The sequence below is a fragment of the Xanthobacter cornucopiae genome, from assembly GCF_043195065.2.
In the GTDB taxonomy this organism is placed as follows: domain Bacteria; phylum Pseudomonadota; class Alphaproteobacteria; order Rhizobiales; family Xanthobacteraceae; genus Xanthobacter.
The window spans coordinates 2,968,043-3,025,713 of the sequence record NZ_CM195531.1; the positions used below are offsets into that span (position 1 = coordinate 2,968,043).

General features: G+C 69.9%; 42 protein-coding genes and 1 pseudogene (2 of these 43 running past the window's edge). 19 read left to right on the forward strand and 24 right to left on the reverse strand.

Translation table 11 applies throughout. The features are described 5' to 3' along the window. The 3 genes in view from yddG to argJ are tightly spaced (at most 36 nt apart) and all read right to left on the reverse strand, a layout consistent with a single transcriptional unit that may run on beyond the window. Window positions 1–319: the beginning of an aromatic amino acid exporter YddG gene (yddG, locus tag V5F53_RS13075; protein WP_393997909.1), read on the reverse strand. Its footprint begins 545 nt before the window's first position; only the first 319 of its 864 coding nucleotides appear in the window; the start codon lies at window positions 317–319; its stop codon lies off the left edge, out of view. A 36-nt stretch (window positions 320–355) separates the two neighbouring features. Then, window positions 356–760 (reverse strand): (deoxy)nucleoside triphosphate pyrophosphohydrolase, encoded by a 405-nt coding sequence (locus V5F53_RS13080; protein WP_393997908.1) that lies wholly within the window; start codon window positions 758–760, stop codon window positions 356–358. Then, on the reverse strand, window positions 757–1,998 hold the full coding sequence (gene argJ, locus V5F53_RS13085; RefSeq protein WP_393997907.1) for a bifunctional glutamate N-acetyltransferase/amino-acid acetyltransferase ArgJ: 1,242 nt from the start codon (window positions 1,996–1,998) through the stop codon (window positions 757–759). Before argJ ends, V5F53_RS13080 begins: the two co-directional genes overlap by 4 nt. A 482-nt stretch (window positions 1,999–2,480) precedes the next feature. Here argJ and V5F53_RS13090 point away from each other — a divergent pair, with 482 nt between their 5' ends. Beyond that, window positions 2,481–2,900 (forward strand): hypothetical protein, encoded by a 420-nt coding sequence (locus tag V5F53_RS13090; protein WP_393997906.1) that lies wholly within the window; start codon window positions 2,481–2,483, stop codon window positions 2,898–2,900. Window positions 2,901–3,008: 108 nt separating this feature from the next. On the opposite strand, the gene V5F53_RS13095 is transcribed toward V5F53_RS13090, so the two are convergent. Further along, the gene (locus V5F53_RS13095; protein WP_393997905.1) at window positions 3,009–3,938 is read right to left on the reverse strand and encodes a peptidylprolyl isomerase; all 930 of its coding nucleotides are present in this window, start codon (window positions 3,936–3,938) and stop codon (window positions 3,009–3,011) included. Between the two features lie 293 nt (window positions 3,939–4,231). Here V5F53_RS13095 and rpmF point away from each other — a divergent pair, with 293 nt between their 5' ends. Continuing rightward, on the forward strand, window positions 4,232–4,417 hold the full coding sequence (rpmF, locus tag V5F53_RS13100) for a 50S ribosomal protein L32 (RefSeq protein WP_393997904.1): 186 nt from the start codon (window positions 4,232–4,234) through the stop codon (window positions 4,415–4,417). Window positions 4,418–4,707: 290 nt separating this feature from the next. Next, window positions 4,708–5,112 (forward strand): hypothetical protein, encoded by a 405-nt coding sequence (locus V5F53_RS13105; protein ID WP_393997903.1) that lies wholly within the window; start codon window positions 4,708–4,710, stop codon window positions 5,110–5,112. A 323-nt stretch (window positions 5,113–5,435) separates the two neighbouring features. On the opposite strand, the pseudogene phaR reads toward V5F53_RS13105, so the two are convergent. Then, window positions 5,436–6,065, reverse strand: a pseudogene (gene phaR / locus V5F53_RS13110) (polyhydroxyalkanoate synthesis repressor PhaR); the annotation flags it as partial. A 304-nt stretch (window positions 6,066–6,369) separates the two neighbouring features. Here phaR and V5F53_RS13115 point away from each other — a divergent pair. Both V5F53_RS13115 and phbB read left to right on the forward strand, forming a co-directional pair. Next, on the forward strand, window positions 6,370–7,548 hold the full coding sequence (locus V5F53_RS13115; RefSeq protein ID WP_393997902.1) for an acetyl-CoA C-acetyltransferase: 1,179 nt from the start codon (window positions 6,370–6,372) through the stop codon (window positions 7,546–7,548). 162 nt (window positions 7,549–7,710) lie between these two features. Beyond that, on the forward strand, window positions 7,711–8,433 hold the full coding sequence (gene phbB, locus V5F53_RS13120; RefSeq protein WP_393997901.1) for an acetoacetyl-CoA reductase: 723 nt from the start codon (window positions 7,711–7,713) through the stop codon (window positions 8,431–8,433). 375 nt (window positions 8,434–8,808) lie between these two features. On the opposite strand, the gene V5F53_RS13125 is transcribed toward phbB, so the two are convergent. The 3 genes from V5F53_RS13125 to V5F53_RS13135 all read right to left on the reverse strand — a co-directional run bounded on the left by V5F53_RS13125 (window position 8,809) and on the right by V5F53_RS13135 (window position 11,489). Continuing rightward, complete coding sequence (locus V5F53_RS13125) at window positions 8,809–9,273, reverse strand: acyl-CoA thioesterase (protein ID WP_393997900.1); 465 nt, start codon at window positions 9,271–9,273, stop codon at window positions 8,809–8,811. A 49-nt stretch (window positions 9,274–9,322) separates the two neighbouring features. Next, window positions 9,323–10,483, reverse strand: a complete 1,161-nt coding sequence (locus V5F53_RS13130; protein WP_393997899.1) for an iron-containing alcohol dehydrogenase — start codon at window positions 10,481–10,483, stop codon at window positions 9,323–9,325. A gap of 109 nt (window positions 10,484–10,592) precedes the next feature. Next, entirely contained in the window at window positions 10,593–11,489 is an 897-nt protein-coding gene (locus tag V5F53_RS13135) for a methyltransferase domain-containing protein (protein WP_393997898.1), read from the reverse strand. 94 nt (window positions 11,490–11,583) lie between these two features. Here V5F53_RS13135 and V5F53_RS13140 point away from each other — a divergent pair, with 94 nt between their 5' ends. Continuing rightward, window positions 11,584–12,051: a MarR family winged helix-turn-helix transcriptional regulator gene (locus tag V5F53_RS13140; RefSeq protein WP_393997897.1), complete on the forward strand. Its 468-nt coding sequence runs from the start codon at window positions 11,584–11,586 to the stop codon at window positions 12,049–12,051. Between the two features lie 503 nt (window positions 12,052–12,554). On the opposite strand, the gene V5F53_RS13145 is transcribed toward V5F53_RS13140, so the two are convergent. Then, window positions 12,555–13,841 carry a methyl-accepting chemotaxis protein gene (locus V5F53_RS13145; protein ID WP_393997896.1) on the reverse strand — a complete coding sequence of 429 codons (1,287 nt, stop codon included), beginning with the start codon at window positions 13,839–13,841 and terminating at the stop codon, window positions 12,555–12,557. A gap of 363 nt (window positions 13,842–14,204) precedes the next feature. Between V5F53_RS13145 and V5F53_RS13150 the strand changes: the two genes are divergently transcribed. Beyond that, window positions 14,205–15,395, forward strand: coding sequence for an alpha/beta hydrolase family protein (locus tag V5F53_RS13150; protein WP_393997895.1), 1,191 nt, complete (start codon window positions 14,205–14,207; stop codon window positions 15,393–15,395). Between the two features lie 56 nt (window positions 15,396–15,451). On the opposite strand, the gene V5F53_RS13155 is transcribed toward V5F53_RS13150, so the two are convergent. Further along, window positions 15,452–17,074 carry an ABC-F family ATP-binding cassette domain-containing protein gene (locus V5F53_RS13155; RefSeq protein ID WP_393997894.1) on the reverse strand — a complete coding sequence of 541 codons (1,623 nt, stop codon included), beginning with the start codon at window positions 17,072–17,074 and terminating at the stop codon, window positions 15,452–15,454. 196 nt (window positions 17,075–17,270) lie between these two features. On the opposite strand from V5F53_RS13155, the gene V5F53_RS13160 reads away from it, so the two are divergent. From V5F53_RS13160 to V5F53_RS13170, 3 genes are all read left to right on the forward strand, one after another. Continuing rightward, the gene (locus V5F53_RS13160; RefSeq protein WP_393997893.1) at window positions 17,271–18,320 is read left to right on the forward strand and encodes a sulfate ABC transporter substrate-binding protein; all 1,050 of its coding nucleotides are present in this window, start codon (window positions 17,271–17,273) and stop codon (window positions 18,318–18,320) included. Between the two features lie 122 nt (window positions 18,321–18,442). Further along, window positions 18,443–20,293, forward strand: a complete 1,851-nt coding sequence (locus V5F53_RS13165) for a SulP family inorganic anion transporter (RefSeq protein WP_393997892.1) — start codon at window positions 18,443–18,445, stop codon at window positions 20,291–20,293. A gap of 433 nt (window positions 20,294–20,726) precedes the next feature. Further along, window positions 20,727–21,673 (forward strand): IS630 family transposase gene (locus V5F53_RS13170; protein ID WP_509212353.1). Its coding sequence is split into 2 segments (ribosomal slippage): window positions 20,727–21,066 and window positions 21,066–21,673, totalling 948 coding nucleotides; the frame shifts between segments, so codons are not numbered across the junction. Between the two features lie 404 nt (window positions 21,674–22,077). On the opposite strand, the gene cydC is transcribed toward V5F53_RS13170, so the two are convergent. The 6 genes from cydC to V5F53_RS13200 form a co-directional block, all read right to left on the reverse strand. Next, on the reverse strand, window positions 22,078–23,751 hold the full coding sequence (gene cydC, locus V5F53_RS13175) for a thiol reductant ABC exporter subunit CydC (RefSeq protein ID WP_393995396.1): 1,674 nt from the start codon (window positions 23,749–23,751) through the stop codon (window positions 22,078–22,080). Further along, window positions 23,748–25,583: a thiol reductant ABC exporter subunit CydD gene (gene cydD / locus V5F53_RS13180; protein ID WP_393995395.1), complete on the reverse strand. Its 1,836-nt coding sequence runs from the start codon at window positions 25,581–25,583 to the stop codon at window positions 23,748–23,750. Before cydD ends, cydC begins: the two co-directional genes overlap by 4 nt. Continuing rightward, the gene (locus V5F53_RS13185) at window positions 25,580–25,858 is read right to left on the reverse strand and encodes a hypothetical protein (RefSeq protein WP_393995394.1); all 279 of its coding nucleotides are present in this window, start codon (window positions 25,856–25,858) and stop codon (window positions 25,580–25,582) included. Before V5F53_RS13185 ends, cydD begins: the two co-directional genes overlap by 4 nt. 11 nt (window positions 25,859–25,869) lie before the next feature. Further along, complete coding sequence (gene cydB / locus V5F53_RS13190) at window positions 25,870–27,018, reverse strand: cytochrome d ubiquinol oxidase subunit II (protein WP_393995393.1); 1,149 nt, start codon at window positions 27,016–27,018, stop codon at window positions 25,870–25,872. A 1-nt stretch (window position 27,019) separates the two neighbouring features. Then, window positions 27,020–28,645, reverse strand: coding sequence for a cytochrome ubiquinol oxidase subunit I (locus tag V5F53_RS13195; protein WP_393995392.1), 1,626 nt, complete (start codon window positions 28,643–28,645; stop codon window positions 27,020–27,022). Between the two features lie 191 nt (window positions 28,646–28,836). After that, window positions 28,837–29,889 (reverse strand): hypothetical protein, encoded by a 1,053-nt coding sequence (locus V5F53_RS13200; protein ID WP_393995391.1) that lies wholly within the window; start codon window positions 29,887–29,889, stop codon window positions 28,837–28,839. A gap of 124 nt (window positions 29,890–30,013) precedes the next feature. Between V5F53_RS13200 and V5F53_RS13205 the strand changes: the two genes are divergently transcribed. Then, window positions 30,014–30,445, forward strand: coding sequence for a DUF3617 domain-containing protein (locus V5F53_RS13205; RefSeq protein WP_393995390.1), 432 nt, complete (start codon window positions 30,014–30,016; stop codon window positions 30,443–30,445). A gap of 143 nt (window positions 30,446–30,588) precedes the next feature. On the opposite strand, the gene V5F53_RS13210 is transcribed toward V5F53_RS13205, so the two are convergent. From V5F53_RS13210 to V5F53_RS13220, 3 genes are all read right to left on the reverse strand, one after another. Continuing rightward, complete coding sequence (locus V5F53_RS13210; protein WP_393995389.1) at window positions 30,589–40,614, reverse strand: hypothetical protein; 10,026 nt, start codon at window positions 40,612–40,614, stop codon at window positions 30,589–30,591. A 450-nt stretch (window positions 40,615–41,064) separates the two neighbouring features. Then, window positions 41,065–42,150, reverse strand: a complete 1,086-nt coding sequence (locus tag V5F53_RS13215; RefSeq protein WP_393995388.1) for an FkbM family methyltransferase — start codon at window positions 42,148–42,150, stop codon at window positions 41,065–41,067. 193 nt (window positions 42,151–42,343) lie between these two features. After that, complete coding sequence (locus tag V5F53_RS13220) at window positions 42,344–42,892, reverse strand: cupin domain-containing protein (RefSeq protein WP_393995387.1); 549 nt, start codon at window positions 42,890–42,892, stop codon at window positions 42,344–42,346. A 156-nt stretch (window positions 42,893–43,048) separates the two neighbouring features. On the opposite strand from V5F53_RS13220, the gene aptA reads away from it, so the two are divergent. Continuing rightward, complete coding sequence (gene aptA / locus V5F53_RS13225) at window positions 43,049–44,380, forward strand: omega-aminotransferase AptA (RefSeq protein ID WP_393995386.1); 1,332 nt, start codon at window positions 43,049–43,051, stop codon at window positions 44,378–44,380. A 128-nt stretch (window positions 44,381–44,508) separates the two neighbouring features. Here aptA and V5F53_RS13230 read toward each other — a convergent pair whose 3' ends face one another. The 5 genes from V5F53_RS13230 to V5F53_RS13250 all read right to left on the reverse strand — a co-directional run bounded on the left by V5F53_RS13230 (window position 44,509) and on the right by V5F53_RS13250 (window position 48,866). Continuing rightward, window positions 44,509–45,780, reverse strand: a complete 1,272-nt coding sequence (locus V5F53_RS13230) for an allantoate amidohydrolase (RefSeq protein WP_393995385.1) — start codon at window positions 45,778–45,780, stop codon at window positions 44,509–44,511. 220 nt (window positions 45,781–46,000) lie between these two features. Further along, entirely contained in the window at window positions 46,001–46,729 is a 729-nt protein-coding gene (locus V5F53_RS13235) for an amino acid ABC transporter ATP-binding protein (RefSeq protein ID WP_393995384.1), read from the reverse strand. After that, the gene (locus V5F53_RS13240) at window positions 46,716–47,366 is read right to left on the reverse strand and encodes an amino acid ABC transporter permease (protein ID WP_393995383.1); all 651 of its coding nucleotides are present in this window, start codon (window positions 47,364–47,366) and stop codon (window positions 46,716–46,718) included. Before V5F53_RS13240 ends, V5F53_RS13235 begins: the two co-directional genes overlap by 14 nt. Before the next feature lie 5 nt (window positions 47,367–47,371). Then, the gene (locus tag V5F53_RS13245; protein ID WP_393995382.1) at window positions 47,372–48,034 is read right to left on the reverse strand and encodes an amino acid ABC transporter permease; all 663 of its coding nucleotides are present in this window, start codon (window positions 48,032–48,034) and stop codon (window positions 47,372–47,374) included. Between the two features lie 34 nt (window positions 48,035–48,068). Then, entirely contained in the window at window positions 48,069–48,866 is a 798-nt protein-coding gene (locus tag V5F53_RS13250; protein WP_393995381.1) for a transporter substrate-binding domain-containing protein, read from the reverse strand. A gap of 144 nt (window positions 48,867–49,010) precedes the next feature. Here V5F53_RS13250 and V5F53_RS13255 point away from each other — a divergent pair, with 144 nt between their 5' ends. The 7 genes from V5F53_RS13255 to V5F53_RS13285 form a co-directional block, all read left to right on the forward strand. After that, on the forward strand, window positions 49,011–49,904 hold the full coding sequence (locus tag V5F53_RS13255) for a LysR substrate-binding domain-containing protein (RefSeq protein WP_393995380.1): 894 nt from the start codon (window positions 49,011–49,013) through the stop codon (window positions 49,902–49,904). A gap of 562 nt (window positions 49,905–50,466) precedes the next feature. Next, the gene (locus V5F53_RS13260; RefSeq protein ID WP_393995379.1) at window positions 50,467–51,837 is read left to right on the forward strand and encodes a GGDEF domain-containing protein; all 1,371 of its coding nucleotides are present in this window, start codon (window positions 50,467–50,469) and stop codon (window positions 51,835–51,837) included. A gap of 147 nt (window positions 51,838–51,984) precedes the next feature. Continuing rightward, complete coding sequence (locus tag V5F53_RS13265) at window positions 51,985–52,533, forward strand: MarR family winged helix-turn-helix transcriptional regulator (protein ID WP_393995378.1); 549 nt, start codon at window positions 51,985–51,987, stop codon at window positions 52,531–52,533. 277 nt (window positions 52,534–52,810) lie between these two features. After that, complete coding sequence (locus V5F53_RS13270) at window positions 52,811–54,424, forward strand: GMC family oxidoreductase (protein ID WP_393995377.1); 1,614 nt, start codon at window positions 52,811–52,813, stop codon at window positions 54,422–54,424. After that, on the forward strand, window positions 54,421–55,896 hold the full coding sequence (locus V5F53_RS13275) for an aldehyde dehydrogenase family protein (protein WP_393995376.1): 1,476 nt from the start codon (window positions 54,421–54,423) through the stop codon (window positions 55,894–55,896). The genes V5F53_RS13270 and V5F53_RS13275 overlap by 4 nt, the downstream gene beginning before the upstream one ends. A 61-nt stretch (window positions 55,897–55,957) precedes the next feature. After that, complete coding sequence (locus V5F53_RS13280; protein ID WP_393995425.1) at window positions 55,958–56,950, forward strand: ABC transporter substrate-binding protein; 993 nt, start codon at window positions 55,958–55,960, stop codon at window positions 56,948–56,950. Between the two features lie 62 nt (window positions 56,951–57,012). Further along, window positions 57,013–57,671: the 5' portion of an ABC transporter permease gene (locus tag V5F53_RS13285; RefSeq protein WP_393995375.1), read on the forward strand. It continues 190 nt past the right edge of the window; the window shows 659 of its 849 coding nt (coding positions 1–659); its start codon is at window positions 57,013–57,015; its stop codon lies beyond the right edge, outside the window.

A 57,671-nucleotide genomic window follows, 5' to 3' on the forward strand; every position in this document is an offset into this window, starting at 1 on the left:
TCAGCAGCGGCCAGAGATAGTTGATGAGCCCCGCCTCGGCCGGCGGCGCCAGCTTCAGCGCGGCGAAATACAGCACATGATAGCCGAACAGCCCACCCACCCCATGGGCATAGGCCAGCGGCGGCTGGATGAGCACGCGCAGCCCCGCCGCGCCGCCCTGCACCACCGCCGCCCCCACCCCCACCAGCCCGCCGATGGCAAAGGTGAGGGCCGTCAGCAGCAGCGGCGGCACGGCGCCGGTGGCCGCGGTGAGCCAGGCCAGCGTCGCCCACAGCGCAATGGCGAGCAGACCGGTACGGGTGGCGGTGGCCGGGGTCATGACGCACTCGATGACGGGAGCCGAGAGGTGCCGGGGTCAGGGCCCCAGGAGGTCGATCAGCGCCGGGATCAGCGGTGCATCGGCCGGCGGCATGGCAAGGTCGCGCAACTGGCCCGGGCGCACCCATTTCAGGTCCTGGTGCTCCTTGCGGGTCACCGCGCCCTCCCAGCGCCGGCAGATCCACAACGGCATCAGCAGGTGGAATTCCTCATAGGCGTGGCTGGCGAAGGTGAGGGGGGCAAGGCACGCCTCCTTCACCTGGATGCCCAATTCCTCGTCCAGCTCGCGGATGAGGCACTGTTCCGGGCGCTCGCCGGGCTCGATCTTGCCGCCGGGAAACTCCCACAGGCCGGCCAGGGCCTTGCCCTCCGGGCGCTGGGCCACCAGCACCCGGTTGTCGGCATCGATGAGAGCGCAGGCCACCACCAAGGTGAGCTTCACGAGCGATAATCCCCGTTGATGGCCACGTATTCCTTGGTCAGGTCGCACGTCAGCACCCGGTCGGCGCCGCGCCCCAGGCCGAGATCCACGGTGAGATCGATCACCGCGTTCTTCATGTAGGCGGACACCACCGCCTCGTCATAGCCGGGATCGCGCGCGCCCTCGAAGGCGACGCGGATATCGCCGAAGGCGATGGAGAGCAGGTCGCGGTCGGCCGGCTCGCCGGCCTTGCCTACGGCCATGACCACGCGGCCCCAGTTGGCATCCTCTCCGGCCACCGCCGTCTTCACCAACGGCGAATTGGCGATGGACATGGCGATGCGGCGCGCCGACTTCTTGGACACCGCGCCCTGGACATGGACGCGCAGCAGCTTGCGCGCGCCCTCGCCGTCGCGCGCCACCTGCTCGGCCAGGTCGCCCAGCAGCTCGAACAGGGCCCGGCGGAACGCCTTCAGGCGCGGATCATCGATGTCCTTGATGCGCGGCGCGCCGCGCGCCTCGGCCACGCCGGTGGCGAACAGCAGCAGGGTGTCGGAGGTGGAGGTGTCGCCGTCGATGGTCACGGCGTTGAAACTGTCCTTCACGCCCTTGGACAACAGCTTCTGCAGCACATCCGCGGCGATGGGCGCGTCGGTGAAGACGAACGACAGCATGGTCGCCATGTCGGGCGCGATCATGCCGGCGCCCTTGGCGATGCCGTTGATGGTCACCGGCACGTCGTCCAGCAGCACCTGGGCCGTGGCGAGCTTGGGGAAGGTGTCGGTGGTCATGATGGCGCGGGCCGCATCCAGCCACGGGTAGTCCACCAGCCGGGCGGCGGCCTCGGTCAGCGCCGATTCGAACTTGGTGGCGTCGAGCGGCTCGCCGATGACGCCGGTGGAGGCCAGGAACACCTCGCCCGGCTTGCACCCCAGCTTCGCGGCGGCGATCTCGGCGGTGAGCGCGGTGGAAGCCCGGCCGGTCTTGCCGGTGAAGGCATTGGCATTGCCGGAATTGACCACCAGCGCCCGCGCCTTGCCCTTCTTCAGCAGCTCGCGGCACCATTCCACCGGAGCCGAGGGACACAGGGAGCGGGTGGTGACGCCGGCCACCGTGGTGCCGGGCGCGAACGACATCAGCAGAACGTCGGTGCGCCCCTGGTAACGGATGCCGGCGGCCGCCGTGGTGAGAAGCACGCCGGGCACCGGCTGCAGCTGAGGCACGAACTGGGGCGCGAGAGGCGAGACGGACGACGACATGAGGCGATCCCCGTAAGAACCCGGCCCCGCCGGAACGGCGCGACGCGGTCTCCTTCGATCAGGTTTGGGGCCGGCGGCCCTGGAACCCGGCAGCCGCGACCCGCCGACGTTCGGCGGCCCGGCTCCCACGGCGCCTTTCGTGTGCCGCACCCGGCGGGCCCTGGCAAGGGGCCGCGGGCCGGCGATTGCGCATGGCAGGCGCGACCCGCCGCCACTCCCGCACGCCCCACCCGGCACGCAACGCGCGCAACGCCTGGCGGGTGGCACCGAAGCACCCTGGCGCCCCCCGACCCGCGCCCGGCGCCGGGCCATCCCTGCCCGGCCCCTTTCCCCAGCCCCGGCGCGGGCCTTAGAGTGGCGGCGTTTCAGATGCGTCGCGTCGCGGCTCCTGCCGCAGGCGACGTCCTTTCCCCTACCGCTGCCTGTTCTTGTGCTGCTGCAGCCTGTTGCACCTTCTGGCCCCATTTTCCAAAGGAGCCGTCATGGCCCGTGCCCTTACCGTTTTTCTCCATCGCTCCGACGTGCCCGCCCGCGCGGCGCTGCAACCCGCCCTGGACGCGCTGAAGCTGAAGCTCACGCTCGACGACGGCTATGTGCCGCTGAAATCCACGGGCTACCTGCCCTGCACCCTGGACGGGGAGGACGCCGGCTTCACCCTGCGCTTCCACGACGTGGCGGCGGACCTCGACGCAGCGCCCACCCTCAAGGCGGCCCTGGATGGGCGCGATGTGGCGCTCGACGTCAAATGGAGCGGCGACGTCCGCGAGAAGGTGAGCGCGCTCGGCGTGTGCGCGGCGCTGGCCAAGGGATTCGGCGCCGTGGTGCACGACCCGGCCGGCGACCGGCTGCTGACTGCCGACGCCCTCCTCGCCGACGTGCGCGCGGAGTTGGACAACATGTGACCGCAGGTCCCGCGCCGCAGGCGGGGGGAATCGGCAGGCGCCCCCGTGGACGGCGCTGACAAAAGAAAAGGGGCGCCGAAGCGCCCCTTCACCGACGATGCGCCGATGTCACTTCTTCGCCGGATCGGCGGGGGCGGCGGCCGGAGCGGCCGCAGGCGCGGCGGGCGCCGGAGCGGGCGCAGCGGCGGTCTTTTCCACCTTGGCGTCGGCGCGCAGCTTGGTGACGATGTCGGCCTGGGACTTGCGCACCAGATACTGTTCCACCTGGCCTTCCACCTGGTCGTAGGTGGGCACCGGCTTCTTGCGCTTGTCCTCGATCTTGATGACGTGCCAGCCGAACTGGCTCTTCACCGGATCGGACACCTGGCCCTTGTCCAGCTTGAACGCGGCTTCCGCGAACTCCGGCACCATCTGGTCCTTGGTGAAATAGCCGAGGTCGCCGCCGTCATCGGCGCCGTCCTTCGAATTGTCCTTGGCGAGCTTGGCGAAATCCTCGCCGGCTTTGGCCTTCTTGGCGATCTCCTTGGCCTTGGCCTCGTCATCCACCAGGATATGGCGCGCGTGCACTTCCTCGTCGGCGGGGGCGGACTTGACGAACTCCTCGTAAGTCTTGCGCTTCAGCTCCTCGGAGACCGCCTTCTTGGCCTCCTGGGTCATCAGCGCCTCCATGAGCGCCTTGGTGCGGGCATAGGCGAGGCGGGCCTTGAACTCGGGCGTCTGGTCCAGCTTCTGGGCCTCGGCCGCGGCGGCCAGCAGGGTCATGTCGGTGAGGAAGGACAGCACATATTCCTGGCGCGCGGCGCCCTGGAGCTGGGGCGGCAGGCCGGGGCCGATGTCCTCGGCGGCGATCACCACCTCGCTGGCGCGGATCGGGGTGCCGTTGACGGTGGCCACCACCGGGTCCGCGTCGGCCGGAGCCGCAGCCGCCGCAGGCGCCGGCGCCGGCGCCTGGGCCATGGCCGGGCCGGCAAGAGAAACAAGGGCGACGGACGAGGCAAAGGCAGCCGCGAGCGCGGCGGTGTGGACGGAACGCTTCATGGGTCCGGTTTCCTCGGGGATTGGGGTGCCCCCCAGAACGGCGCGCACCCGGATGGCGCGCGCCAGAACGGGCGCACCCTTGCCCAGCTCTCCTTGACTGACAAGAGGGCATTGTTGAGGCGTCGCGCTGAACGCCGCGCGACCACAAAGCACCCGCCCGGGGCTTCCTCTCCGGCCAGAGAGCCTGTATAAGGCGCGCCTTCAAGTGATGAAGAGGTTTCGCAAAGGCTCGCGCGAACCGCCGCAGTGGGCGAGACCTGTCTTCGGATGTCTCGTCTTCAGGAGTTGTGACAATGGCCGTTCCCAAGAGAAAAACCTCGCCGTCCCGCCGTGGCATGCGCCGCTCGGCCGACGCGCTGAAGCAGCCCACCTACGTGGAAGACAAGGATTCCGGCGAGCTGCGCCGCCCCCACCACGTCGACCTGAAGACCGGCATGTACAAGGGCCGGCAGATTCTCAAGGTCAAGGCGGAAGCCTGATCCCCAAGCCCGATTCCCATCGGCACCGACAACATGCACCGCCAGCGGCCCCGCGCCGCGGCGGTGTTTCATTTTGGGCCCCTCTGAATGACGTCCGGGCCCCGCCGGGCGGCGCTCCCTTCTCGGCCTGACGCCGCTCGGACGCGCTGAAATGGGCAGGAAACACGCCCGCGCCCGCCGCGCGGCAACGGAACGGTGAGACTCCATCGGGCAAGGTGCCCCCGATTCCCGGCCCCCGCGCCGCGCGCCCAAGGCGCGGCCTCGCGGCGCGACCGCCCGAAGGAGCACCCATGCTGACACCCGTGCCGCTGCTGATCATTCCGCTGGCGATCTTCAACATCGTCGCCTTCCTCACCCCGGACCTGCGCTGGGACGCGGTCCTGACCGTGGTCTCGATGCTGTCCGGCGCGCAGTGGAAGATCACGCTCGCGGAAGCGTTCGTCGCCCTCAGCCTGCTGTTCCTCTTTTTCGAGATCCTCAAGTCCACCCGCATCAGCTCGCGCGCGCTGATGGACCACATGTTGTCCATCCTGCTGTTCGTGGTGAGTCTCGCCGAATTCCTGCTGGTGCCGCAGGCCGGAAACTCCGTGTTCGCGCTGCTCTTGTGCGTGATGCTGCTGGACGTGGTCGCCGGCTTCTCCGTATCGATCCGCGTCGCCCAGCGCGATCTCGCCATCCGTCCCGACGCGCAATAATCCCGCGCCGCCGGAGATGGGCGCGCGCCGGGCACACCGCGCCATCCCCCTTCCGCCAGCGGCTTGAGCCACCCACGCCCCCAGCGCGGCGCCGAAACGAAAACGACCCATCCCGCATCGCGGAATGGGTCGTCGCGAACTCACGGGGCGGGCGTTCAGCGATTGCCGCCGAAGTCGCCCCCCGGGGTCGTGTCGTCGGGCCCTGGGGTCCACGGCGCGGGCTGCGCCGGCGGCTCCTGCGGGGCCGGCTGGAAGGGCTGGACAGGCGTCTCGACCGGTGGCGGGGCCTGGACCACGGGAGCCGGGGGCTCGGCCGGCCGCACCGCGAGTTGCTCCAGCTTCGCCTGCATCTCGGCCATCTGCCGCTTCAGCGCCTCAAGCTCGCCCTGCCCGGACCCGGGCGGCGGGGCGGCCACCGGCGCGGACGCGGCCTGCGGAATCGGCGTGCCCGCATCCACCGGGGTGTCGGCGGCAGGCGCGGCGCCCGCTTCCTCCTCGTCGGTCTTGGGGAACGGCAGAAAGATGTGGAAGGCGCGCTCGAACATGTCCATGTTGCGCCGCACATGATCGTCCAGCCCGGCGAAGCCGCCGCCGGTCAAGCTCTTGGTCACGTGATCACGAAACTTGCCCTGATCCTTAGTGAAGCTGTCGATGGAGGCTTCCAGATAGCGTGGCACCAGCATCTGCATGCTATCGCCATAGAATCGGATGATCTGCCTCAGGAAGGCGATGGGCAAAAGATTTTGCCCCTTGTTCTCCTGCTCGAAGATGATCTGCGTCAAGACCGAGTGAGTAATATCCTCGCCGTTCTTGGCATCGAAAACGACGAAGTCCTCACCTTCCTTCACCATGTTGGCGAGGTCTTCAAGGGTCACATAGGTACTCGTCCCCGTGTTATACAGGCGACGGTTGGCGTATTTCTTGATGGTGACTGGCTCTTGTGATTTTGCCATCGTCCGGTCATCCGATCTCCTTGGGGGTGTGGATACGTTAGGGCGTTTTCACCCCCATAGCTACCAAATTATATGCAACGCGCGCAAAGCGCGTGCACCGCAACCACATCCCCCGCCATGCGCGCCTCCACCCCGCGCAACCCTCGGTTCCGACACCGGTCTCACCCGGACGTCGCACTTGCCAGCATCCGAGTTCCCATGACATGCATCATTGACACATGGCCGTGGCCGATCTCGATATAATGCCGGCATTCATAAGCGGCGCAAAGCCGCCCCCGCCTGTTCGAAGTCCCAGGAGAAAATCATGAAGGACGAGGTCGTCATCGTCGCCGCGGCGCGCACCCCGGTCGGCTCGTTCAACGGCGCCCTGTCGCCACTGCCCGCCCATGAGCTCGGCGCCATCGTCATCAAGGAAGTGCTGGAGCGCGCCGGCGTCCCGGCCGAGGCCGTGAGCGAGGTCATTCTCGGCCAGGTGCTCACCGCCGCCCAGGGCCAGAATCCCGCCCGCCAGGCGTCCGTGAAGGCCGGCCTTCCGGTCGAGAGCCCGGCCTGGACCGTGAATCAGGTGTGCGGCTCGGGCCTGCGCACCGTGGCGCTCGGCGCCCAGGCCATCGCCAACGGCGACAGCGAGGTGGTGGTGGCCGGCGGCCACGAATCCATGAGCCAGTCGGTGCACGGCGCGCACCTGCGCAACGGCCAGCGCATGGGCAACCTGGAATTCGTGGACACCATGATCAAGGACGGCCTGTGGGACGCCTTCAACGGCTACCACATGGGCGTGACCGCCGAGAACGTGGCCAAGCAGTTCCAGATCACCCGCAAGGAGCAGGACGAGTTCGCCGTCGCCTCCCAGAACAAGGCGGAAGCGGCACAGAAGGCCGGGAAGTTCAAGGATGAGATCGTCCCCGTAACCATCGTCACCCGCAAGGGCAACGTGGTGGTGGACCAGGACGAATACATCCGCGCCGGCGCGACCGTCGACGCCATGGAAAAGCTGAAGCCCGCCTTCGCCAAGGACGGCACCGTGACCGCCGGCAACGCCTCCGGCATCAACGACGGCGCCGCCGCCGTGGTGCTCATGAGCGCCGCCAAGGCCAAGGCGGAGGGCAAGACCCCGCTCGCGCGCATCGTCTCCTGGGCGCAGGCCGGCGTCGATCCCGCGGTCATGGGCACCGGCCCCATTCCGGCCTCCAAGCTGGCGCTGGAGAAGGCCGGCTGGAAGCCGTCCGACCTCGACCTGATCGAGGCCAACGAGGCCTTCGCCGCCCAGGCCATCGCCGTCAACAAGGGCCTCGGCTGGGATACTTCCAAGGTCAACGTCAACGGCGGCGCCATCGCCATCGGCCACCCCATCGGCGCCTCGGGTACCCGTATTCTCGTCACTCTCCTGCATGAAATGCAGAAGCGGGATGCAAAAAAAGGCCTTGCCACCCTGTGCATCGGCGGCGGCATGGGCATTGCCCTGTGCGTCGAGCGGGATTGACCGTCGTTTCTTGCGCAATGATCCGGGCCGCGACCTTCAATCGCGGCCCGGGACACTCGCAACCCTGGGAACACATGCTTAGACATACTCCGGGCGTGGCTCGATCCGCTGCGGAATGTCCAATTTACTCTTTAGGTCGAGCCAACATGAATGGAGGGAGCTATGGCGCGCGTCGCGTTGGTTACGGGTGGCACTCGCGGTATCGGGGAAGCCATTTCGATCGCGCTCAAGGAGGCCGGTTTCACGGTCGCCGCGAACTTCGCCGGCAATGAAGAAGCCGCCAAGGCCTTCACCGAGAAGACCGGCATTCCCGCCTTCAAGTGGGACGTGTCCAATTTCGAGGCCTGCAAGGACGGCATCGCCAAGGTCGAGGCCGAGGTCGGGCCGGTCGAGGTGCTCGTGAACAACGCCGGCATCACCCGCGATGCGCCGTTGCACAAGATGTCCATCGAGCAGTGGAACGCGGTGATCAACACCAACCTGTCCAGCGCGTTCAACATGACGCGCAACCTCATCGACGGCATGCGCGAGCGCAAGTTCGGCCGCATCGTCTGCATCTCGTCCATCAACGGGCAGAAAGGCCAGTTCGGCCAGACCAACTACTCGGCGGCCAAGGCCGGTGAGATCGGCTTCGTCAAGGCCCTGGCCCAGGAAACCGCGAAATACGGCATCACCGTCAACGCCATCGCGCCCGGCTACATCGGCACCGAGATGGTGCGCGCGGTGCCCGCCGACGTGCTGGCCAAGATCGTCGCCACCATCCCGGTCGGCCGCCTCGGCGAGCCGGAGGACATCGCCCGTGGCGTGGTGTTCCTGGCCTCGGACGGCGCCTCCTTCATCACCGGCTCGACGCTCACCATCAACGGCGCCCAGTACATCTGCTGAACGCTGGCGACGCGGCTTCAATGCAGCCGGCCCGCGCACGCGGGCCGGCTTTTTTTTGTGCGGATGAGGCCCTCACCAAGCATCCCGAATGGCGCGCCCTTCTCGCCACGCCACCGTGCCGCGACGATCCTCGCGCACGGTATGAGGTCTCATACCAAAGGCCCATGAGTGTGACTCATGGGCCTTTGGTCAAGCCCGCGCGGCGCTTGAGCGGACCCACTTGGCACCGGTCGAAGACCGGGGCCGATGGTCTCATGGTCGCTCCGTGTCGTCGCCCCGTGTCGTCGAGCCCCTCTCATCGGCCCTCATGCCACCGGCGCAGCGGGAGATGAGCGCGCGGGCCGGGGCAGCATCGCCGCGGCGCAGGACCGACGCTCAGGCCAGGGGCAGCAGCACCCGGCGGACCGGCTCGGGAATCGGCGCCGGGCGCTGGGTGGCGCGGTCCACATAGACATGGACGAAATGACCCTGGGCCGCCGCCCGCTCGTCATCCCCCTGGAACAGCGCGATCTCGTAGCGCACCGAGGAGGAGCCGAGCTTCGCCACCCGCATCGCCGCCGTCACCGGTGCCGGAAAGGTCAGCGAGCGGAAATAGGTGCAGCGCGTCTCCACCACCAAGCCGATGATCGGGGTGGTCTGCGGATCGAGCACGCCGTGGGCGATCAGATGCTCGTTCACCACCGTGTCGAAATAGGAATAATAGACCACATTGTTCACATGGCCGTAGACGTCCACGTCGGCCCACCGGGTGCTCAGCGTCAGCGTGTGAGGAAAATCCTTCAGCAGGAATGGCTCCTCCCGCCCCACCGGCTTTGCTGTCCCGCCTGTCGTCCCGCTCATGAGCCCCTCCCCGGCTGCGGGGATGGCAGCCACGCGTCATCCCCAGGCTTCATTCCCACGCCGCCTTGTAGAGTGCCGCGATGTCCTGCGCCAACACCGGGCGCGGATTGTTGACAAGCAGGCGCGTCTGCCGCTGCGCCGCGGTGGCGAGCCCGGCCAGATCCTCGCGCGGCACGCCGGCCGCCTTCAGCGAATCGGGCAGGCCGATCGCCGTCAGGAAGCCGCCCAGCCGCGCGGCGAAGGCCTCGCCCGTCACCGCCGAAGCGCCCGCCACCGGGGCTTCCGGAAACAGCCGCGCCATGAGGCCGGTGTAAGCGTGCGCCGCCACCGGCAGGTTGAAGCGCACCACATGGGGCAGCATCAGCGCCGAGGCGAGGCCCGCCGGCAGCCGATGGCGCGCGCACAGAGGATAGGCCAAAGCATGCGCGGCACCCGCCGGCGCGTTGGCGAACGCCTGCCCGACCATCATCGAAGCCGACAACAGGGCCTGCCGCGCCCGCCGGTCGGTGCTCTCCAGCACCGCCAGCGGCAGCGCCCAGGCCAGCAGCCCCAGGGCGCCCTCGGCCAGCGCCCGTGACAGGGGATTGGCATTGGCATGCACCGACGTGAAGGCCTCCACCGCCAGCGCCACGGCGCCGGCGCCGGCGGCGGCGGTCTCGGCCGGCGGCGCCGTCAGCGTCATGTCCACGTCCAGCAGCGCCACGTCCGGCAACAGGCTGGACGCCACCACCGCCTTCTTCTCGCCGGCGGCCACCAGCAGCGCCAGCGGTGTCACCTCGGCGCCGCTGCCGGCGAGGGTCGGCGCCAGAATCAGCGGCAGGCGCGGCCCGCTCGCGAGACCGACCCCATAGATCTCGGACAGCGCGTCGCGGCCGGTGGCCAGCAGGGCGGCGAGCTTCGCCACATCCAGCACCGAGCCGCCGCCGAGGCCGAGCACGCCTTGCGCCTCCATCTCCACGGCGGCGGCCGCGGCGGCGGTGGCCGTCTCCGGTCCGGGATCGCGCGGCACGTCCTGAAACACCCGATGGGCCACACCCGCCGACCGTAGCGCATCGAGAACGAGGGCGAGCCCGCCGGCACGGGCGACCCCGTCGTCGGTCACCACCAGCGCGCGACGGACACCGGCGGCACGGAATTGCTCCCCGGCCTGCCCCGCCGCGCCGGCGGCGCACACGATATGCGCCGGTGTGTTGAAAACGAATCCGGACATGGCCCCTCCACCCCCGCATCCAACCTGAGGGGGGATGCTGCGCCTTTGCCGTCCGCCGTCAAGGCTGCGGCGGCGCCGGAGCGTTCAGAACACCGGCATCACGGACAGGTCAGGCCCCGCTCTCCCCGGCCTTCGGCGGCGGGGCGCCGAGCGCGTCGGCGAGACGCATGCGCGCGGAACCGGGCGCCAGCGGCTTCTGCTGGCTCTCGTGGGGCGCCCAGCCCGACAGCCAGACGATGTCGAACGTCGCGCGCAGTCGTCCATCCGGATCGGCAAAGCGCGTGGCGTAGACCTCGGCCGCGCGCAGCAGCGTGTCCCGGCGCAACGGCACCCGGCGGCGCTCCACCAGCGCATTGGCGGCACCCATGCGGCGCAGTTCCGAGAACAGCGTGAACGGCGAGGAATAACGCACCACGATACGGTCGGCATCGGCCACCGGCAGGGCGAAGCCGGCGCGCTGAAGCAGCCCGCCGAGATCGCGCACATCGGCGAACGGCGCCACGCGCGGGGAGAGGCCGCCGGTGGTCTCGCTCTCGGCGATGGCGAAGGCCTGCCGCAGCTCGGTGAGGCTGGAACCGCCGACGAAGCCGGCGAGGAACAGGCCATCCGGCCGAAGCGCCCGGCGCGCCTGCGCCAGCAGCCCGGGCAGATCGTTCACGCCCTGCAGCGCCAGGGCCGACACCACCAGATCGAGGGAGGCGGGCGCGAATGGCAGCGCCTCCTCGTCCGCCACCACCGCCGGCCCGCGCGCGCCCAGGCCCCGCGCCAGCGGCGCGGCAGCGAACAGGCGGTCCACCGCCGGATGCCCCGCCAGCGCCCGGGTCAGCGCATCGGTGGGCGTGCCGAGATCGAGCGCGGTGGCGAAGCGCCGCTTCACCGCGCCCAGCCGGTCGGCGAGATCCTCCGCCACCCGGTCCAACAGAAAGGTCTCCGGCCCCAGGCGCGCGGCGCGCGCCAGCCGCTGCCTCTGGAGGGCACGATCAAACACAAGGGGAGTCTGGCTCATGCCCCCCTATAGGCCGTTCCCACCCCCAATGCACGCCGATCCCAGCCGCCCCATATTTGACAATAAACTGTCGACATGACATCACACTGTCGATATGAACGCCACCTTCGATCCCTTCCTGCACCCTGCCAGCCGCCTGGCGCTGGAGGTCTTCCGGCTCAACGGCGCCCTCATCGCCACCGGCGACGCCCTGGTGGCGCCGCTCCATCTCACCAGCGCCCGCTGGCAGGTGCTGGGCGCCATCGCCGATGCCGGCGAGGCGCTGCCGACGGCCGGCATCGCCCGCAACATGGGGCTCACCCGCCAATCGGTTCAGCGGGTGGTGGACGACCTCTGCGCCCAGGGCCTGGTCGGCTTCGCGCCCAATCCGCACCACAAGCGGGCCAAGCTGGTGCAGCTCACGCCCGAGGGAAAAGTGGCCTTCGCGGCCGCCAGCGTCTGCTGGGCGCCCCTCGCCGACGCCCTCGCCGCCTTGCTCGGCCCACCCGCGCTGGAACAGGCGGCGGACGTGCTCCACCATGTGCGCGCGGCCCTGACGGCGCGCGCACAAGATGCAACCTGAGCGCCGCTTCAGTCCCGCCCGTTCAAGCCACCCGGGTGGGGTGCGGCGGGACGCCAGGCGCCCCTCACAGGCGCACCGGCCGCACGACGGCACGGCTTCCGCACGCCGCTGCTGAAATCCTGAACGGTGGCGCGAGACGACGGTGTCGGCGGGCTCTGCCGCATGAGCCGCCCCCGGCCGCCGCCCCTTGGGACCCACGGGGGACCGTGCAGCTGTCGGGGATATGCCCTCCTTGCCGTGCGCCCTGCCGCGCGACCAGACCTCCGGCGCCGGGCTCTTCGGTCCGGTCGACTCCGCCGCGACCGCAAAACACGGGGCGCGGCCAGACGGCCCCGTCCTGCCTGGAATAGCCGCCGGAGAAACCCGCGCGCCGCCATGCGCCGCACGGCCTAGCCCCGCCAGGGCGCCGCAGCGGCCGCCGGCCTGGCGATCTTGAGTGCGAGATGGCGCGGCGCGTCGCCTGCCCCCGGGCGCGAGGGCGAGGCAACATCACGACACCGTCCTCACACCGTCTTCAGGTCGAGGATGAAACGGCGGACCTTGTCCTGCAAAGCGCCGGATTCCGAGCCGATGACCGACGAGGACGACAGCACGTTGCGCGCCACGTCCTCGGTCTCCACCGCCGCCTGGGACACATAGGAGATGTTTTCCGAGACCACGTTGGTGCCGGTCGAAACGTGGGTGATGGAGCCGACGATCTCGCGGGTCGCCGCCCCCTGCTCCTCCACCGACGTGGCGATGGAGGTGATCGCCTCGTTGACCATGCCGATGGTCTTGAGAATGCCGTCGATGGCGGACGCCGCACGGGCGGTCGCGTTCTGGATCGCGCTGACCTTGGTGGAGATTTCCGACGTGGCCGCCGCCGTCTGCGAGGCCAGCTGCTTGACCTCGCTGGCCACCACCGCGAAGCCGCGGCCGCTTTCGCCGGCGCGGGCCGCCTCGATGGTCGCGTTCAGGGCGAGCAGGTTGGTTTGCCCCGCCAGCCCCGAAATCAGATCGACCACATTGCCGATGCCGGCGGCCACGGAACTCAGCTCCGCCATGATGTCCGCCGTCACCCGGGCCTCGCCCACCGACCCCTTGGACAGGTCCGCCGAGCGGTCGATCTGGCGGCCGATCTCGTCCACCGACGCGCCAAGCTCCTCCGATGAACTGGCGATGGCCGAGATGTTGGCCGCCGCCTCCTCGACCGCGGACACCACGACGATCGACTGGTCGGACGCCTTCTTCGCCGAGCCCGCAAGCTGCGCCGCCGCCGCCTGCAACTCACCGGACGCACCCTGGAAGGTGTTGATCAAGGCCGAGATCTCGGTGTCGAAGCGCGCGGTGATCTCCTCGACGCGGGAGATGCGGGCCTGCGCCTGCTGCTCGGCGACGACACTCTCGTGAATATCGACCAGGGAGCCGCAGGCGCGGATGGCCTTGCCATTGGCGTCGTGCACGACGCCGCCGGTGGCGCGGAACCAGCGATAGCTGCCGTCCTTCATCTTCAGTCGATACGTAATGTTGTAAATCGACTTCTCGCGGGTCTTCTTCAGGGCATTGCCAAAGGCGGCGAAGGTCCGCGCCGAATCCTCCGGATGGAGCTTGTCCGCCCATGAGCCCACGACGTTCGGAAAGTCGTGCTCGCCGCCATAGCCGAGAAGGCGGCGGAATTCATTGGTCCAGGTCCATTTGCTTTGAGGATGCAGAGCATCCTCATTGACCAGGATCGCGTCCCAAAGACCGACACCGCAATAATTACCCAGAACGGAAATCAGCTCATCGCTTTTTGTCTTTTGTCCGAACATGGCGTCATTTTTCTCTGATTCTGGTCGCCAACCATTGCACAAATTTCGCGGAGGTGCGTTGGTCCAGCCTCGACCGGCGTGAAATTTCGCGGAGGGGGACGGGAATCCCGTCCGAACAAAGCATATGGATACCTCCACGCCACCCGCATCAAGCCCAGCCCGGGCCACGGCGGCGAGCAGGCGGGGCGGGGGCGGCGCCAAGGGCGCGGCGGCGCACCGCCGCGGATGCAAGACCGCTTCACGCGCGTGCTGAAACGGCTCTATCCCTGTCCGTCCGGGGACACTCCCCGGAGGCACCAGGAGGCGCAGATGTCTGTTCTGATCCGATGGCTTACAGCTTTCGCGTTGACACTGGGCGCGGGCATGACGCCGCTCCCGGCCGGCGCGGCCGAAACGGCGGTCGCGGCTCCACCGGTGGAGGCACCGGTGGAGGTCGCCTCGGGTGTCAGCTACCAGCTCATCGGCCGCTGGGACATGGACCGGCTGAACCGGATCCTCACCGAGGACGCGCCGCGCTTCTTCGGTGTCGCCGTCGCCTACACCCCGGCGCGCAACGCGGTCCGGCTCTACCGGGTCACCTATCCTTCGGTCATTCCCGAGCGTGGCAATACGCCGACAGTGGCCACCGGCCTCCTCGCGGTGCCCGACACGGCGGACACCCGCTTCCCGCTCCTGTCCTACCAGCACGGCACCGTCTACGGCCGGCAGCAGGTGCCCTCCTTTCCCGAGCAGTCGCCGGAAACCCAGCTTGCCCTCGCCCAGTTTGCCGGCCAGGGCTACCTGGTCATCGGCGCCGATTATTTCGGCCTCGGCGGATCGCGGGAGCCGGAAGGCTATCTGGTGAAGGAGAGCCAGCAGCAGGCCCCCTACGACCTCCTGGTGGCGAGCCGCGCCGTGCTGGCCCACATGAAGCTGTCCGCCTCCAGGCTGGTGCTGGGCGGCTGGTCGCAGGGCGGCTTCGTCACGCTGGCGCTGCTGGAGAAGCTGGAGCGCATTGGCGTGCCGGTGGCGGCGGCCGCCACCGCCAGCGCCCCCGCCGATGCCTTCGTGGGGCTGAACGGCTTCCTCTCCTTTCCGCGCGTGATCGACGCGGACTGGGTGCCGACGCTGTTCATCCTCACCGCCTTCTCATTCGAAAAGTATTACGGCGTGCCCGGCCTCGCCCGCAGCCTGCTGACGGACGGGGCCTACGACATCTCCCGCAGGCTCTATGAGCGCGAGCCCTACGACCCCGCGCAGGTCCCCACCGACCTGCGCGCGCTGATCCGGCCGGATTACTTCGATCCGCAGCTGTTCGCGGCGTCCACCTACGGACGGCTGCTGAAGGACAGGACCAACGCCTACCGGTGGGTCATAAAGAGCCCGGTGCGCACCTATTATGGCGAGGCCGACGAGGTCATCTCCCCCGGGCTCGGCCGGCTGGTGATGACCTATCAGCAGGCCATGGGAGCCGGAAACACCGCGGTGGAGGCCCGCTCCACCGGCCCGACCACCCATCGCGGCACCTACGCCACGGCCGTGCCGCAGTGGAAGACCTGGTTCGACGGCCTGTGATCAGGGCCTGTGGGCGCCGCCCCCGGCGCCCCCTCGGGGAGGTCGGGGCCCGCCCCTCAGAGCCGCAGGCCCGGCGCCTCGTGGCCGGTGCGGGCCACGTATTCCAGATAGCCGCCGGGGTAGTTGTGGATGCCCTCCGGAGTCAGCTCCAGCACCCGGTTGGAAAGCGCCGCCAGGAAATGGCGATCGTGCGAGACGAACAGCATGGTGCCCTCGTAATTGGCGAGGGCGGCGATCAGCATTTCCTTGGTGGCGATGTCGAGATGGTTGGTGGGCTCGTCCAGCACCAGGAAGTTCGGCGGATCGTAGAGCATCTTGGCCATCACCAGCCGGGCCTTCTCGCCGCCGGAAAGCACCCGGCAGCGCTTGTCCGCGTCGTCGCCTGAAAAACCGAAGCAGCCGGCGAGGCTGCGCAGCGCGCCCTGGCCGGCCTGGGGAAAGGCATCCTCCAGGGTCTCGAACACGGTGCGCTCGCCCTCCAGCAGGTCCATGGCGTGCTGGGCGAAATAGCCCATCTTCACGCTGCCGCCGACGGTGACCGCGCCGGCATCGGGCGTGGCGGCCCCGGTGACCAGCTTCAGCAGCGTGGACTTGCCGGCGCCGTTGACGCCCATCACGCACCAGCGCTCCTTGCGGGCGATGTGGAAATCGAGCCCCTCATAGATGACACGGCTGCCGTAGCGCTTGTGCACGCCCTTCAGGCTGGCCACGTCATCGCCGGAGCGGGGCGCGGGCTGGAACTCGAACACCACGCTCTCGCGCCGGCGCGGCGGTTCCACCCGGTCGATCTTCTCCAGCTTCTTGACCCGGCTCTGCACCTGCGCCGCGTGGGAGGCGCGCGCCTTGAACCGCTCGATGAACTGGATCTCCTTGGCCAGCATGGCCTGCTGGCGCTCGTACTGGGCCTGCTGCTGCTTCTCGTTCAGCGCCCGCTGCTGGGCATAGAACTCGTAGTCGCCGGAAAAGCTGGTCAGCGCGCCACCGTCGATCTCGACGACCTTGTTGACGATGCGGTTCATGAAGGCGCGGTCGTGGGACGTCATCATCAGCGCGCCGTCGAACCCCTTCAGGAAGGATTCGAGCCAGATCAGGCTTTCGATGTCGAGATGGTTGGAGGGTTCGTCCAGCAACATCACGTCCGGGCGCATGAGCAGGATGCGGGCCAGCGCCACGCGCATCTTCCAGCCGCCGGAGAGCTTGCCGACATCGCCGTCCATCATCTCCTGGCTGAAGCCGAGGCCGGCCAGCACCTCGGCCGCGCGGCCCTCCAGGGCATAGCCGCCCAGTTCCTCGAACCGCGCCTGCACCTCGCCGTAGCGCTCGACCAGCGCATCCATCTCGTCGGCGCGGTCGGGATCGCCGAGGCCGGCCTCGATCTCCTTCAGCTCGGCGGCGACCACGCTGACCGGGCCGGCCCCGTCCATCACGGCGCTGAGGGCGCTTTGGCCGCTCATCTCGCCCACGTCCTGGCTGAAATAGCCGATGGTGATGCCGCGATCGGTGGAAACCTGCCCCTCGTCCGGAGGCTCCTGCCCCGTAATCATGCGGAACAGCGTGGTCTTGCCGGCGCCGTTGGGGCCGACGAGGCCGATTTTCTCGCCTTTCAACAGGGCCGCGGAGGCCTCGATGAAGACGATCTGCTTGCCGTTCTGCTTGCCGATGTTGTCGAGACGAATCATGCGCGCGCGATCTCGGGGAATGCCATGCGCGTGGCATTAGGCCATGTCGCGCCCCGGGGAAAGGGAAGCCGCGCCGCGTGGCCCCGGCCATGGCCGCGCACCGCCGGACTCAACGGAATGCGCGCTTGACAGCCGGCTAATATTCACAAAATCTACGTATTGACTCGACTTTATACATCATACAGCGGTGAGATCCATGGCGCTGCAAGCGATCCGGCGTGTTCCCTGGCTGAATATCGCCGCTGTCGTTGCCGTTGCGGCAGCGGCTTTCGTGCTGGTCACCAAGAACAGCCAGGGCTTCTCGGCGCGCTATATTCTGAATGCCTCCTACGACCCCACCCGCGAGCTTTACGACGCCATCAACCCGCGCTTTGTGAAGCATTACGAGGCGAACACCGATTCAACCGTGGCGGTGCGCCAGTCCCATGCCGGCTCGACCTACCAGGCCCGGCAGGTTGCGAGCGGCGAGCTGCCGGCGGACGTGGTGACCCTCGGCCTGCCCTCCGACGTGGAGATCCTGCACACCCGCGGCCTCATCCCCGACGGCTGGGAGAAGCGGCTGCCGAACAACTCCCGCCCCTATGAATCGACCATCGTGTTCGCCGTGCGCAAGGGCAACCCGCACGCCATTCGCGACTGGCCAGACCTGGTGAAGCCGGGGATCGAGATCATGGTCCCCGACCCCAAGACCTCCGGCAACGGCAAGCTCGCGGCGCTGGCGGCCTGGGGCTCGGTGGTGCTGCGCGGCGGGACCGACGAGGAGGCCCGCGCCTTCCTCAAGGCCATCTACGACCACGCCCCCTTCTTCACCCCGGCGGCGCGGGCCACCGGGATCGCCTTCGCCGTGGAGAAGCGCGGCGACGTCCATCTCGCCTGGGAGAACGAGGCCCTGCGCGAGGCCAAGGACTCCCGCGGCGCCATCGAGGTGGTCTATCCGCCCATCAGCATCCGTGCCGAGCCCACCGTCGCCTGGGTGGACGCCAATGTCGCCAAGCATGGCAGCCTCATCCCGTCCAAGGCCTATCTGGAATACCTGTTCACCGACGAGGCCCAGGAGATCATCGCCGCCCAGGGCTACCGCCCCTACAAGGCGGAGATCCTAAAGAAGCACGCGGATCGCCTGCCGCCCATCAATCTGTTCCCCATCACCGCCATCGCCGGCGGCTGGTCGGAGGCGCAGTTCAAGTTCTTCTCCGACACCGGGATCATCCAGTCCGTCTACACGCCCAAGCCCCGCGCGGAATGACCCCCGCCAGGGCGCGCCGCCCGCACGAAGAACACGCCTAAACGCAACAGGTTGCAGCATCCCACGTGAGCCGGAGCGAACGGCGGATGCGTTCGCGCCGCCCGTCGTCCCAAGGACAGCCCATGACCGACGCCGTCTCCGCGCCCCTTCACCGTCCGCCTCCCGCAGCGCCTGTATCCGGCGACGGCACCGCCAGCCTCGGCCGTCTCGCCAAGGTCAAGGCGGACCTGGTGGCCGGCCTCACCGTGGCCGCCCTGTCGCTGCCGCAGAGCATGGCCTATGCCCTGGTGGCGGGCGTGGACCCGCGCTTCGGCCTTTACACCGCCATCGTGTTCACGGCGGTGGCGGCCATCTTCGGCTCGTCGCGGCACCTCATCAACGGCCCCACGGGGGCGGTCTCGCTGGTGGTGTTCAGCGCCCTGGCCATCTTCGACCCCCAGGCCCAGCTCGACGCCTTCGAGGCCATGTTCCTGCTGGCGATCATGATCGGCGCCATCCAGATCCTCATCGCCGTGACCAAGCTCGGCGATCTCACGCGCTACATCTCCGAATCGGTGGTCACCGGCTTCATCGTCGGCGCGGCGACGCTCACCATCATCGGCCAGGTGGCCAACGCGCTGGGGGTGAAAGCCCAGGGCACCGGCCATCAGCACGTGCTGGAGCGCCTCTATCTCACCGTCACCCAGGACGCGCCCTGGAACTGGAAGGCGATCGCCATCAGCGTCGGCGCCATCGTCCTCGCCATCGTCTCGCGGCGCATCGTGCGGCGCTACAAGCTGCCCCAGCTCGACATGCTGTTCGTGTTCATCTTCGGCACGGCGGTGGCCTATCTGCTGGGCTGGTCCACCGCCGCGCCCGGGGCCCGGCCCGAGGTATCCCTCATCTCCGCCATCCCCTCCAGCCTGCCCCGCTTCCACGTGCCCGAGGTGCGGCTGGACTGGGTGGCGGACCTCGCCGCCAGTTCGGCAGCCATTGCCGTGCTGGGCCTCTTGGAAGCGCTCGCCATCGCCAAGGCCATCGCCCACAAGTCTGGCCAGCGGCTCGACTACAATCGCCAGATCCTGGCCGAGGGCATCGGCAATCTGGTGGGTGGCTTCTTCCGCTGCATGCCCGGCGCCGGCTCGCTCTCGCGCACCGCCATCAACTATCAGGCGGGAGCGGCGACGCGCTTTTCCGGCCTCGTCACCGCCGGCTTCGTCGCCATCACCGTGCTGCTGATCGCCCCGCTCGCGTCCTACGTGCCGAAGGCACTGCTGGCCGGGCTGCTGATGGTGGCGGCAGCGCGCCTGTTCGATTTCGAGCGGCTGCGCTACATCCTGCGCGGCTCGCGCTATGATGCCGCCCTGCTGATCGCCACCGGCCTCACCGCCATCATCATCAACATCGAATACGCCATCCTCATCGGCGCCGCCGTGTCCATCGCCTGGTACGTCACCCGCGCCTCGAAGCTGAAGGCGGTGGAACTGGTGGTGACGCCGGAACGGGTGGTGCGCGCCCGCGTCGGCGACGACCCGCCGAGCCAGGGCGTGCTGATCTACGATTTCGAGGGCGAATTCTTCTTCGGGGCCGCCCCCGATCTCGACCGCTACCTGGAAGAAGCCACCCAGGCGGCGCGGCAGCGCGACATCAAATACATCGTGCTGCGTCTCAAGCGGGTGCGAAACCCGGACGTGGTGGCGCTGGAGGTGCTCGACCTGTTCCTCAAGGAAGCCCGGGAGCGCGGCTTCACCGTGCTGCTCGCCGGCGTGCGGCCGGACCTGCTGCAGGCGCTCGCCCGCGTCGGCATCCTCGACCATCTGCCCTCCGATCTCGTCTTCCCGGAAGAAAGCGAGGACTTCTCGGCCACCCTCAAGGCGATCCGCCGCGCCTACGCCCTCGCCGCCATCGACGCCAATGCCAGCGCCGCCCAGCGCGGGCACCAGGGCGAATGGGCGGAGCTGGGCAAGGCCAAGCTCGCCTATTACCTGGTGTGAGGCCACCCTGGCCGCCGCCCGGCGGCAGCCAGGGTCGGGCGGACGACACGAGCATCCACCGGGGCGGCGTGCCGGCTTGCGCTGCCGCCCCGCTTCGCTCGAACACCGGCCGGTGAGCGTCCCGCCGGTGGAATCGCCCCGCCACCCGGATTCGACAGGCGTGAGACCTGAGGGCCGAGAGACTCACGCCCAGGCCTCGGCTTGAGCCCGCGCGGCGTGTGAGCGGCATCCGCTGGACACCGCTCCCCGGCACCGCGCTCACCCGGCACCGCGCTCACTTGGCACCGCGCTCACTTGGCACCGCGCTCGCTTGGCACCGCTCGAAGACCAAAGCCGACGCTAGAGCGATTTCCTCGCGTTTTGAGTCGTCTGGGGTTCCCAAATCAGCGGCGTTCTGATTCACGCTTCGTGTCGGAGAGGGAGGCCGACATGCATGGCCAGGACGCTGTCTTTGGACCTGCGGGAGCGGGTGGTTGCCGCCGTCGAGGGCGGGATGTCGCGGCGGCAGGCGGCCGAGCGCTTCGGGGTGAGTATCGCCAGCGCCGTGCGCTGGTGCGCCAGGGTACGGGAAACCGGAAGCGTCGCGGCCAAGCCGCGCGGCGGTGACACCCTCTCCGCCCGGATCGAGGCGCAGGCCGACCTGATCCTGAGGCTGGTGGAGGAGACAAGCGACATCACCCTGATGGAGCTTCAGCATCAGCTGGCCGCCCACGGGCACCGCTTTGCCATCGGCACGCTTTGGCGCTTCTTCGACCGTCACGCCATCACTTGGAAAAAAAGACCGCGCACGCGGCCGAGCAGGACCGCCCCGATATCCTGAAACAGCGCCAAGCCTGGTTCGACGGCCAACTGGACCTGGACCCGGAGCGGCTCGTCTTCATCGACGAGACCTGGGCTTCCACCAACATGGCGCGCCGCCACGGCCGTTGCCGGCGCGGGAAACGCCTGCGGGTCGGCGTGCCGCACGGCCACTGGAAGACGACCACCTTCGTCGCCGGCCTGAGATCCACCGGCATGGTCGCACCCATGGTACTCGACGGCCCGATCAACGCCGTGGCATTCCAGGCCTATGTGGAACAGGTTCTCATTCCCGAGCTCATCCCAGGCGACATGGTGGTGATGGACAATCTCGGCTCCCACAAGGGGCCACAGGTCCGCGCCGCCATCGAGGCTGCCGGCGACGGTCTGCTTTATCTGCCGCCCTACAGCCCCGACTTCAATCCCATCGAGAAGGCATTCTCAAAGCTCAAGGCGCTCCTGCGCAAAGCCGCCGAGCGCTCCGTCGCCGGCCTGTGGGACACCATCGGTCGCCTCATCGACTGCTTCACGCCAAAGGAATGCCAGAACTTCTTCATGGCCGCAGGATATGAGCCATTATGAACGGAAATCGCTCTAGGAAGCCAAAGGCGCCTGAGCGTGACACATGGGCCTTTGGTGGCGCCCGCGCGCGAAGGCCACCGGGGCCGCCGCTCCGCCCCGGAGCAGAGACCGCAGATGGGGCGGCACCGCCGGCACCGCGCCCCGATGGCCAGTAGCCGTCCACCCCCTGCGCAGCGCGGCCACGGCGAGCCCGACCCCGCACGGCGCGCGCCCGATGCCCCGATGCAACGAACGCCGATCGCCCGCCGCATCCTGGCAAGCCTCTTTGTCGGAGCGCAGTCTGGCCGAAGGGCGGTGTCGCCCAAAGGACATCACGCCCAAAGGACATCACGCCAAAGCGAACTCGCGCCTGACGACTGCCGCGCCACACGGACCGCGCCAGGCAGATGCCTTACGGCCGGGCATCACCCCAGCCGGCGCCCCGCCTCCATGCGCACGATCTCGTCGGCGAACGCCGCCGCCGCCACCGGATCGTGGGTGATGAGAAGCACGGTGCGCCCCGCCGTCGCCCGCGCCACCGCCGCCAGCAGCGCGCGCCCGGTGGTCGGATCGAGGTTCTCCGTGGGCTCGTCCAGGATCAGGACCAGTGGCGCGCGCAGCAGTGTCCGCGCCACCACCAGCCGCCGCGCCTGCCCCGCCGACAGGCGCGCTCCGCCCTCGCCGATCCAGGTCTCGAGCCCCGCCTCCTGCCCGGCGACGAACCCGGCCAGTTGGACGATCTCCAGGGCCTCCGCCATGGCCGCGGCGTCGGCTTCCGGCGCCGCCACCAGCAGGTTGTCGCGGATCGTGCCGTTGAACAGCTGGGCATCCTGGGCGGCGACCCCCACCAGCCGGCGCAGGTCCTGGCCCTGGTACTGGCGCAGGTCGTGCCCGCCCAGCCGGATCTCGCCGTCATACTCCCAGAAGCGCAGCAGCAGGCGGGCGATGGAGCTCTTGCCGGCGCCGCTCGGACCGAGCAGCGCCACCCGGCGTCCGGCCGGAATTTCGAGATCGAGCCCATCGAGGGCCGCGGGGCCGGCGGGGTCGTAGCGCAGGGTGACGGCGCGCAGGCTCAGGCCGCCATCCCGCGGCACCGGCGAGGGCGCCGTCCCCTCGGCGATGGCGGGAACGCGGTCCGCCAAGGCGAACAGGCGCCGGGCGGCTGCGGTCACCTCGCCCCAGCGCTGCATCGCCAGGGGCAGCGGCGCCACCGCCTCGAAGCTCGCCAGGGCGCACAGGGCCAGCGCCGGCACCAGCGCCGGCTCCAGCTGCGCGGCCGCCGCGCTCGCGGCGGAGAGCGCCGCCGCGCTCCAGAGGGCAAGGCCGGCGCACAAGCTCACCCCCGCCTCCGCCTGCGCGCCATGGATGGCGGCACGCCCCTGGGCCTCGACCAGCGCCGCGCTCAGGTCGTCCATGGACACGAGATGCCGATCACCGGCACCGGCGGCGCGCAGATCCGTGGCCCCCTGGAGCGCATCCACCACCGCCACGCGCAGCTCCGCCCGCAGACGCACCGCCTCCACGCCCGGAGCTGCCGCCGCACGGCGGGCCAACGCCGGGCCGACGCCACCGGCGCACAGCAACAGCGCCGCCACCACCACGGCGGTGGGCGGATGCAGCACCGCCAGCACCGCCACCACCGCCGCGCCGGAGGCCACCGCCACCGCCACCGGCGCCGCCAGCCGCAGATAGGCATGCTGCAGCGTGTCCACGTCGGCCTGCAGCCCCGCCGCCAGGTCGGCGCCGCGCCGGTCCATGAGCTGGGCCGGAGCCAGTGGCGCCAGCCGCCGGAACAGCCACAGGCGCAGCCCCGCCAACAGGCGGAATGTCGCCTCGTGGCTCAGCAACCGCTCCAGATAGCGCCCGCCGGTACGCAGGATGGCGAACAGCCGGATGGCTGCGGACGGCAGGAAATAGTTCATCATGCCGGTGCTGACCCCAGCCAGGGCCATGGCGGCGATGAACCAGCCGGCCACCGTCATCAGCCCGATGCTGGCGAGCACGGTGATGCAGGCGACCACCCCCGCCAGCAGCATCCAGCCGCCAAAGGGGCGCGACAGGCCGAGAAGCCGGCGCAGCACGGCGAAATCGCCGCTCACGAGGCCAGCCCCGCGTCGCGCAGCAGCGCCGCGAACCGGTGCCCGTCGGCCTCCAGCGCCGCCCGCCGGCCCTGTTCGACGACGCGCCCCTCCTCCAGGAACACCACCCGGTCGGCCAGTTGCACGCTGGCGAGGCGATGGGCGATCAGCAGCGTGGTGCGCCCCGGCGCCAGCCGCCGCACCGCCTCCGCCACCACACCTTCCGTTTCACGGTCGAGACCGGCGGTGCCTTCGTCCATCACCACCACGCGCGCGTCGCGCTTGAGGAAGGCGCGGGCGAGGGCCAGGCGCTGCACCTGCCCGCCCGACAGGGTCTGGCCATGCTCGCCCAGAAGGGTGTCATAGCCCTTGGGCAGGGCCTGGATGAAATCGTCGGCGGCGGCAAGGCGGGCGGCGGCGCGCACCTCCTCGGGCCCCATGGACGGATCACCGAGCCGGATGTTGTCGCGCACGCTGCCCGCGAACATGTGCGGGCGCTGCGGCACCAGGGCCACCTGGCGCATCCAGTACGCCGGGTCCACATCGTTCAGAGCATGGCCATCGACCTCGACGGCGCCCGCCTGCGGCCGGATAAAACCGAGCAGCAGCGCCGCCAGCGTGCTTTTGCCCGCCCCGCTGGGGCCCACCAGCGCGGTGATCTCGCCGGGTGCCAGCCGCAGGTCCACCCCGCGAAGCGCCGGCCGCCCCGGCGCCCAGGCATAGCTCGCCGCCCTGACCCTCACCTCGATCCCGCCCGCGAAGGCCGGCTGCCCGGTTCCGGACGGCTCCGGCGCCTCCGCCATCAGGTCGAGGACGCGCTCGGCGGCGGCCAGCGCCTCCATCCGGGCGTGATAATCGACGCCGAGCTGGCGCAGCGGAGCGTAGAACTCCGGCGCCAGCAGCAACACGAAGAAGGCCGCCTCGAAGCCCATGGCGCCATCCAGCAGGCGGAAGCCGATCAGCACCGCCACCACCGCGATCGCCACCGTGGCGAAGAACTCCAGCGCCAGCGCCGACAGGAAGGCCACCCGCAGCACCCCCATGGTGCTGGCGCGATAGTCTTCCGCCGCCGCCGCCAGCCGCGCCGCCTCGCGCTCGCCGGCATTGAGCATTCTCAGGGTGGCGAGCCGCTGCAGGCCATCCAGCAGTTGCGCCGACAGCCGGGTCAGACGCCGCCACTGCCGGCGGTTCAGCCGCTCGGCGCCCTGGCCCAGCAACACCATGAACAGAGGGATCACCGGCGCCGTGGCCAGCAGCACCAGGCCGGAAATCCAGTCGCTGGGCAGCACCACGGCCAGGATCAGAGGCGGCAGCGCCGCCAGGACGCCGGCATGGGCCAGGAAGCGCGCCACATAGGGCTCCAGCGCGTCCACCCCATCCATGACGATGGTCGCGGTCTCGCCCGAGGCGCGGCCGGCAAGGCGAGCTGGCCCCAGAGCCGCGAGATGCCGCAGCAGCCGCGCCCGCACCTGCGCCTTCAGCGCCCCGGCGGCCGCGATGGACCGCCGGTCGGCCGCGCCATTCAGGAAGAAGCGCAGGGCCAGCAGCGGCAGCACCGCCAGCAGCCACGGCAGCGCGCTCGCCAGCGGCGCCCCGCCCATCACCACCGGCGCCACGCCGTGCGCCAATAGCCATGCCTGCGGCACCACCAGGGCCGTAGCGAGGGCGCCGAGAACCGCCGCGCGACGCACGGCGCCGCCGCTGTCCGCCACCTGGCGGCGCAACCAGCGCTCCACCTCGGCACCGGGCCGGTCGGGACCGTCCGTTTGCGGGGCGGCCCGGGGAAGGGCCTCGGGCGCGGGTGCGCCCGCGTCCTGCCGCCCGCCGGGCGCGACCGGGTGCGATGCGCTCACGCCTTACCGTGCGTTCCGCCGGAGGCGCGATGCGCGGGTGCACCGGCCGTCACCACGCCGGCCACGTCACCGGCCCCCTCACCCTCGCCGGCGGACGCGGCCCTCGCCGCGTCATCCTGCGCCTCGAACAACACGCCGGCGGACACCGCCACCAGCACCATGAAGCCGGTGCCGAGGAACCACGACAGGTACCACGGCCCGTAATCGCCGAGGATGATGCCCATGAGGATGGCGAAGCCGGCAAGCCCCAGGGCGATGATGTAGTGCAGGAGCATGGGTGGCCTCCTCAGAGCGCGTGGTCCGACGCTTCGATCTGCTTCACGTCGATCTTGCCGCGCATGACCCAGAAGGCCCAGCTCGTGTACCACAGGATGAGCGGCATGAAGAGCAGGGTGAAGCCCAGCATCCAGCTCAGCGTCCGCAGGCTGGACCCGGAGTTCCACACGGTCAGGCTATGCGACGGATTGGTGAGCGACGGCATGAGGAAGGGGAACATGGCGGCGCCCACCGTGCCGATGACGCCGATCCAGGCCACCACGCCGAGCCACCAGCCCACCAGCGGGCGCCGCGCCAGGTGCCCGAGCAGGCCGAGCAGCAGGCCGGCATAGACCAGCGCCGGAAACGCCCACAACAGCGGCTGTTTGCCGTAATTGGCCAGCAGCGCGCCGGGCACATAGGCGACCTGCTGGTGCAGCGGCGTCTGCGCCACCTCCGGCGCCGGGCCGGAAACCAATTGGTAGAAGCTGAGCTTCGACACCCAGAAGCCGGCCAGGGTGAACAGCACCAGTGCGACGACGCTCGCCGCCACCGCGGCAGTGCGGGCGCGCGCCGAGACCGGATCGGTGGCGCCGCTGGCGAGGCAGCTGCCCCCCATGTAGATGGCCAGCGACACCGACATCAGCCCGCACAGGATGGCGAACGGGTTGAACAGCTCGATGAAGCTGCCGGTGTAATAGGAGGTGAGCCGCCAGTCGAAGTGGAAGGGCACGCCCTGCAGCACGTTGCCGATAGCGGCGCCAAACACCAGCATGGGCACGAAGCCGCTGATGAACAAGGTGGCGTCCCACGCCGCCCGCCAGCGGTCCGAGGGCATCTTGCTGCGGTACTCGAAGCCAAGCGGCCGCACGATCATGCTCCACAGCAGCACCAGCATGACAATGTAGAAGCCGGAGAAGGCGGTGGCATAGACCAGCGGCCAGGCGGCGAAGATGGCGCCGCCGCCGAGAATGAACCACACCTGATTGCCGTCCCAATGGGGGCCGACGATGTTGAGCGCCACCCGCCGCTCGGCGTCGGTGCGGCCCACGTAGCGCAGCAGGGTGCCGACGCCCATGTCCATGCCGACCATCACGCCGATGCCGGTGAGCAGCACGCCCAGCAGCACCCACCACACCACCTTGAGCACCGCATAGGCTTCGAACGCAAGGCTTTCCATGTCAGTAGGCCCCCGCCAGCCGCACCGCACCGTCATGCGCGTGGACCTCAGGCCCCTTGCGGATGAAGTGCAGCATCAGGAAGATCTCGATGATCGCGAAGATCGTGTAGAGCAGAATGAAGCCGGTGATGGAGAAGATCATGTAGCCGACGCTGTGGGTGGAGGCCGACAGCCACGTGGGCAGCACCTCGTACACCGTCCAGGGCTGGCGCCCCACCTCCGCCACCAGCCACCCGGCCTCGCAGGCCAGATAGGGCACCGGGATCATCAGCACCGCCACCCGCAGGAACCAGCGCTGCTCCTGCACCTTGTTGCTGAGCGTCATCAGCATGGCCAGCACCATGTAGCCGAGCATCAGCAGGCCGAACCCGACCATCACGCGGAACGACCAGAACACGATCCAGACCTCGGGAATGGTGTCCCGCGCGGCACGGGCGATGTCGGCGTCGGTGGCCTTGGAGATGTCGCCGCCGGCGGCGTAGCGCTGCACCAGGAAGCCGTAGCCCACATCCTTGCTGTGCGCCTGGAACTGGCTGAGCGCGGTCGCATCGGTGGGGTTGGCGCTCAGCGTCTCCATGGCCTGCACGGCCGGGATGCCGTTGCGGATGCGCTCGCGGGCCTGGGCCTCCAGCTGGTCCGCCGCCGGCAAGGTGCCGCTGAGCGAATGGGTCACCAGCAGCGACAGCATGGCCGGGATCTGGATGGCGAAGTCGTTGCGCTGTTCCTGCTGGTTCGGGAAAGCGATGGCGTTGAACGACATGGGCGCCGGCTCAGCGGTCCACAGCGCCTCCATGGCCACCAGCTTGGTGGGCTGCGCGTGGGCGCCCACATAGCCGAGGGCGTCGCCCAGCGTGATGACGCCGCCGGTGCCCAGCACGCCGAACACCGCGGCCACCCGGAACGAGCGCCGGGCGAACTCAAGATGGCGGCCCCGCAGCATGTACCAGGCGCTGACACCGCACACCAGGATCGCCGCCGTCACATAGCCGGCCAGCACCGTGTGCACGAACTTGGACTGGGCATCCGGGTTGAAGAACAGGGCTCCGAAGCTGTCGAGCTCCATCCGCATGGTCACCGGATTGAAGCTGGCGCCCTGGGGATGCTGCATGAAGCTGTTGGCCACCAGGATCCACAGCGCCGACAAGTTGGAGCCGAGCGCCACCAGATAGGTCACCAGCAGGTGCTGGGCCTTGGTCAGCCGGTCCCAGCCGAACACCATGAGGCCGATGAAGGTGGATTCCAGGAAGAAGGCCATCAGGCCCTCGATGGCCAGCGGCGCGCCGAAAGTGTCGCCGACAAAGCTCGAGTAGAACGACCAGTTGGTACCGAACTGGAACTCCATGGTGAGGCCGGTGGCCACGCCCACGGCGAAGTTGATCAGCAGCAGCTTGGTCCAGAATTGTGCCATCGCCTTGTAGATCTCGCGACCGGTGGTCACGTAGATCGTCTCCATCACCGCCAGCAGCACGGTGAGGCCCAAGGTCAAGGGCACGAACAGGAAGTGGTAGAGCGCCGTGGCCGCGAACTGAAAACGCGACAAATCCACGACAAGGTCGTTCACCATCACAAGCCCCCCTTGCGCGACGGCGCGCCCGCCCCGGTCGTCGCGCAGACGACGGGCGGACATCAAGACTCCCGGATCGTGGCTGGACAATGGGTGATATCCACCGCCCGCGTCAACAGCCCAGGACCATTCCAACCTGCGGCATCGGGACCGCCGCGTGTCGTCCAAATGAGAAGAACAAATTATTTTTCATGCGTTTGCATGGTTCGAACGAAACTGCCACGGGGCCATGCCCACCCGCCGGCGCGCTCGACCTACCGATCCAGCAGGCGCGCGAGCGCCTCCCATGAGCGCACGCCGGTGGCATCGTAAACGGCCGCGAGATGCTTCTTCATGGCCTCCTCGCTGGTGTGCGTGCGGCGGGCGGCCTCGGCCCGGTCGTCGCCCAGCGCCGCGGCCAGCATGAGGGCGCGCCGGCGCGGCGAGACCTCATAGGCCATGACCTGCTCGAACACCCGCAGCGCGCGCGGCGTTTCCATCTGCAGGGTGACGAGCACCGCCTCGCGCTCGCCCTGCGGCGCGCGCAGCCGTTCGGGCGTGACCACGAGCCGCCCGCTGGGCACCGCGATCAGCGCCCGGGCGGCGGCTCCGGCAGCGAGATCGACGCACAATTCGCGCACGAAGCGCGGCGGCGCATGGATGGGCCCGCTGATGTGGATGCCCTGCCCCACGGCATTGGCCCGGCGCAGGAGCGCGTCGGCGCTCTCGTTCATCATCAAAAGGGTTTCGCCGGCGGCATCGACCAGCACCTGCCCCCGCACCGGCGACGCGTCCCACCGCGTCTCCCGGACCGCCCCGCCAAACGCATGCGACAACGACCCCGAGGTCGCCCGCAGCGTTTCAAGGTCGGCGACCGTGAACGGCCCCGCCCGGGCGGCGCGGAACAGGAGGACGATGGCGCGCGGCCGCCCCGCGTGATCGACCCTGAGGTCGAGCGCGTGGCGATGCCCGCTGGCGCGCACCAGCAGGTTGAAGGTGTTGGAACGGAAATAATCCGGCGGCGGCGCCAGCAAGTGCCCGGCGTGCGGGCCTCGCAGCCGGGCCAGCGTCGCCACATTCAACTCGGCCGGGCCCAGGAACAATTCTTCAAACGCATTGACGAAGAGGTCGCGCGTCGGCGCCGGCGAATCCTCATGAAAGAAGCCTTCCGGCAGTCCGTCCCGATCGAGCCAGAACAGCGCCGCCGCGTCGGCGCCCACCAGTTCGCGCAGAATGCGGCAGGCCATGGGCGCGATGGCCGCGATTCCGGCGCCGGTCCGGCACAGCAGGTCGAGTTCCAGCCCCTTGCGCTTGACCGTTCCCGCCATGGCACCCCGATCACCGATGTTCCCCGCCCGGGGAATATGCGGCGGCGTGGCCCGCCGGTAAAGATTCGCCCTCTCGCGCCGGGTCGGCCGGAGGCGCCGGCCAGTCCCAAGCTGGAGACACAGGATGAAGTCGCTTCCCCGCGCGTGCGCGCTCATCACGGTGCTTGCGCTGCAGCTCGGCAGCGCGACGGCGATGGCGTCGGAGCGATTCCAGCCCGGCAACTGGCAGGCCGTGACCCGCGTCGACGGCAAGACCGCCGGCAAGCAGCCGCCGCGCTGCGTCGCCGCGGCCGACACCACGACGATGAATGGAACCGCCGACGAGATCCGCAAGGCCTTGGCCGCCAGCCCGGATTGGCAGGGCTGCGCCCTGAGCGACGTGCGCGCCGACGGTGATCAGGTGGACTTCACCGCCAGCTGCGGCGGCGGCATCGTCACCACCTCGCGCACCACCTATCGCGGCACGTCCTACAGCTCCGTCGTCACCGTTTCGAGCGCCGGCAGGATCGGGCTGGCGATGGCGATCGAGGGCACGCGCGTGGGAAACTGCCCGTGACGCGCCGCGCGCCGTCGCGGCGATAAGCTCCGGCCCGCCGCCAGTCGCCGGCCCAGGCCCCGGCGCCCGCTCGTTCGATGGACACGATCCCCCGCACGTGTCCATCTCCGCCGCCCCCGGCCCATGGCCGGGGGCGGCGGTGCTCACCAGCGCACTCGGAACACGCCCGAGCCACCCAGATTGGACGTCTGCGCGCCAATCTGGGCGTCGAACGCCGCCGAGAAGGTGATGCCGCCCGCGCCGGAGATCTGGATGCCGGCGTGGAGGTCCGCCGCGTCGCTCACGGTCGGCAGTGGATTGCCCGAGAACACCGCCGCCGGCAGCTCGGCGAAGCTGCGCGACACGTCCCGCCCGGGGCTGAAGTCATGCATCCACGCGGCGCGCAGGAATGGCGCGTAGCCGATCCCACCCGCGCCTTGCCATGTGCCGTCGATCTGCAGGCCGAGATAGGCCGGCAGCGCGGTGATGGTCCCCGCCTCATAGCTCAGCCCGCGCCCGAACGCCCCGAAGGCCTCCGTGCTCGCGCCCTGCCACAGCGCCATGGGTTCGATCGCCAGGAACGGCGTCAGCCGCGCGCCGAGGCCGGCCAGCGGCAGCGTGTAGCCCGCCTCGAAGCGACCGCCCAGGGTGACGCCGTCGAAACCGGTGCTGGTGGCGAGGCTCAGCCCCAGGCCATAGAGGTTTCGGTCGAACCCGCTATGCCCATAGCCCGCCGTGACGATGGCCGACAGGTAGGCCGGCCCGGCCTGGTAAAGGCCATAGAGGCTCACCCCGCCGTAGGTGGTGGTGGTGCTGGCGCCATAGTCGTCGGCCGCGAGGTTGATGGCCGAGAAGGTGCCGGCGAGGCCGAGCAGGAGCGGCAGGTTTTCCAGCCGGCCGTCGATGCCCACGGAGGTGCCGATGGTGGAACCGGACAGCCCGCCGCCGGTAATGAAGCTGCCGGTGGGCGCCGCCCACAGGCCGCGCGCCGTCACCGGATCGGCGGTGAGGCCCTCGCCCGCCGGCGCCCGCAGCCCGAGCCGCCACAGGTCGAGCTGGGTGGTGATGGTGGAGAGCGTCCCCGACGTGGCGCCGATCATGGCCTGAGGCACCACCGACACGCCGCCGCCGCCCACCGTCTGGTAGGCCGTCTCCAGGCCGCCCACGGTCGGGATGTTCAGCAGCGCCGGGACGATCGCCTCGAACAGCGCCGAGCTGCCGCCGGCCTGGATCTGCCCCACCGAGGCGCCGAGCGTCTGGCCGTGCGCGGACAGGCCCGCCGGGGTGAAGTCGATGGCGGTGCCCAGCGCCAGCCCGGACCGGGTCTCCACCACGGAGAAGTCGACGATGGCGGTGTCACCCGCCACCTTGAGCCCGGCGACGGACACCCCGCCCGCTGCGGTCAGGAACCCAGTCTCGAAGCGGCCTTGGACGATGCCGCCGGTGTTCATCAGCGCCCCGCGCACGGTGCCGCCGAGAGTGGCGGCGCCGGTCACCGCGAAGGTGTCCGCCGTGCCGGCGGCCTGGTCGGCCCGCACCAGCAGCGTGCCGGTGGCGCCCTGGGCCAGGTTGCCGTCGATCACCGTGCTGCCGAGATCCGCCGCGCCCCGGCGCAGGATGCCGGCATTGTTCAGAACGCGGGAGGCACCGCCGAGATCGAGGCTCGCCCCGGCCAGCAGCACGCCGGCCGCGCCGTTGTCCACCCGGTTGGCGGCACCCCGGGTGAGGGCGAGGTCGCCGACGATGACGCCGGAATTGGCGATCTGAGCATAGCCGGTGGTGGCGGTCACCGCCCGCCCGGCAGCCCCGTCCACGGTGGCCAGGATGCCGGCGTTGTTGACGATGTTCTGGGCGCCGTCGCTGGCGATGGCCGCGCCCCCCGAGCCGCCGAGGATCCGCACGCCGGAGGCAATGTTGACGATGGGATCGCCATTGCCCTGGGTGAGGATGGCGGTGGCGCCCGCGCCGGTGGCGCTGATGTCGGCGTTGGCGTTCACCGTCACCTTCCCCGACACGCCGCCGCTGCCCGAGACGAGCTGCATGGTGGTGCCGTTCATCACCAGGCCGCCGCCGTTGCCGGCGGACTGGGCAATGACACCGTCCGCACCTTCACCGGTGGTGGAGATGGCGGCGTTGACGGTGACCGTCACCGCCCCGCCGCTGCCCGCGCCGGTCTTGACCGTACTGGTGATGGCCGCGTCGTTGGTGAGCGCCGCGCCGCCGCCGCCGCCGATGGACTGGGCAATGACGCCGGCGGCGTTGGTGCCGCTGGTGCTGATGCTGTTCCCCACGGTGACGGCCACCGTTCCGCCGTCGGCCGAAGCGCCGCTGCCCGCGAACGTCACATCCGAGCCGGCATGCACGATGCCGCCGCCGCCGCCGATGGACTGGGCGATGAGGCCCACGGCCGCGCCGCCGCTGGTGCGAATGCTGCCGGAGGTGGCCACCGTCACCGCGCCACCCGCGCCGCCGCCGGTTCCGCCCAGGGTGGCATTGGTGGTGGCGCTGGAAATGCCGCCGCCGCCGCCGATGGACTGGGCCACAAGACCATAGGCGAAGCCGCCGGATGTGGTGATCTGGCCCGATGCGAGCGTGGCGGACACCTCGCCGCCGGCGCCGCCCGCGGAGCCGCCCAGGGTGAGACTGCCGCTGAAACCGGTGCTCGACTGATCGACGCTGGGCAGACCGACGATGCCGCCGCCGCCGCCGATGGACTGGGCCACCACGCCCATGGCCCGATTGCCGCTGGTGGTGACGGAGCTGGCCTGCAGGGTGACCGAACCGCCGGCACCGCTGCCGGAACCGGTGGCGCCCAGGGTGCCGCCATGACTGACGGTCATGGCGGTGGTGCCGTTGCCCTCCGCCAGCATGCCCGCGAGGCCGCCACCGCCGGCGATGGACTGGGCGACGATGCCGTAGGAATCCGCGCCGCTGGTGGAAACCGTGCCGTAATTGTCGAGGGTGATGGTGCCGCCCGACCCGCCGAGGCCGCCGCTGCCGCCAAGATTCAGCGTCACCGAGGCATTGGCGAGGCTACCGGAAACGTTGGTGGTGCCCGCCGCCAGGCCGCCGCCGCCGGAGATGGACTGCGCCAGCACCGCCGGGGCGAAGGCGCCGCTGGTGGTGGTGGTCATCCAATTGGCGATGCCGATGGTGCCGCCGTCGCCGCCGGCGCCGCCGCTGCCGCCCAGGGTGATGCCGCCGGCATAGGCCGCCGTGCCGCTGGAGGACGAGGCGGAGGCCATCACGTCGGCGGTGCCGCCGGCGCCGCCGCCGCCGCCCACCGTCTGCGCCAGCAGCGCCACCGCGCCCGCGCCCTTGGTGGCGATGGTGCCGTTGGCGGTATAGACCGACAGCTCGCCGCCCGAACCGCCGGAGCTGCCCGACCCGCCGAGGGCCAGGCCCACCGTGACGTCGCCGGAGCCGGTGACGGTGCTGTTGGTGGCGCCACCGGCACCACCGCCGCCGCCCACCGATTGCGCCACCAGGCCGTAGGCATTGACCCCGGAGGTGGTGAGGCTGATCGGCGCGCTGGCGCCATAGAGCTGCACCGCCACGTAGCCGCCGTCGCCGGCCGCGCCGCCGGTGCCGCCCAGGTTGAGGGAGGTGGTCACATCTCCGCCGCCGCTGGAACTGCCGGTGCTGGCGCCGCCGATGCCGCCGCCGCCGCCCACCGACTGCGCCATCAGGCCATAGGCGTTGGCGCCCGAGGTCTGGACGGAATTGTTGACCTGGACATAGACCTGCCCGCCGTCATTGCCGGTGCCGCCCGAGCCGCCGAGCCCCAGCGCGGTGGCGATGGTGCCGTTGGAGGCGCTCGACTGGCTGGAGCCGCCGGCGCCGCCGCCGCCGCCGATGGACTGGGCCAGCACCGCGGTCGCGCCCGCGCCTTTGGTGACGGTGGTGCCAGTGATGAGCACATTCACGCTGCCGCCGACCTGGCCGCTGCCGCCGGTGCCGCCCAGCGACATGCCGATGCTGGCCTTGCCGCCATCGGCGGTGGTGGAGCTCCAGGCGCCCGCCGCGCCGCCGCCGCCGCCCACCGATTGCGCGAAGATGCCGTAGGACAGGATGCCGGAGGTGGACACCGCCGCATATTGGTCGACATTCACCGTGCCGCCGGCCCCGCCGGTGCCACCCGAGCCACCGAGCCCGAGGCTGAGGACATAGGTGCCGGAATTGGCGTTGCCGCTGGTGGCGCCGCCGGCGCCGCCGCCGCCGCCCACCGACTGGGCGAAGATGCCGGAAGACTGGAGGCCGCCGGTGGTGATCGTCGCGTAGGATTCGACGGTGACGGTGCCGCCGGCCCCGCCCGCGCCGCCGGTGCCGCCGAGGCCGAGCGCCAGCGCCACGCCGCTGGAGGCCGAGGCGGACGAGCCGCTGGCCGAACCCGAGGCGCTGCCGCCGCCGGAACCGTCCCCGGCGGTCGCCGCCGCCACCACCGCGCCGCCGGAACCGCCGCCGCCGCCCACCGACTGCGCGAAGATGCCGTTGGACTGCACGCCGGCCGTATAGATGCCGGCCGTCGCATAGGTACTGTCGCCGGCGTTCACCGTCACCGTCACATCGCCGCCCGCGCCGCCCTGCCCGGCCGAGCCGCCGAGGCCGAGGGCGAGCGACATCGTGCCGCCCGAGCCGGTGGTGGTGGAGGACGAGCCGCCATTACCGCCGCCACCGCCGATGGATTGCGCGAACACGGCGCTGGAGGCGTTGCCGAAGGTGAGCAGGGTGCCGGTGGTGGTCACCCCCACGCCCTGGCCGTTGCCGCCGCCGGTGCCGCTGCCGCCCAGCGCCAGCGAGATGGAATTGTCGCTGGCCGAGGCGTTGGAGCTGCTCGCCCCGCCGTTGCCGCCGCCGCCGCCCACCGACTGCGCGAAGATGGCGGCTGCATTGTCGCCGCTGACGCTCGCCGCCGTGCCGGTGGTCAGATCGTAGCCGGTGATGATGGTGGCGTAGTTGGTGACGCTGACGGCGCCGCCGTCGGAGCCCGAGCCGCCCGCGCCGCCGAGGCTCAGGGCCACCGCCGTGCCGCCGTCGCTGCCGGCCTGGCCGCCCTTCTTGCCGGAGCTGTCGGTACCCGCCGCCGACGACGTCTCGTCACCGCTGGCGCTGCCCGAAAGGCTGCCGCTGGAGGCGCTGGACCCGGAGCTGGAGGAGCTCGACACGCTGGCGCTGGCGGTGCTGGAGCCGCCGTTGCCGCCGCCGCCGCCCACCGACTGCGCGAACACGCCGGCCGCCCCGGCGCCCACGGTATTCACATAGCTGTCCACGCCGGAAGCGCCCACAGTGACGTTTACCGCGCCGCCGGTGCCGCCATCGCCGCCGGTGCCGCCGAGCCCGAGGGTGACCGCGCCCTGGCCGCCGCTGGTGGTGGTCGAGGATGCCGAGCCGCCATTGCCGCCGCCGCCGCCCACAGACTGGGCGAACACGCCATAGGCCTGCGGGCCGAAGGTCTGGATGTTGCCGGTGGCAGTCACCGTCACGGCGCCACCGCTGCCGCCATCGCCGGCGCCGCCGCCGAGGCTGATGGAGGCGGCGTAGGAATCCCCGTTCGAATTGCTGGAGGAGCTCCCGCCGCTGCCACCGCCGCCGCCCACCGACTGGGCGAACACGCCGGACGATTGCAGACCGTAGGTGAGGATAGCCGAGCTGGTGTCCACCGTCACGGTGCCCCCGCCGCCACCGCCGCCGGCATAGCCGCCGATGGAGAGCGAGGCGGCGATGCCGTCGCTCGGCTGCGCGGAACTGGCCGAGGGGCTGCTGGAGGAATCACCCGAGAGCGCGGAGCTGACGGTGCTCGCGTCCTGCGCCGCACCGGCGCCCGCCACCGAGGTGACGCCGCCCTGCAGTTCGCCGCCCGCAGCGCCCGTGGTGGTGGAGGATGCCGCACCGCCGTTGCCGCCGCCGCCGCCCACCGACTGGGCGAAGATGCCGGCCGAGCTGGCGCCGTGGGTGATGAGCGTGCCGCCGCTGCTGACGCTCACCGTGCCGCCGGCGCCGCCGCCCTCGCCACTGCCGCCGATGGCGACGCCGGCCGCGTATTCGTTGCTGGAGGCGGTCGCCTGCGACCAGCCGCCGTTGCCGCCGCCGCCGCCGACGGATTGGGCGAGGATCGCCGCCGATTGCGCGCCGTAGGTCTGGATGCCGTTGGCGCTGCTGCCGGCGTTGCTGGCCACCGTCACGCCGCCGCCATTGCCGCCATTGGCGCCGCCGCCGCCGATGGACACCGCCACCGAGACCGTGGAGGCCACCGCGTTGGCGTCCGCCGAGCCGCCATTGCCGCCCGAGCCGCCGATGGACTGGGCGATGATGCCGGCCGCCTGGTCGCTGCCTCCGCTGCTGGTCCCGGTCTGGATGACACCGGTCTGCGTCACCTGCACCAGGGCGCCGGCGCCGCCTGAGGAGCCGGCGCCGCCGATGGCCACGCTCGCCGCCGCGCCATCGGTGCTGGAGCTGGTGCCCGACAGGCTGAAGGCGCGGCTCGACCCGCCATTGCCGCCCGAGCCGCCGATGGACTGCGCCAGGATGCCAGCCGACTGATAGCCCTGGGTGGTGATGCTGGCGGCCGTGACATAGACGGCGCCGGCGTTCTGGCCCGAGCCGCCGCCGCCGCCGGTGGCGCCCGCGCCGCCCACCGACACCTTCGCGTCGCCGCCGCCGGTGGCGCCCGAGCCGGCGATGGCGAAGCCGCCATTGCCGCCCGACCCGCCGATGGACTGCGCCAGGATGCCGAAGGACTGGTCGCCCCCGGTGGTGATGGTCCCCGTCACCGTCGAGGTGACGGTGTTGGAGCCGCCGCCGGAACCGCCGCCGCCGCCCACCGTCACGTCGGAGGCGAACACCACCGCGCCCGCCGCGCCGGCGCTGAAGCCGCCGTTGCCACCCGAGCCGCCGATGGACTGCTGGATCACGCCCGACGACAGCAGCCCGTCGGTGGTGACGTTGCCGCTGATCTGGACCGAGTTTCCGTCATGGACGGTGCCGCCGGCCCCGCCGGTGCCGCCGATGCTGACCGGCGCGGAAGCGCCGGTGCTGAGCCCGCCAGCCACATCCCAGCCGCCATTGCCGCCAGCCCCGCCGATGGTCTGGGAGATGAGCCCGGCAGACTGGTTGCCGGAGGTGGTGATGGAGGCCGTGTTGATGCCGGTGCCGTAGGAATTGCCCCCCGTGCCGCCGCCTGCGCCGATGCTGGTTGAGGCCGCGGCACCGGAGCCGAGCCCGCCGGCCACCGCGAAGCCGCCGAGGCCGCCCTCGCCGCCGATGCTCTGCGCCACCACGCCGGCCGAATGGGCGCCGGAGGTCTGCACCGGGGCGTAAAGATAATTGTAGACCGTGTAGCCCGAGCCGCCGGAGCCGCCACCCCCGCCCAGCGCCAGCGACAGGCTGGCGTCCTCGGCGATGCCGCCGCTCACCGCGAACCCGCCCGAGCCGCCCGCCCCACCCAGCGATTGCGACACCACGCCCGGCGCGAAGCCGGCGGCGCCGGCCGCCGAGGTGATGGCGCCATAGCTGGTGACCGTGACGTTCTGGGCGCTGGAACCGGCGCCGCCGCCGCCGCCGATGGCGAAGCTGGTCGCGACGGAGGTGGAGATGTCGCCGGCCACGGCGAAGCCGCCAGCCCCGCCGCCGCCGCCGATGGACTGGGCGAGCACCACGGGCGCACCGCCGCCGGTGCTGGCGAGGGCGCCCCAGTTCGCCACGTTCACCGTGCCGCCGGTATTGCCGGAACCACCGGCGCCGCCGATGCTGGCCCCGAGCGAGGCCGTCACCGACAGGTCGGCCGAAATGGAATAGCCGCCGGTCCCGCCGCCGCCGCCGATGGACTGGGCGACGATGGCGCTCGAGCCATAGCCGGAGGTGGTGATGTTGGCCGAGCCGTAGGCGCTGTTGACCGAGCTGTTCTGGTTGTAGACCCACACCTGCGACGCCGCCCCGCCCGAGCCGCCCGAACCGCCCACCGCAAGGCTTGCCGCCAGGCCGTCGCTGGCGCTGGCGGTGATGGTGGCGCCACCGGCGCCGCCGCCGCCGCCGATGGACTGGGCCAGGATGCCGTGGGAACGCTCACCCGTGGTGGTGATGACGCCGCCGGGATTGTCGGCGACCACCGAGCCGGCGGCGCCGCCCGAGCCGCCCTTGCCGCCCACCCCCAGGGTGATGGCGGAACCGTCCGCGATGGCGCCCGAGATGGCGGCGCCGCCGGTGCCGCCGCCGCCGCCGATGGACGAGCCGAGCAGGGCGATGGAATCGTCGCCGGTGGTGGTGATGCTGACGCCGTTGGATCCCGCATAGACCGCGCCGCCGGCGCCGCCCGAGCCGCCCGAGCCGCCGAAGCTGAGGGCGAAGCTGCCTTCGCTGGAGCCGGACAGGGTCACCGCATAGCCACCGGAACCGCCGCCACCGCCGATGGACTGGGCGGCGATGCCGGCCGATCCCTGGCCGGCGGTGGACACCAGCGCGCCGGTGGCCGGCGACGACATCGGTCCCCATTCGGTGAAGGTGATGGACGAGCAGGCGGCATTGTCGCCGGTGTTGCCGGTGTATTTGTTGCAATTGGTGGCCGCCGCCCCGCCGGCGCCGCCGGAACCACCGGAGCCGCCGTGGGAGATCGAGGCCGCGACACCCCCGGACAGCGAGAACGACAGGGCGCCGCCGCCACTGCCGCCGCCGCCGCCGATGGACTGGGCAAGGATGCCCGCCGAATTCAGCTCCACGGTGGAAATGGAGCCGGCATTGCTCACCAGCACCGCCGCGCCGCTGCCGCCGCCGCCGCCGGTGCCGCCCACCGCGAACGAGGCGCCCGCCACCAGAGAGGCGGAACCGGACAGGCCGAAGCCGCCGACGCCGCCGCCCCCGCCCACCGATTGCGCCAGGATGCCATAGGCGCCGCCGGCGGTGGTGCTGGGCGCGGCCGAGCCGTCGCAGGAACCGGTGCAGATGTCACCGTAATTGACCACCACCACCTGCTGGCCGTTGCCGCCGTCGCCGCCGGAGCCACCCAGCGCCACCGCCAGGTCCGGCGCCCCCGAGAAGGCCATGCCGCCGGAGCCGCCCGCCCCGCCCAGCGACTGGGCGAAGATGCCGCCGGACGAGGCCCCGGTGGACTGGATGTTGGTGTAATTGACCACCTGTGTCGTGCCGGAATAGCCCGCCGGCCCTCCCGATCCGCCAAGCGCGATCAGGCCGGCGGCGATGCCGGCATTGCCGCCGCCCCCGCCCACCGATTGCGCATAGATGCCCCAGCTGCCCTGGCCGGCGGAGGTGATATAGCCGGCATTCGACCCATAGCCGGAACCATAGGCCGAGACCCAGACCGCGCCGCCGTCGCCGCCATAGCCGCCACCGCCGCTGACCCCGCCGAACCAGCCGCTGGCGGACCCGCCGTCGCCGCCGTTGCCGCCGATGGACTGGGCGAAGATGGCCGTGGACTGCTGCGACGTGATGTTCGCGTAGCTGTCGAGGAACACGGAGCCGCCGGCCCCGCCCGCGCCCGCCTGGCCGCCGTTGCCGCTGCTGATGGAGCTGGTTTCGTTGCCGCCGTTGCCGCCCTGCCCGCCGATGCTCTGCGCCCAGATGCCATAGGCGGACGCACCGGTGGCGGTGATGTTCACGTAATTGATGACGTTCAGCATCCCGCCGTCGCCGCCGGAGCCGCCGTTGCCGCCGTCATACTCCGTGGAACCGGTGGAGCCGCCGTTGCCGCCCCGGCCGCCCTGCGAGTACACGACCATGCCCGAATAGCTGAAGTCGAAGGTGCCGGAGGGATAATTGGTCACCACCTGCACCATGCCGCCGGCGCCGCCGCTGCCGCCGCCGCGCCCGGCATAGCCGCAGCTGCTGCCGCTGCCGCCGGTGCCACCATTGCCGCCGGTGGAGCTCGCCAGCGTCATGGTGCCGTCGTAGCTGGAGGCCCCATTATAGCTGGGATAGGCATAGACATAGCCGCCGGTGCCGCCGTCGCCGCCATCGGAGGGCTTGTCGATGCACAGGTCGCTGGGCGAGGCATTGCTGCCGCCGCCGCCGTTGGAGCCGGTCTCCTGCATCTTGTAGTAGACCGAGGAGCCGATGGACGGCGCCGTCGATTGGCCGAAGGCCGGTGCGGTGAAGCCGCACACCGCCACGGACGCGAGAAGCACCTCGGCGCGCCTGGACATGATCCGCCCGCGCACCGCCTTCGAAACCGCCTGTGTCATTCGCCGCCCCGCCCCGCCCGACTCCCGGACATGCCGTTAAGATATTCGGGTGTTTGCGAATTTCAGTGCCGTTTTTTGGCTTCATGGGCGAGGCCGGACCAGAACGAGCAACCAACGTTCGGTCACCAACCCAAGATGGCGCCACCGCCGCAGGCCGTGCGCGCCACGCCGGCAGCGCACCGGCGTGACCGGCTTGGCCGTGGCGTTTCCGGGTGTCGTCGACACGGCGCGTGATCTGGTGCGCATGGATTGCGCCGGGCGGAGACGTCCCGTGCCTGCCCGGCGCGCCGACGGCGGCGGCCATCGACCGCCAGCCGGTGCCCCCCACGACGGCCGGGAGCTTCGACGCCGAGGGCCGCGTCGAGGCCGCGACTACCCTACCCCCGTGGTCCCGGGCGCGGCCCGTTCATCGACACCCGCTCGCCCCTCACGTCCACACCGGCCGCGACGTCACTCGACCCAACAATACAGAACCGTCTCCATCAGCCGGGGCGAATGGTGGCGCAGGGAGAACCGGTATTGAGGAACCAAGGATCGCAGATAGGCCGTGATCTCAGGAATATCGGACGGGTAGTGGTAGACGCAGATCGCGAGCTTCGGGCGGTGCGCCATGATCGTCTGGCGAGCGCCGGCGAGCAACGGCATCTCCATACCCTCCACATCGGCCTTCAGAAACGTCACCGGCTCGCCCGCCATGACGTCGTCGAGCGCGAGGACCGCCATGTCTCCACCTTCGGCCTGCTGAAGCGCCATGCTCTGCAGTTGGCCGCTGGCGGCCGCGCCACTGGCGCGCGCGCTGGCGGCGCCCAGGCCAGCCTCGTGCAGAATGATCGTTCCCTCCGGCAAGGCCCACTCTTCGGCCAGCCGCCGGCACCGCCTGGTCAACGCGACATGCTGCCGGGGCGAGGGCTCGAACGCCAGGATCCTGCGGCAGACCCCCGCGTTGGCCCAGAGGAAGCGCTCCACGCTGTCCCCCACATAAGCTCCGGCATCGACATAGGTTTCGCGCTCCGCGCCGGTAAAGCGCGGCAGGCAGAAATACTGATCGCGTTCGAACACCGGCTCGAGCCAGCCGCTCTCCCCGCTCAGCATGGCCATGAGGACCGCCCGCAGCGTCTGCCGCGCGCGTTCATCGGCCAGGTGGTCGTGAACGGCCATGAAGCGCTGGAAATGGCTGGCCGCGTACCAGGCATCGAAGGAGCATCCGGGAATCCCGGCCCGATCGAGAATGGCCTGGACGGCGCCGACATGATGACGCGCCGTGATCAGAACGAAATCGGGATGGACGCTCTCCAGCTTGTCCGGCGCCTCGACCGCGATGCCGTGAAAGCGGCCGCCCTGGTTCTGTGGATGTCCATCGAAGCATGCGACGGGCTCGCGCCCCGCCTGCCGCAGATACGCCACCGCCCAGCCGCCCAGAAAGCCGGTGCCGTAAAGACCAATACCGGTCGACCGCGTCAGCAGATCGACCGGAGCGCGTGTCAGCACCTGCGCGCGGGCCGCCTGAAGGTCCATGATCTCGGGCACCATGCTCATGGCGTTCTCTCGGTTGGGCGCGAACGGTCTGTCATATCATCCCTATTCACGATCACATGCGCCGAATGAAACGCCGCGATCACGAAGGCATTCAGGCCTTGGGGTCGATATCATTTGTCGCGGTCGGACACATCATCCCCGACAGCCGCTATCCCCCGGGGGCGGCGGCGGTCCGTGGCATCCGGGCGGGCGTTCAGAAGGTCGGCGGCGTGCAGGCGCTCACCACCTCGCAGGGGACCGGTCCGACGCAGCGGAAGCGATGCGGCCGGCGGCTCTCGAAAGAATAGCCGTCGCCGGGACCGAGGATGGCGCGCTCGGTGCCCACCGTCACCTCCAGGCGGCCGCTGAGCACGATGCCGCCCTCCTCGCCGTCGTGCTCCAGGGGAATCACCCCGGTATCGGCGCCGGGCTGGTAGCATTCCTTCAAAATCTGCAGGCTGCGCCCGAACAGGCTGTCGCCCACGAGACGAAACGAGATCGGCCCCTTGCCGATCTCCACCAGCTCATCCGCGCGGTAGAACGCCTTCCGGGGCGGGGCCGGCACGATGGCGAAGAAATCGGCGAGCGAAATGGGGATGCCGTCGAGCACGCGCTTCAGCGCGCCCACCGAGGGGTTGCTCTTGTTCGCCTCGATCAGCGAAATGGTGGAATTGGCCACCCCCACCCGTTTCGCCAGCTCGCGCTGGGACAGCTTGTGCAGCTCGCGCACATACCGCAGCCGTCCGCCCAGGTCCTCCGCCACGCCCGGCCCTCCCCCGCCTGTTGCAGTTGTTGCGACATACGCAACACGTCGCATCCAGCATGCCTCTTTTCAAGGGTTTGCGGAAACCCAGAAAAGGACTTGTTGCGCATTCCCGCGCGTGCTCTGGCTGCTTTCGCCTTGAGACAGGGGATCATTATGACCGTGGCCACGCCGAACACGCCGAGCCTTGCCAATTATTGGATGCCGTTCACCGCCAACCGGCAGTTCAAGGCGGCGCCGCGCCTGCTCGCGGCGGCGGAGGGCATGCATTACACCACCGACGACGGTCGCCGCCTGCTGGACGGCACCGCCGGCCTGTGGTGCGTGAATGCCGGCCACGGCCGCCGCCGCATCGCCGAGGCGGTGGAACGCCAGCTCTCCACCATGGATTACGCGCCCTGCTTCAACATGGGCCACCCCATCGCCTTCGACTTCGCCGAGAAGCTTGCCGCCGTCGCCCCCGGCGGTCCCGAGGCCCAGCTCGACCGGGTGTTCTTCACCGGCTCCGGCTCGGAATCGGTGGACACGGCGCTGAAGATCGCCATCGCCTACCAGCGCGCCATCGGCCAGGGCACCCGCACCCGCGTCATCGGCCGGGAAAAGGGCTATCACGGCGTCGGCTTCGGCGGCATCTCGGTGGGCGGCCTCGTCAACAACCGCCGCGTGTTCCCGCAGATTCCCGCGGACCACATGCGCCACACCCTGGACATCTCCCGCAACGCCTTCACCAAGGGCCTGCCGGAGCACGGCGTGGAGCTGGCCGACGACCTGGAGCGCCTGGTCGCGCTCAACGGGGCGGAGACCATCGCCGCCGTCATCGTCGAGCCCATGTCCGGCTCCGCCGGCGTGATCCTGCCGCCGAAAGGCTATCTGGAGCGGCTGCGCGACATCGCCACGCGCCATGGCATCCTGCTCATCTTCGATGAGGTCATCACCGGCTTCGGCCGTGTCGGCGCGCCGTTCGCCACCGATTATTTCGGCGTGGTGCCGGACCTCGTGACCACCGCCAAGGGCATCACCAACGGCACCATTCCCATGGGTGCCGTGTTCGTGAAGCGCGCCGTGCACGATGCCCTGATGACCGGGCCGGAGAACGCCATCGAGCTGTTCCACGGCTACACCTATTCGGGCCATCCGGTGGCCTGCGCCGCCGGCCTCGCCACCCTCGAGATCTATGCGGAAGAGAACCTGCTCACCCGCGGCGGCGCGCTGGCGCAGACCTGGCAGGACACCATGCATGCCCTGAAGGGCCTGCCCCATGTCATCGACATCCGCACCATCGGCCTGGTCGCCGGCATCGAGCTTCAGCCCCGCCCCGGCGCCCCCGGCGCGCGCGCCTACGAGGTGTTCCTCGACTGCTTCCAAAAGGGCGCGCTGATCCGCGCCACCGGCGACGTGCTGGCGCTCTCCCCGCCCCTCGTCATCGAGCCGGCGCAGATCGCCGAGCTCGCCGACCGGGTCGCCGACGCCATCCGCAAGGTCTCCTGACACCACCGGCCCCGGTCTTCGACCGGTGCCGGTGGGTCCGCTCAAGCGCCGCGCAGGCTTGACCAAAGGCTCATGAGCCTTTGGCATCGGCCCTCACGACGCGGCGGCGCGCCGCCGCCGCGTCCGGCTCAGCGCGGCCGGAAGCCGGTGAGCGCCGCGAGCAGAACCTCGGCGCCCGCCGCCACATCCTGGTCGTCCACATGCTCCGCGGGGTGGTGGCTGATGCCGCCCCGGCAGCGCACGAAGATCATGGCGATGTCGGCAAGGTCGATCATGGCCATGCCGTCGTGGCCGGCGCCGCTGGGCAGCTCCAGCACCCGGTGGCCGGCACCGGCGATGGCCTGGGCCACCTGCGCCTTGAGCCACGGCGCGCACTGGGCGGTGCCGTTCTCATGGGTCTTGGTGATGCGCGCCTTGAGGCCGCGGCGCGCGGCGATCTCGTCGATGGCGTCCACCACGTCGGACACGGTCTCGCGGCGCTGGACATCGTCGGCGGCGCGAATGTCGATGGTGAAGACCGCCCGGCCGGGAATGACGTTGGTGGCGCCGGGCGCCACCTCCATCTGCCCCACCGTGCCCACCACGCCGATGCCGGCCTGGGCCAATGCCTCCATCGCCAGCACGCACTCGGCGGCGCCCGCCAGCGCGTCGCGCCGCAGGGTCATGGGCACCGTGCCGGCATGGCCAGCCATGCCGTCCAGCTCCACCTTGAAGCGGGTGGCGCCGCTGATGGCGGTGACCACGCCCACCGGCAGCCGTTCCGCCTCCAGCACCGGTCCCTGTTCGATGTGCAGTTCCAGGTAGGCGAGCACATCGGCGCGCCGGTGCGCCGCCCGGCGGATGCGGCGCGGATCGAGCCCGAACGCCGCCATGGCGTCGCGCACGCTGATGCCCTGGGCATCCTTCGCCTCCAGCGTGCCCTCGTCGAAGGTCCCGGCCACGGCGCGGCTGCCGATCAGGGTGGAGGAAAAGCGGACGCCCTCCTCGTCGCAGAAGCCCACCACCTCGATGGCATGGGGCAGGCGCAGGCCGGCGGCGGCCAGCGCCGCCACGCACTCGATGCCGGTGATGACGCCGAGCGGACCGTCCCATTTGCCGGCATTGCGCACGGTGTCGTAATGCGATCCCACCATGAGCGCCGGGGCTCCCGGCGTCGCGGCCTCGTAGCGGCCCACCACGTTGCCGATCTCGTCCAGGTGCGCGGCCATGCCGGCCTCGCGCATCCAGCCCAGGATCAGATCGGCCGCCCGGCGATGTTCCGGGGAAAAGGCGACGCGGGTCACCTCTCCTTCACGCTCGCTGATGTCGGCCAGTTCCGCGATGCGTTCGACAATGCGCGCCGCCATCTGGGCAGGCGCCGCGTGGGGGCGATGCTCGGTCACGTTCTCTCCCCGTATCATGCTGTCCTCCCGGCGGGCAGGAGCGCCCGTTGCCGCTCCGCGGCGCACGCGGAGCAGATCCAAAGCCTTGAATGAAATGCCGACGGCGCGGAGTGGCGGCGCCGGGGACGGGCTGGCGCGGGTGCGTTTTCCGCTCGCCTCGGCTCACGGCCAACGCGCCACGCCTGGACCGCGCCGCATGTTCGCCACGCGAACCGGTGTCGCCGCCGCGCGACCCCGCCTAGTGCTGGCTGCCCACGAACTGCGCCAGTTCCGGCGTCCCCGGCTGGGCGAACAGCGCCCTGGGCGAGCCTTCCTCATGCACCCGGCCCTGGTGCATGAACACCAGCTTGGTGCCCACGTCGCGGGCAAAGCGCATCTCGTGGGTGACGAGGATGAGCGTCATGCCCTCGCTGGCCAGGCGCTCCACCACCTTCAGCACCTCGTTGACCAGCTCCGGATCGAGGGCGGAGGTGATCTCGTCGCACAGCAGCACGGTCGGCCGCATGGCGAGCGAGCGGGCGATGGCCACCCGCTGCTGCTGGCCGCCCGACAGCTGGCTGGGATAGGCATCGAACTTGCCGGCGAGGCCCACCTTCTCCAGCAGGCTTTCCGCCACCGCGCGGGCCTCGCCCTTCTGCTCCTTCACCACCACCGTGGGCGCGAGCATGATGTTCTCGCCGGCCGTGAGATGGGGAAACAGATTGAACTGCTGGAACACCATGCCGACATGCCGGCGCAGGGTGCGCAGGTCGGTCTTGCCGTCGCCCACCGCCATGCCGTCCACCGTGATGGCCCCGGACTGGTAGGTTTCCAGCCCGTTGATGCAGCGCAGCAGGGTGCTCTTGCCGGAGCCGGAGCGGCCGATGATGGCCACCACGTCGCCGCGGCCGATCTCCAGCGACACGCCCTTGAGGACCTCTTGCGCGCCATAGCTCTTGCGCACGTCCTTGATGCTAACGAGCGACATTGAGGCGACCCTCCAGACGTTTGGAATACCAGGACAGAGGAAAGCAAAGGGCGAAGTAGATCAGCGCCACCAAAGAATAGACCAGGAACGGCCGGAAGGTGACGTTGTTGAGCATGGTCCCGGCCTTGGTGAGTTCCACGAAGCCGATGATGGAGGCCAGCGCCGTGCCCTTCACCACCTGCACCGAGAAGCCGACCGTGGGTGCCACCGCGATGCGCAGGGCCTGGGGCAGGATCACGTAGCGCATCTGTTCCCAATAGGAGAGCGCCAGGCTCTCGGAGGCCTCCCACTGGCCCTTGGGAATGGACTCCACGCAGCCGCGCCAGATCTCGGACAGGAAGGCCGAGGTCCAGAAGGTGAGTGCCAGCCAGGCCGCCACCCAGGGGCTGACCTCGATGCCGAACAGGGCGACACCGAAGAAGAACAGGAACAGCTGCATGAGCAGCGGCGTACCCTGGAACAGCTCGATATACCCCCCCGACACCACCCGCAGCGCCCGATGGTGGGAGACGCGGGCAAGAAGAACCATCACGCCCACGATGCCGCCGCTGACGAAGGCGATGAGGGACAGGAGAATGGTCCAGCGCGTCGCCAGCAGCAGGTTCTGCAGGATGATCCAGAAGCTGAAGTCGCTCATGGCGCTCACCCTTTCGGAAACATCGCCCGGCCGAGACCGCGCAGCAGCGCGCGCAGGGCGATGGCGAGCAGGAGATAGAGACCCGCGGCCACGATGTAGACCTCGAAGGCGCGGAAGTTGCGGGACTGGATGAAATTGGCCGCGTAGGTCAGATCCTCTGCCGAGATCTGCGACACCACCGCCGAGCCGAGCATGACGATGATGATCTGCGAGGACAGGGCCGGATAAACCTTCATCACCGCCTGCTTGAGCACGACATAGCGGAAGATCTCCCACCGGCTCATAGCGAGCGAAGCACCCGCCTCCAGATGTCCCCTGGGCACCGCCTCGACCCCGGCGCGCAGGATCTCGGTGGAATAGGCGCCGAGATTGATGACCATCGCGAGGAAGGCCGCCACGTCTTCCGAAAGCTTCACGCCCAGCGCCGGCAGCCCGAAGAAGATGAAGAAGAGCTGCACGATGAAGGGGGTGTTGCGGATGACTTCCACATAGCCCCGGGTCAGCGCCCCGGCCCAGCGGGGCCCGAAGGTGCGGGCCCAGGCCCCCGCCGTGCCCAGGGCAAGCCCCGCCACGGTGGAGGTGAGGGTGAGGACGATGGTGAACACCAGTCCCCGGGCGAACACGTCCCAATAGGGCACGAGGTCGCCGAAATTGAGCTGCTGGATCATGACGACGTCCCCCGGTGTGCTGGAGGGCGCGCGATCAGAAATCCGCCGGCAGGGGCGCCTTCAGCCAGGTCTCGGAGAACTTGGCGAGCGTGCCGTCGGCCTTCGCCTTGGCGATGATGTCGTTGACCTTGGCCAGCAGCGCCGGCTCGTCCTTGTTGAGGCCCACGTAGCACGGGCTGTTCTTGATGATGAACTTCAGCTCGGGCTTGCGGCTCGGGCTCTTCTCCGCCACCGCGGCGGCCACGGTGTTGCCGGTGGCGATGAAATCCACCTGGCCGGAAATGAAGGCGGAAACGGTGGCGTTGTTGTCCTCGTAGCGCTTCACCGTGGCGCTGGCGGGCACGAGCTTGGTCAACTCCTGCTCCTCGATGGAGCCGCGCGTGGCGCCGGCGGTCTTGCCGGCAAGGCCGGCGGCATCGGCCACGCCGTCGCCCTTCAGGCCGTAGACGCCGGAGAAGAACGGGGCATAGGGCACCGAGAAGTCGATCACCTTCTCCCGCTCGGGATTGCGGCCGAGGCTGGAAATGACGAGATCGACCTTGTGGGTCTGCAGATAGGCGATGCGGTTGGCGCTGGTCACCGGCACCAGCTCCGCTTTCACCCCCATTTGCTTGGCGATGTAGTTGGCCATGTCGATGTCATAGCCGCGCGGCTGCAGGTCCGGCCCGACCGAGCCGAAGGGCGCGAAATCCTGCGGCACGGCGATGCGGATCACCTTGGCCTTTTCAATCTCGGCCAGGGTATCGGCGGCGGCCGGCACGGCGGTGGCGAAGATGGCGCTGGAAAAGGCAAGCGCCGCGCAGGTGGCGGCAACACGCATGAACATGGTCATGAAAGCGGTCCTCATATCCCCGAATGACTGGAAGGCCGGCCGTTCCGACGGGGTTCGCCCCCGCCGCCGACCGTTGCGCCCAATGTCGCGCCGCAATATGAATATGTCCAATATATGATTGAACTAGATTGATATGAAATGGATATGGACCTACGGCAGCTGCGCTACTTCCTGGCCGTGGCGGAGGACCTCTCCTTCACCCGCGCCGCGCGGCGCCTGCACATGTCCCAGCCGCCGCTGTCGCAGGCCATCGCCCAGCTGGAAGCCGGGCTGCGCACCCGCCTGTTCACCCGCACCAGCCGCCGGGTGGAACTGACCCCCGCCGGCCAGGAACTGGAGATGCAGGCCCGCGCCCTTCTCGCCCAGGCCGAGCGCGCCCAGCAGCAGGTGATGTCGGTGGGCGCCGGGCAATCGGGCAAGATCGAGATCGGCGCCACCGGCACCATCCTGCGCGGCGGCCTCGCCGGCTGGCTGGCCGACTACCGGCGCCACGCCCCACAGGTGCGCACGGTCATCTCTGAGCAGGCCCCCGCCCTGCAGGTGCGCGACGTGCTGGAGCATCGCACCGACATCAGCTTCAACCGCACCGACATCACCCTCGACCGATCGGTGGCGCGCCATCCCGATCTCGGCTGCACCCTGGCCTGGCGCGAGACCCTCGCGGTCATCCTGCCCCTCGGCCACCGGCTGGCCGGGACGCCGGCGGTGCGGCTTGCGGACCTTGCCGAGGATGAGCATGTGATGCTGCACCCCGATTCCTCGGAATTCGCGCGCTATATCCAGCGCAGTTGCGTGGAAGCCGGCTTCCTGCCCCGGGTTTCGCAGCAGGTGGTGGATTCGCAATCCATCCCGAGCCTCATCGCCGCCGGCTTCGGCGTCGCCCTGGTGCCCGCCTCCACCGCCCGGTTCACCAGCGATGACGTGGTCTTCCGCCCGGTGACGCCGCACCTCGTCGCCGATGTGTACATGATCTACCGCCTGCGCGAACAATCCCCGGCGGTGCATGAATTCCTGCGCTGGCGCGCCGGTTCCGGCTGACGCGGACAGCGGGGGATGCCGCCGCCAGACGCCCCGGAACGGCACCCTGCACTTGCACCCCGCACTTGCACCCCGCACTGGCGCGCGGCCCCCTGAGACAGAAGATCGCAGATTATGCACCCACCCTATTTGGGATATAAATATAACATATTGATTTACATCAATATGTTTGAAGAGTCGAAGAAACCACACCTTCAATCCAACAAATGAATACCGCCTTCCGAAACACCCGCATGAATTCCCCTGTTGGACAAAGCTGCATCTGGAGACAGGGGCAGTGGGCTCGCGTGGCTTAAGCGCGGCGTGACACGCCAGAGGATGGCCGACGGGCGCAGTCCCGGCGGTTATTGCGGCCGGATCGCTCTCCCCGCGCCGCCAGCCCGCCGCCCCCGCGGGACCCGAGCCCCGCCCGCTCCGGCACGCGGTGGCGCCAGGCGCTTGCGCTTTGCGCCTGGCGATCCATATCGTCGGAGCGTCCCGCGCGCGATCGGAGACAGGCGGATCGAGGGGCGTGTCGACCGCCCGCTTCCGGCGCCGCCGCTTTCACACGAAGGTGTTCAAGATGCAGAGCCCAGACCTCGGCCGCGCCGCTCCCCTCTGGCACGCGCGCCCCGAGGCCCCCGACGACCTGCGGTCCGCCATCGATCAGCTCATCGCCAGCCACGCGCCCCGGCTGGTGGAAATCTTCTACGACACCTTCCTGGAGGATGCGGACGCCGCCGCCTTCCTCAGCCACCAGATGGTCGAGACCCGCCTCATCCATTCCCTTCGCGCGTGGCTGGGCGACCTGTTCGGCGAAGCCGATGCCGAAACCCAGCGCAAGATCGGCGAGGTGCATGCGCGGATCAAGCTGCCGCTCGGCCTCGTCATCCGCGGCGCGACGCTGCTCAAGGCGGAAATCGCGAAGCTACTGGTTGAAAGCGATCTCGACCGCGCCACCCTGGCTGCGACCATAATCTTCGTGGACGCCCGCATGGACTGGGCCATGGGCCTCATGAGCGAGGCCTACATGCAAGGCAGCGTGCGGCGCGCCAAGGTGGACGAGGCCTTCCGCCTGTTCGCGGTGGGGCAGGACGTGTCCCTGACCCGCGAGACGCAGAATGCCGCCCTCATGGACTGGCTGCAATCGGTGCTGTTCCCGCTGCTCGACGATGTTTCCAACACGGCCCTGGTGCCGCTCGGCAAATCCCCGTTCGGGCTGTGGCTGCACCACCGCGCCGGCCTGATGTTCCAGGGCTCGGACGGGCTCGACACCATTCACAGCAACCTGCACCAGATCGACGCCATCATCCTGCCCAAGCTGCAGGAAGCCCGGCGCAAGGGGCCGGAGGACATGCGCGCGCAGCTGGCGCGGCTGCGCACCCAGGTGGACGAGATCAAGTTCGTCCTGGGCGACCTGTTCCAGAGCGTGGCCGGGGTCGAGGGCGGGCGCGACTCCCTCACCCGCGCCCTCAACCGCCGCTTCCTGCCCACCATTCTCGGCCGCGAGGTCTCCATCGCCAGCCGCACCGGGGCCCCCTTCACCTTGCTGATGGTGGACATCGATCACTTCAAGCACATCAACGACCACTGGGGGCACGCCACCGGCGACCTGATCCTGCAGCAGGTCGCCGACGTGGTCATGGACACCGTGCGCTTCAACGACTTCGTGTTCCGCTATGGCGGCGAGGAATTCCTGATCGCCTTGGTGGAAACCGGCATCGACGACGGCCACGAGATCGCCGAGCGGGTGCGCACCCGGCTGGCCGAACGCCAATTGCGGCTGTCGGACGGCAACCACATCCAGGTCACCGCCTCCATCGGCGTCGCCGCCTACGACGGCCACCCCGATTATGCCCATCTGGTGGACGCCGCCGACCGGGCGCTCTATGCGGCCAAGCACGGCGGGCGCAATCGCACCGTCATCGCCCGCGAGTCCCAGGGCAGTTCCTGACTGTCCCGCAGCGGCAGATCCACCGGCCCCGGGCTGGCTCCCGGCGCCGTTTCGGTGTACCCGTCGAGGGCCGGCCAACCGGCGGCTTCATTGCCCGGCACCGTGGGACACCCGCGCCAGCCGCGCGGGCGGGAAGGGCCCGACCCCATGGTGAAAGCACCCCCCGCCGATGCGGACGGCCCGCCCCGCCCCGCGCGCGGCCGCCGGGCCGGCACGCCCCCCGCCGACTGGCGCATCCGCGACCTGGAGGAGCGCCCCGGCTTCCTCATCCGCCGCCTGCACCAGATTCACGTGGCCCTGTTCGCCGAGGAATGCGCCGCCGAGGGCATCACCCCGGTGCAATATTCGGTGCTCACCGCCCTGGACCAGATCGGCGCGGCGGAACAGATCGCCCTGTCCCGCGCCGTGGGCCTCGACCGCACCAACATCGCCGACGTGGCGGCGCGCCTGGAAGCCCGAGGCCTGTTGACGCGCGCGGTCTCGCCCCGCGACAAACGCATGAAGCTGGCGGAACTGACCGACGCCGGCCGCGCCCTGCTGGAGCGGGTGCAGGAAGGCGCCGCGCGGGCCCATGAGCGCACCGTGGAAGCCCTGCCGCCACCGGAGCGCCAGCGCTTCCTGAAAGCCCTGCGGCTGCTGGTGGCCGCCAACAACGACGTCAGCCGCTCCCCCGTCGGCGGGCCGGGCGAGGACTGAACCGCCCGCCGCATTCGGGCGGCGGCTGGGCCTGGGCGAAATTTGACCACCACCCGACACGCTGCACGCAAAAGCGACGTGTTATGCGTATCTCCTGGGCAGGCAAATGCCCGCCAGGGCGGCGCGCGGATGCCCGCCGAGCGCGAAGCGATGCCGCAACCCCTTGCACCATCACGCGCGGTGTCCCCGGCACAGGCACATGGCACGGTGCATGCAATAAACTAGGCGGTATACTGACGAATTTCCGCACCGGCGGACAAGTCTCGGGAAACTGCCCATGGCTGACGCGACGGCCTTCGAGGAAGGCTTCGATATTGTGATCTGCGGCGGCGGCGCCGCCGGCTGCGTGGTGGCGGGCCGGCTGGCGGCCGATCCGCACCTGAAGGTGCTGCTGCTGGAAGCGGGCGGCGAAGGCGACGTGGACGAGGTGCGCAACCCCAGGATCTGGATGCGCAACATCGCCTCCGAGCGCGACTGGGATTTCCGCTCCGAACCCTGCGCCGGGCTCAACGGGCGCCGTGCGCCGCTGCCCATGGGGCGGGTGATGGGCGGCGGCTCGGCCATCAACGGCCTCGTCTGGGCCCGCGGCCACAAGAGCGATTTCGACCTGTGGGCGGCCGAGAGCGGCGACGACGGCTGGAGCTATGACTCCGCCGTCGCCATCTACAAGCGCATCGAGGACTGGGACGGCCCGGCCTCGCCCCTGCGCGGCACCGGCGGCCCCATGCGCATCACCCTGCCGGAAGACCCGGTGCCGGTGGTGCACGGCCTCTTGGAGGCGGCGGGCGAGCAGGGCATTCCCAAGGTGGCCGACCACAATGCCGAAGCCGTGGCCGGCGACGGCTGCGCCGCCATCGCCAACGTGAACATCGCGCGCGACGGCTCGCGCATCACCACCGCCTCCGCCTATGTGGCGCCGCGCCGCCACCAGGGGAACCTGACGGTGGTCACCGGCGCCCGCGTGCGGCGCGTGGTGATCGAGAACGGGCGCGCCACGGCGGTGGCGTTCGACCATGCCGGCGCCGGCCACACGGTCCGCGCCCGGCACGAGGTGGTGCTGTCGCTGGGCGCCATCAACACCGCCAAGGTGCTCATGCAGTCGGGCGTGGGCGACGCGGCGCACCTCGCGGCCTTCGGCATTCCGCTCGCCCGGCACCTGCCCGGCGTGGGGCAGAATCTGCAGGATCACATCCTGGTCGCCGGCTGCGTGTTCGAGTATCGCACCCCCGAGCCGCCTCGCAACAACTCGGCCGAATTCACCTTCTTCTGCAAGAGCGACCCCTCGCTCCCCGCGCCTGACCTTCAGCCCATGCTGGAGGAGTGCGCCTTCGGCTCCGAGATCACCCGGCCGGCCTATGACCTGCCGGTGGACCCCGCCCGCGCCTTCACCCTCGCCCCCGGCCTGCTGCGCCCCAAAAGCCGCGGCCAGGTGCTGCTGACCGGCGCCGGCCCCGACGCCCCCTTGCGCATCGAGGCCAACTTCCTGAGCGCGGAGGAGGATGTGAAAGCCCTCATCCGCTGCATCGAGATCTGCCGCGCCATGGGCCATTCGGAAGCCCTGCGGCCGTTCGTGAAGCGCGAGCTGATGCCGGGCCCGCTGGCGCCGGAGGAGATGGTGACCTTCCTGCGCAACGCCGCCGGCACCTATTTCCACGCCACCTGCACCGCCAAAATGGGCCGCGACGCCCTGTCGGTGGTGGACGGGTCGCTGAAGGTCCACGGCATCGCCGGCCTGCGGGTGGCGGATGGCTCCATCATGCCCGCCATCTCCGGCGGCAACACGCTGGCGCCCTGCGTGCTCATCGGCGAGCGCGCGGCGGAGCTGATCGCCCGCGACCTCTCCTCCTCCCTCTCCCTGAAAGCCCCGGAACGCGACGGAGCCCCCGCATGAATCCCGCTTCCTACGACGTCATCGACGGCGTGCGCACCTACAAGCTGTTCATCGACGGCGCCTGGGTGGCCTCCAGCCGCAACATCACCGCCGACAGCCTCAACCCCGCCGACGGCAGCCTGTTCGCCCGCACCCAGCAGGCGGGCGCCGAGGAGGTGACGCGCGCCATTGATGCCGCCCACGCGGCCTTCGCGCAGTGGGGATTGAGCCTCGCCAGCACCCGCGAGAAGATGCTCCTCAAGGTCGCCGAGGTGATCGAGCGGCGCACCCCGGAGATCCGCGACATGCTGATCGACGAGTGCGGCTCGGTGTTCAACAAGGCCCTGTGGGAGATCGACTACGTCACCGACTGCCTGCGCAGCGCCGCCGGCGACGTGCGCCACGTGATGGGCGAGACCATGCCCGTGACCCAGCCGGGGCAGATCTCCCTGTCCGTGCGCCGGCCGCTGGGCGTGGTGGCGGGCATCGCGCCCTTCAACTCGCCCTTCCTGCTCTCCATGAAGAAGATCGCGTTCGCGCTGGCGGCGGGCAACACCTTCGTGCTCAAGCCCTCCGAGGAGACGCCCATCTCCGGCGCCCTCATCGCCGATGTGTTCGAGGAGGCCGGCCTGCCGGCGGGCGTGCTGAACGTGGTGCCGGGCGTGCCCGCCGAGGTGGGCGACATCATGATGGCCGACCCGCGCGTGAAGGTCGTCACCTTCACCGGCTCCACCCGCACCGGCCGCCATCTGGCGGTGGAGGCGGCCAGGAACCTCAAGAAGTTCTGCCTGGAAATGGGCGGCAAGAGCCCGCTGATCGTGCTGAAGGACGCCGACCTCGACTATGCGGTGAACGCCGCTGCCTTCGGCGTGTTCCTGCACCAGGGGCAGGTGTGCATGGCCAATTCCAAGGTGATCGTGGAAGCCCCCGTCTTCGACGCCTTCGTGGAGCGCTTCGTGGCCAAGGCCAAGGGCGTGCCGGTGGGCCACCCGCGCGAGGCCACCTCCGTCATCGGCCCGCTGATCCGCGAGAGCCAGTGCGCCTTCATCGACGCCCAATTGGCGGACGCCACCGCCAAGGGCGCCCAGGTGCTCACCGGCGGCACCCACGCCGGCCGCTACTTCCAGCCCACCGTGCTCACCGGCGTGACCGAGGAGATGCGCATCTACCACGAGGAGAGCTTCGGCCCCGTGGTCTCGCTCATCCGCGTGGCGGATTCCGAGGAGGCGCTGAAGGTGGCCAACGACACCGCCTACGGCCTCTCCGCCGCCGTCATCACCAACGACCTGCAGAAGGCGTTCGACCTCTCGCTGCGGCTGGAATCCGGCATGGTGCACGTGAACGACTGCACCATCTCGGATGAGCCCCACGTGCCGTTCGGTGGCGTGAAGAACTCCGGCTTCGGCCGCGAGGGCGGGCGTTCCTCCTGGGAAGAGCTGACCGAGCAGAAATGGATCACCATCCAGATGGGCCGGCGCGAGTTTTCCTTCTGATCTCTCTCAAAATCCTTTCAACGCTGCCAGCACGCAGCCCAACACAGGACCGTTTCGCATGATGTCTGCCCAGATCATGAAGAGCGCCATGTTCGCGGCGTTCGTCGCCTTCGCCGCGCTGCCGGCGCGCGCCGCCGAGATTCCGGCCAAGCCCGAGGCCGGCGCCCTCACCGTGGGCGTGCAGCCCTGGCTGGGCTATGGCCCGCTGCACATCGCGGCTGAGAAGGGCCTTTACAAGAAGGAGGGCCTGTCCCACGTCAGAATAGAGAATTTCGTCGAGCAGAAGGACATCAACGCGGCGGTGGCGAGCGGCGCGCTCGACGTGGCGGCGGTGCCCACCAATGCGGCGCTGAGCATGAAGGCGGCGGGGCTGCCCATCAAGATCGTCGCCCTGCTGGACGTCTCCACCACCGCCGACGCCATCCTCTCCACCCCCGAGATCGGCTCCATCAAGGACCTGAAGGGCAAGAAGGTGGCCTACGAGCAGGGCGCCACCTCCGACGTGCTGCTGCAATACGCGCTGGCCGCCAACGGCATGTCCATCACCGATATCGAGCAGGTGCCCATGCCCGCCGCCAATGCCGGCGGCGCGCTCATCGCCGGTCAGGTGCCGGTGGCCGTCACCTATGAGCCGTATCTCTCCACCGCCCTGCAGCAGGATTCCAAGCTGAAGCTGCTCTACACGGCCGGCGTCAACCCCGGCCTCATCTCCGACGTGCTGGTGGTGCGCGAGGACGTGCTGAAGAAGAAGCCCGGCCAGGTACTGGCGCTCATCAAGGCGTGGGACGCCGCGCTCAAGGACTATAATGCGGATGTGGCCGGCGGGCGCGCCATCATCGCCAAGGCGGTGGGCGCCAGCGTGGACGAACTGAAGACCGCGTTCGACGGCGTGGTGTTCTACTCCATGGCCCAGAACAAGGACGCCCTGCCGGGCGCCTTCTCCACCAAGACCCTCGGCGACGTGGCCGATGCCTCGCAGAAGGCCGGCCTGCTGGAGAAGCCGGTGGCGGCGGGCGACATCGTCATCGTCGATTTCGTGAAGGCCGTCCCGTGACGGCCCTGGACGGCGGCCTCAGCGGCCCCAGCACAGGCGAAGCGCGCGTGGCTCCACCCGCCATGAACCTGACCCCGAACGCCGCCCCGCCGTCCACCGGCACCGGTCCGCGCCGCCGCGCAAGGCGGCGCGGAGGGCTGCGCGTCCCCATCAGCCGCAGCCGCTTCGTGGGCATCGCCTTCGCGGTGTTCGCGGCCATCGCCCTCGCCTGGGTCACCGCTGCGGCGGCCGGCGTGGTGCGGCCCATCTTCCTGCCTTCCCCCGGGAGCGTCATCGCCCAGCTCGGCAAGCTCGCGGCGGACGGCACGCTCTGGACCGACATGGGCGTCTCCATCTACCGCATCGCGGTGGGCTTCCTCATCGCCTCCGCCCTGGCCATTCCGCTGGGCCTGCTGGTGGGCAGCTACTTCACCTGGGAAGCCGCCATCGAGCCGCTGGTGGACTTCGTGCGCTACATGCCGGTGGTGGCCTTCGTGCCGCTGTCCATCCTGTGGGTGGGCACGGGGGATGCGCAGAAATTCCTCATCATCTTCATCGGCACCTTCTTCCAGCAGGTGCTGCTGGTGATGGACGTGGTGAAGCGCGTGCCGAAGGATTTCATCGGCCTCGGCCGCACGCTCGGCCTCTCGGATGCCAGGATCATCCGCCGCATCGTGCTGCCCAGCGCCATGCCCGGCATCTGGGACACACTGCGCATCAGCCTCGGCTGGGCGTGGACCTG

Bases quoted from the DNA above. Each gene is read 5' to 3' on its own strand.
- argJ (WP_393997907.1), bottom strand. From the start codon at position 1,998: ATGTCGTCGTCCGTCTCGCCTCTCGCGCCCCAGTTCGTGCCTCAGCTG.
- V5F53_RS13090 (WP_393997906.1), top strand. From the start codon at position 2,481: ATGGCCCGTGCCCTTACCGTTTTTCTCCATCGCTCCGACGTGCCCGCC.
- V5F53_RS13095 (WP_393997905.1), bottom strand. From the start codon at position 3,938: ATGAAGCGTTCCGTCCACACCGCCGCGCTCGCGGCTGCCTTTGCCTCG.
- rpmF (WP_393997904.1), top strand. From the start codon at position 4,232: ATGGCCGTTCCCAAGAGAAAAACCTCGCCGTCCCGCCGTGGCATGCGC.
- V5F53_RS13105 (WP_393997903.1), top strand. From the start codon at position 4,708: ATGCTGACACCCGTGCCGCTGCTGATCATTCCGCTGGCGATCTTCAAC.
- V5F53_RS13115 (WP_393997902.1), top strand. From the start codon at position 6,370: ATGAAGGACGAGGTCGTCATCGTCGCCGCGGCGCGCACCCCGGTCGGC.
- phbB (WP_393997901.1), top strand. From the start codon at position 7,711: ATGGCGCGCGTCGCGTTGGTTACGGGTGGCACTCGCGGTATCGGGGAA.
- V5F53_RS13125 (WP_393997900.1), bottom strand. From the start codon at position 9,273: ATGAGCGGGACGACAGGCGGGACAGCAAAGCCGGTGGGGCGGGAGGAG.
- V5F53_RS13130 (WP_393997899.1), bottom strand. From the start codon at position 10,483: ATGTCCGGATTCGTTTTCAACACACCGGCGCATATCGTGTGCGCCGCC.
- V5F53_RS13135 (WP_393997898.1), bottom strand. From the start codon at position 11,489: ATGAGCCAGACTCCCCTTGTGTTTGATCGTGCCCTCCAGAGGCAGCGG.
- V5F53_RS13140 (WP_393997897.1), top strand. From the start codon at position 11,584: ATGAACGCCACCTTCGATCCCTTCCTGCACCCTGCCAGCCGCCTGGCG.
- V5F53_RS13145 (WP_393997896.1), bottom strand. From the start codon at position 13,841: ATGTTCGGACAAAAGACAAAAAGCGATGAGCTGATTTCCGTTCTGGGT.
- V5F53_RS13150 (WP_393997895.1), top strand. From the start codon at position 14,205: ATGACGCCGCTCCCGGCCGGCGCGGCCGAAACGGCGGTCGCGGCTCCA.
- V5F53_RS13155 (WP_393997894.1), bottom strand. From the start codon at position 17,074: ATGATTCGTCTCGACAACATCGGCAAGCAGAACGGCAAGCAGATCGTC.
- V5F53_RS13160 (WP_393997893.1), top strand. From the start codon at position 17,271: ATGGCGCTGCAAGCGATCCGGCGTGTTCCCTGGCTGAATATCGCCGCT.
- V5F53_RS13165 (WP_393997892.1), top strand. From the start codon at position 18,443: ATGACCGACGCCGTCTCCGCGCCCCTTCACCGTCCGCCTCCCGCAGCG.
- V5F53_RS13185 (WP_393995394.1), bottom strand. From the start codon at position 25,858: ATGCTCCTGCACTACATCATCGCCCTGGGGCTTGCCGGCTTCGCCATC.
- cydB (WP_393995393.1), bottom strand. From the start codon at position 27,018: ATGGAAAGCCTTGCGTTCGAAGCCTATGCGGTGCTCAAGGTGGTGTGG.
- V5F53_RS13195 (WP_393995392.1), bottom strand. From the start codon at position 28,645: ATGTCCGCCCGTCGTCTGCGCGACGACCGGGGCGGGCGCGCCGTCGCG.
- V5F53_RS13200 (WP_393995391.1), bottom strand. From the start codon at position 29,889: ATGGCGGGAACGGTCAAGCGCAAGGGGCTGGAACTCGACCTGCTGTGC.
- V5F53_RS13205 (WP_393995390.1), top strand. From the start codon at position 30,014: ATGAAGTCGCTTCCCCGCGCGTGCGCGCTCATCACGGTGCTTGCGCTG.
- V5F53_RS13210 (WP_393995389.1), bottom strand. From the start codon at position 40,614: ATGACACAGGCGGTTTCGAAGGCGGTGCGCGGGCGGATCATGTCCAGG.
- V5F53_RS13215 (WP_393995388.1), bottom strand. From the start codon at position 42,150: ATGAGCATGGTGCCCGAGATCATGGACCTTCAGGCGGCCCGCGCGCAG.
- aptA (WP_393995386.1), top strand. From the start codon at position 43,049: ATGACCGTGGCCACGCCGAACACGCCGAGCCTTGCCAATTATTGGATG.
- V5F53_RS13230 (WP_393995385.1), bottom strand. From the start codon at position 45,780: ATGATACGGGGAGAGAACGTGACCGAGCATCGCCCCCACGCGGCGCCT.
- V5F53_RS13235 (WP_393995384.1), bottom strand. From the start codon at position 46,729: ATGTCGCTCGTTAGCATCAAGGACGTGCGCAAGAGCTATGGCGCGCAA.
- V5F53_RS13240 (WP_393995383.1), bottom strand. From the start codon at position 47,366: ATGAGCGACTTCAGCTTCTGGATCATCCTGCAGAACCTGCTGCTGGCG.
- V5F53_RS13245 (WP_393995382.1), bottom strand. From the start codon at position 48,034: ATGATCCAGCAGCTCAATTTCGGCGACCTCGTGCCCTATTGGGACGTG.
- V5F53_RS13250 (WP_393995381.1), bottom strand. From the start codon at position 48,866: ATGACCATGTTCATGCGTGTTGCCGCCACCTGCGCGGCGCTTGCCTTT.
- V5F53_RS13255 (WP_393995380.1), top strand. From the start codon at position 49,011: ATGGACCTACGGCAGCTGCGCTACTTCCTGGCCGTGGCGGAGGACCTC.
- V5F53_RS13260 (WP_393995379.1), top strand. From the start codon at position 50,467: ATGCAGAGCCCAGACCTCGGCCGCGCCGCTCCCCTCTGGCACGCGCGC.
- V5F53_RS13265 (WP_393995378.1), top strand. From the start codon at position 51,985: ATGGTGAAAGCACCCCCCGCCGATGCGGACGGCCCGCCCCGCCCCGCG.
- V5F53_RS13270 (WP_393995377.1), top strand. From the start codon at position 52,811: ATGGCTGACGCGACGGCCTTCGAGGAAGGCTTCGATATTGTGATCTGC.
- V5F53_RS13275 (WP_393995376.1), top strand. From the start codon at position 54,421: ATGAATCCCGCTTCCTACGACGTCATCGACGGCGTGCGCACCTACAAG.
- V5F53_RS13280 (WP_393995425.1), top strand. From the start codon at position 55,958: ATGTCTGCCCAGATCATGAAGAGCGCCATGTTCGCGGCGTTCGTCGCC.